This window comes from Streptomyces sp. NPDC028289, from assembly GCF_055565975.1.
In genome coordinates, this window is sequence record NZ_JBVHTI010000003.1 from 1,121,043 (window position 1) to 1,178,068 (window position 57,026).

The following is a 57,026-nucleotide window of genomic DNA, read 5'->3' on the forward strand; positions in this document are numbered from 1 at the left end:
GCGCCGGTGCGCGGTCGGCCCCGACGGGCCGAAGACCGGCGGCAACTGCCGCCAGGTGCAGCCCGTCGTGGCCACGAAGATGATCGCCGCGAGGACCTCGCGGTCCCCGTACCGGCGCCGGCCTCCGCCCTGCGGCCGGGTCGGAGCAGGTGGCACCACCCGCTGGAACAGTTCCCACAACTCGTCCGGCACCATGCGCTCAACCATCACCACACAGTGCAGACTACCCAGCACGCCAAATGAGACGGCGTCTAAGGAGTGGCTTAGTCGGGCGGGACGCGTTCCCTACGGTTCACCGATGCTCCCCGCTTGATCTGGTGCGCTTGTGGTGTGATCGAGCAGTAGCCCACCATGTGCGCCCGAAATTGGTGAGCGTTCGGGGCGCGGTTGTCGGAACGGTGGGGTCATGAGTTGTTGGCAGCTCTCGGCGGAAGCGTGGCAGCGCTGCTCGTTTGGGAGTTACCTGTGTTCGCGCTCCTCTTCTGCCGGTTTGCAACTGCTCAACCGGCCGCAACCAGACGGAATCCTCCGTCGCAATACCAGTCGTTGATTGCAAGTCCTTCGTATAGAGCGACCATCCAGGTGTTATTACGCAGCCGTCTTCGCGATCGAGCCATGGATTCGAGCCACAATCGAACATCCGCGTACCCGCCAGCCTCGAAGGCTTCTTCCAATGCGAGCTCTATACTTGTCACTTCGTCGGCGGCTTGATCTTCATATAGGTCGGCCAGATTGAACATAGTGAAGTGATGCCTGACCCGTTCCGTGAGCCCGGCATCCCATTCACGAGGAGCGCCCACATAAAAATCAAAATGCCAACTAGTCGGCATATCTCCTGGCAGTGCCGTGTATTCCTGGCCGGAACTGGAAATGGTTACCAACCTAGCACGGAGCCATCGCTGGTCATCAACGTTATCGAAGTATGGATGCAAGGTCTGTTCGCCGTAAGACCTCGGATATTTTTCACCTTTTGCGAAGTTGCAGTCCGCACAGATCGGTACGAGGTTAACGGGCACAACGGAAAGAAACGGAAACTTCGATTTTGGTAGATGGTGGTCGACCTGCTTCACGCGCCCGACACCGCAGAGCGGACACTTAGTGCGGCGGTTTCGAACCTCCTCGTATATTGGGCGGCCTGGATGCTCAGCATCCATCCGCCGCTCATACATATCGATCAAGGCATCCTTGTCCTTGATGTGCGCCTGATCGGGGCTAAAATCCGCTGGATTCAATTGATGCAGCGATGGCGCCTTACAGGCCATCTCGAAATTTTGGGCAGCCGTAACAACATCGTCCTCATAGCTTGTCAGCAAAGTCAGATTCCGTCTGCTGATAGCCGAACTGATACACAATCGGAAAGCTTCCCGTGTGCTCATTGTGGGGAGGTCGAGATTCCACATCAGCCCACTCGCCCCCACCTGCGGCGCGTCGCAGCACGAGCTAGCGCTCTCCCCTCTGCTCCTAGTTGGTCATCGAATTCTTCGAGAATCTCATCGAATGTCTTGCCTTGGTCGGCTAGGTCCTGGATCAACTGATTGAAACCGGTGCGCCTTACTTCTAGACCAAAAATTTCCCTGGTAATTACGCCAACGTTTTCGCCGAACGTCTCGACGTCCGGGTGATCGGCTCGCAGGTCGTCACCCACTCTCCGGAGCGCCCACACTGCCTCGCGCGGCGTCTCCTGAAGTACTACCGGTGAGTGCGTAGCGACGATCGCGATGCCATTTCGATCCATCAGCAACTCAGATAGAACACGGATGAAGGTAGACAGCAAGGGTGGATGAAGGTGCCCTTCAGGCTCATCAACCAAAACTAGGGTTCGCTCAGTGGTGTGGAGTACGAGATGAACCAAGGTAAGTAGCACGATCGCGTGACCAGAGCTGAAGGAACGGAACAGCAATTCTGCGTCCGAGCGATCATTCATGGACTTTAGTCGCGAAATTTCGAGGTCTCGGAAAAGCGCATCGGTATCTTCAAGTCGCTCCAAGACGGCGCCCCACCGCCGCGCAGTTGCCCGGTTTGTTTCACTGCACTTTTCGGCGATTTCTGCGAACTCGACTGCTAGAGTCTGGTGATCCTTTTGGCCTTCTTCTGTCTTCAAACCCACATACTGATATTCTACGTAACTGTTGTTCGGCACGTGGGGCTTATGAGAGTCGAAAGCACTAAAGGAGACGTAGACGACATTGTTGAACGGATGTGCGCGGTGTTCAGCCCGGTCCTCGAGGTAGCCGCCTTTCAGGCTACCCCTGCGGGAAAGGGTGACGGCGGCGATCCTGTGAAGCAGACGCGTCTTGCCGACTCCGTTACTCCCAATAAGTGAATGGATGTTGCTTGGTGGTTTCTTTTCAGGATCGACCTTCAAGTCAAGCTTTAGTTCTGGGCGATTCTCCGCAGCAGATTCTTGACGGTAGCGAATGTGGAATTTTGATCGAGTAGGGCCGCCGGTGGCGATTCGATGAAACTGTTGGCGGACGGTGTCAGGATCGGTCCCTCGCAGTAGGGAATCTTTCATCACGCGTTCATTCTTTACCCGCTCAAACAATGACAAATCATAGGCGGAGTCACGTAGGGAGTGAAAAATCCTCAGCCGCGTCCCTTCGTCAAATTCGTCGCGCAGGCTAGCGTAATAGCTCTCATCTACTCCCAAGGAGAAGTAGGAATCTCCCAAAGAGGGAAATTGCTCGAGGAGTTCGACATGTCCGCCACTGATGCCACGGTAGGCGATCTTAACCGGGCCGACGTGTACGTTATGAATCCCGTTATGGCAATATAGGTCGAAGGTCGTCTTGAAACCGTAGTCATCCCAGGTATCGGTCAAGAGCACCGCTTGATTCGGTTTCACCTTCGCTGCGAGCGCGCGGGACGATGTCACAGTAAACAGCACCTGGCCACAATAGTGCGGACATAGCGGCCAGGGGGCGCTGATTGGCAACTTCCCTCAACCTGCGACGGTCGCCAGTACCGGCATCACGCCTTCGTCGAAGCTGTCTTCAGGCGCTGGCTCAGTGCCTCCCCTTCGTGGCTAGGGGAGGGTGGGCAGCTTCGCCCGGCGATGAGCCGACAGTGGAGGGGCGGCGCGTGTACCGGAGTGCGCTTCTGCGATGAGGCGCAGGTCACAGGGTGCTCCCACAGACTAGCGAGCTGCGGCACGTGAGCGACCGCCCCAGCCACGACGTACCTCTTCTCTGACGTCAGGTGGCCGATTGCTGTGCGCGCGGCACGGGCGCCGGCCGGGCTGGAGCGGGACGGAGGCAGGAGCGCAGGCCCGGCCGGGGGCCGGGCCGCGCGCGGGGAGCGGAGCGAGCCGCCTTGAATCAGTAGAGAAAGTTGTAACTCACTCGGGCCGGTGGGGCTTGAAAGCGTATGCACAGACTGGGAGTTCGGCGCCTTGGCGGTGTGTCAGCGGTAGGAAGATGACTGGCCGGATCGTCCATGTGATGCGGGTGCTGACCTGGGTGACTGACACCGTGCAGGGCTCTAAGCGCAGCAGGGCTCGTCGTGTCTCGGCTCGACCGTCGTGGAGCCAGGCCCAGACTTCGTCCGAGGCGTCCGGGTCGAGGGCCGGTGAGATGGTGCGGAGTGCGATGGCGACCCATCTGTCTGCCTGGGGTGCGGAGTAGGCGTCGAAGGATGCCCGGAGTGCCGGCCACTGCACCCCGTCGGTGAGGTCCTCGGTCCAGCACTCGCACCAGAAGCCCCGCCGGGGCTTGTCCATCAGCACGGGTGGCCTCCTCGCTGGGCGTTCACGAAGAGTTCCGCGGTGACGGTGTAGCCGCCGTTGGCGCCCTGGACGACGACCCTGTGGGCGAGGGCGCTGACCATGCCTAGGCCTCGGCCGTGCTCCGCCTCCTGGTCCTGGTGCTCGACCTTCGGGGCGCCTCCTCCGCCGTCGTCCGTGACCGACAGCGCGATCACCAGGGGTGCCACTGCGAGGGCCAGATGGAAGCTTCCGCGTTCCCCGCCGCTGCTCGTGTGCAGGAGTGCGTTCGTGCTCAGCTCGCTCACGATCAGGGCTGCGTCGTCTGCCAGGGGCGATCCGCGCAGGATGTCTCTCGTCCAGCGGCGGGCCCGGCTGACCTCTTCGGGAAATCCTGGGCAAGTCAGTCCCCAGACTCGGACTCGACTCGTATACTCGTGCATACAAGTTCCTTCATGCTGGTAGGCCGCATGTGCAGCGGGTTCGGGCTAGACGAGTTTCACGCCGTCGTGGGCGCGGACGGCCGGCGGGGTCATCGCGTCAAGTGCGTCCAGGACGCGGATCGCGTACGCCTCGTCGGCAAGCTCGGTGACTTCTTCGCGGGTGGCCCAGCGCAGGGCGCGGGTCTCGTCGCCGGTCGTGGGCGTGCCGTCGGCGGCCCGGCAGCGGAAGACCAGGGAGACGATCAGGCCCGTCATGTTCTTGTAGACGCCGGTCAGGGTCGCCGGAAGGACGATCTTGATGCCGGTCTCTTCGAGTACTTCGCGTTGCAGGGCCTCGGGGATGGTCTCCTCGCGTTCGAGGACACCGCCCGGCGGCTCCCACTTGCCGTTGTCACGGCGCTGGATCAGAAGGGCACGGCCCTGGGTGTCGACGACGACCCCGGCGACGCTCACGGAGTGCGGGCGTTCTGTGCTCACGTTCCTCGGCCCTCCCGGATGGCTAGGCTCTCCACCGTAGCAACTTCACTCGCCCACTCGTCTAGATACCTAAAGGAGTACACACAGTGAGCCCTCTTTCTTCGGGCCTCCTCGGCGATCTCGACCCCACGAGCGATCGTGCGGTCTTCCGGCAGATCGCCGACCAGCTGCGCGAGGCGATCGACCGCGGGCGATTCCGCGAGGGTGAGAAACTGCCCTCCGAAGCGGAGCTGGTCGAACATTACGGGGTCTCCCGGATGACCGTCCGCAACTCCTTCTCCGTCCTCACGGGTGAGGGCCTGGTCCACGCCGAACACGGCAAGGGCGTCTTCGTCCGCCCCCGGCCGCCCGTGCGGCGTCTCGCCTCCGACCGGTTCGCCCGGCGCCACCGCGAGCAGGGCAAGTCCGCGTTCATCGTGGAAGCCGACGCCGCCGGCAGTCACCCGCAGGTCGACAGCCTTGAGGTCAAAGAAGAGAAGGCCAGCCAGGACGTCTCCACCCGGCTCGGCTCCGTGCGCCGCGTACTGGCCCGGCGCCGTCGGTATCTGCTGGACGGGCGGCCGGTGGAGTTCGCGACCTCCTACCTCCCCCTCGATATCGCCCGCGGCACCCAGATTGCCGAACCCAACCCCGGCCCCGGCGGCATCTACGCCCGTCTGGAAGAGCTGGGCCACCGCCTGGACCACTTTGAGGAAGAGATTCGCGCTCGGATGCCCTCGCCTTCCGAGGTCAAGACGCTCCACCTCGCGGCCGGCGTGCCCGTGATCCACTTGGTGAGGACCGCCTTCGACACCGAGGGACGGGCGGTCGAGGTGTGCGACACGGTCATGGCGGCGGACGCCTACGTGCTGTCGTACCAACTTCCTGCGACCTGATCGTCATGGTTTGCGGTGGTGCGCGAGGGACGCCCCTCAACTCGTACACCCCGACACGCCCACTCGTATAGACGAGTGGGCAAGTTGTGTGGCAGGGTGATCGTCGTGAGCCCGGGAGATCGGGTTCACGGATCGCTACATGTATAGACGAGTAGATAGGAAGTGTTTCGTGCGCACCATCCGTGTGGAGACCACCGCCGCCACGATCCTGCTGACCGAGGCCCCCGAGCCGAAGGTCCGCGACCGCCAGACCGGCGAGATCGCCAAGGACGCCGTGAGCGGGGAGGCGCTGATGACCATCGGCGTCGTCTACATCGAGGACGGAGAGTCCTCGCTCATCAAGGTCACCGTCCCCGAGGGCGGTGTCTCCGAGGGGCTCGTCCTGGGCTCGCCCGTCTCACTGCCGGGGCTCATCGCCCGGCCGTGGGAGTCCGTGTTCAACGGCCAGCAGCGCCACGGCATCGCCTACCGCGCCGCCGCCGTCACCCCGGCCGCCTTCCCGGCCAGCACCGGGGCTGCCGCCTGATGACCGACCTGACGACACTCCTGGAGGTGGGTGGCCCCCTCGCCGCACTCGGCGGCGGGGCCGCCTACACCCAGGCCAAGCATCCGGCGGTTTACTGGTCCGCGATTGGCGGCCCGATGTCCACAGTCCGCCTGCTCAGCTCGTACGCTTCCGTCATGGAAGCCTGCGGCCTGACCGTGGCGCCCTCTCGGCTGCGGGTCCTCGCCGTCAAGGCCACCACCCGGCGGGAGATCCGGTCGGTCCCGCCCCGCCGGGGCATCCTCCGTCCCACCTCGACCGGCTTAAGGCTCCGCCTCCGGCTCGCACCCGGGCAGGAACCCGCCGACGTCGCTGCCTCGGCCGAACGCCTGCGACACGCCTGGGGCGTCCACGCCGTCTACGTCACCACCGTCAAACCGGGCGTCGTCGAACTGCGGCTCGTCGGCTACGACGTCCTGCGCCGCGTCCGGATGCCCCGCAAGACCGGCGGCGGCTTTCTCAGGGTGCCGGTGGCGCTGCGCGAGGACGCCATGCCCTTCGTCCGCGACTACCGCACGGTGCCTCATCAACTCACCCTCGGTGCAACCCTGTCCGGCAAGTCCATGTACCTGCGGCACCTCATCTCCGGGCTCGCCCGGCAAGAGGACGTCGCGCTCGTCGGCATCGACTGCAAGCGGGGCGTCGAACTGGCGCCCTTCGCCGCCCGTCTCTCCGCCCTCGCCACCGACCCGGACGAAGCCGCTGAGCTGCTGCCCGTCCTGGTCAGGGAAATGGAGGATCGATACGACCTGATCAAGGCCCGCCAGGGCATCGCCCCGGACACCCCCGACGAGGAGATCACTTCCGACATCTGGGGCCTGCCTGACGGCCAACGTCCCACTCCCGTCGTCTTGTTCATCGATGAGGTGGCCGAACTCTTCCTCACCGCCACCCGCAAGGACGAAGACCGCCGCGACGAGATGGTCACCCAGCTCATCCGTCTCGCCCAGCTCGGCCGTGCCGCCGGCATCTACCTCGAAGTCTGCGGCCAGCGCTTCGGCGCCGAACTCGGCAAGGGCGCCACCATGCTCCGCGCCCAGCTCACCGGCCGCGTCTGCCACCGCGTCAACGACGAAGCCTCCGCCAAGATGGCCCTCGGTGACATCGCTCCCGAAGCCGTCTATGCCGCCTGCTCCATCGCTCCCGAGACGCCCGGCCTCGCCGTCGCGGGCGACACCTCCGGCGGCTGGTCCCGCATCCGCACGCCCTACCTCTCCCTCGCCGACGCTGCCGCCATCTGCCAGGACACAGCAGACCTGGTCCCCGACGTCTCCGCCCTCAAGCCCTTCCGGCCCGACGTCCCCGTACGACCGCACACCACGCCGGGCCCGGTCGTACAGCCGCATCCCGTCACCGACTGACCCCCTCCCGGCCTCTTCGCGCCGCGTCCCTACCCCTCCATGCCCGAAACCGGAAGGAGCCGCATCATGCGCGCCCAGCTTGCCCGCGTCGACGCGGTGCTCGTCCAGGCGCTCATCGCCGCCGCGCTGTCCTTCGCCCACCTCCACGACGTCGCCTCAGCGGCCGGCCAGGACGGATGGAAAGCCTGGGCCTACCCCATCTCCGTCGACCTGCTGCTCGTCGCCGCCTGGCGTCGACTCCGCACCGGCACCACCAAAGCCGCCGCCTGGTGCTGGTTCGTCATCGCCCTCGTCGCATCCCTCGGCGCGAACATCGCCACCGCCGGCCTCCTCGACCTCGGCAACGTCCCGGCCTGGCTCCGGATCCTCGTCGCCGGATGGCCCGCCGTCGCCTTCCTCGGCGGCACCCTCCTCGCCCACACGACACCAAAAGCACAGGTCTCCGAAGTCGTCACGGACGGCCAGGAGCAAGAGGCCGAACCGACTCCCGAGGTGTTGGTCGAAGAACAGCCACCCCCACCCCCACCCCCGAGCATCCCGGTCCCGGCCGCCCTCGTCGCGCACGCCCGCAAGGTCGCCACCGAGCACCACACCCGCACCGGCACCCCCATCGACACCCCGACCCTCCGCGCCCGCCTCGGCGTACCGGCCCCCATGGCCGAAGCCATCGCCGCCCAGCTCTGAAAGGAGAACCAGGACCCATGACCGCCAACCGCCGCTTCCGCAACGTCACCCGCATCGGCCCCGTCCAGGTCGGCACCGCCTACGACGACCGGGGCCGCGAGAAGCACACCGCCGCCTGCACCGCGCCGCGCTGCGGCTTCTCCGCCGACTACGACAGCCGCGCCGCCGCCGAACTCGCCGCCCGCACCCACCGCTGCCCCGTCCGCTGAAAGGACCCCGCACCTCGTGACCCTCAACCTCCCGCTCGTCGTCGTCCTCGGCTTCTTCGCCTGGGCAGCGATCAAGTACCTCGGCGTCCGCACCTGGATCGTCGTCTTGGTCGCCCTCTTCGGCTTCTGGCTCTCCCACACCTTCCTCGCCCCCGCCATCGAATCCGGCACGCGCAGCGGCGTGACCGTCATAAACGGCTCACATGCCTAGACGAGTAGATAAGGAGATCCGGCCGTGTTCCTGCCCAAGTACCCCGACAGCCCCACCCCGCCGCCCGCACACACCCACACCCCGATCGACCCGGCCCCCGTGCGGCGTTCCGCGCTTCCGGCCATCTCCGTCAGCACCGGCGCCGTCGTCGCCGTGCTCACGGGCGGCGTGGTCCTCACCGCGCTCCTGACCGCCGTCGCCGTGTCGGCCATCTCCGTGGCCATCGCCGCCGTGGTCCTGCGCTCCCTGCTGCGCGAACACAACCGGCGCTGATCCACACCGACCCCTGGGGCGGCCACGACACCGCCAAGCATCCGGCCGCCCCGGGGCCCGTCACCCCCTGACCGAGCCAGCCAGAAGGAGCCAGCCATCTTCACCCGCACCACCCCGCCCCCGCTGCGCGAACTCACCAACCTCGCCGCAGGCGGCACCCTGCCCGGTATCCTCCGCCAACTCTCCGGCCTCGGCGGCTGCACGAACCCCATCCGCCTCGACGGCCACCGCACCGAATACGACCTCGACGCCACGACGGGCGAGATCGGCCGCATCCTCCAGCACCTCGACTCCACCGGCCTGCCCGCCGGCCAACTCCTCGTCCGCTGCAACAACCGCCGCACCACCCGCTGCGCGGCCTGCGCCGAGGTCTACCGCCGCGACACCTTCCACCTGATCACCACCGGACTGCGGGGCGGCAAGGGCACCCCTGAACACGTCGCCACCCACCCCCGCGTCTTCGCCACCTTCACCGCCCCCGGCTTCGGCCCCGTCCACAACCGCCGCACCGACGGCCGCGTCTGCCGCTGCGGTACCCACCACGACCAGGACGACGATGCCCTGGGCACTCCGCTCGACCCGGACACCTACGACTACGAAGCGGCCGTGCTCTGGAACGCCCACGTGGGTCTTCTGTGGCGGCGCTTCTCGATCTACCTCCGCCGGGAGGTCGCCAAGCGCGCGGGCCTCTCGCAGCGACGTCTACGCGACCACGCCCGCGTCTCCTTCGCCAAGGTCGCCGAGTACCAGAAGCGCGGTGCCGTCCACTTCCACGCCGTCATCCGCCTCGACGGCCCTAATGGAGGTGACACCCCGCCCCCGCCCTGGGCCACCGCAGAACTCCTCACCGACGCCATCCAAACGGCCGCCGCAAAGGTCCGTGTCGACGGCCCGACCCTCGACGGCCGCACGCACGCCTTCGCCTTCGGCCGCCAACTCGACGTCCGCACCATCCGCTCCGCCGACTTCAACGACGGCCAGGAACTCACGGAACGTGCCGTCGCTGCCTACATCGCCAAGTACGCCACCAAGGGAGCCGAGACAGCCACGGGAGCTCTCGACCGGCCGTTGAAGTTCGCCGCCGAACTCGCCCAGCTCGACATCAGCGACCACGCCCGCCGCCTCATCCGGACCGCCTGGACCCTCGGCGCCCGCAAGAGCCTCGAACACCTCCGCCTGCGCGCCTGGGCCCACATGCTCGGCTTCCGCGGCCACTTCTCCACCAAATCCCGCCGCTACTCCACCACCCTCGGCGCTCTCCGCGACGCCCGCGCCGAATGGCGCCGAGCCCAAGCCGCTGCCTCACAGCCCGAGCGTGAATCCGAGACGACGTACGTACTCGCCCACTGGGTCTTCGCTGGCGTCGGCCTCTCGGCTGCCGAAGCCTGGCTGTCCGCATCCCTCGAACCCGCCCCCGGAACGGAAGGTGAACCGACATGGACGCCCGTCGCGACGAGCTGATGACCGTTCGCCAGGTCCTGGACGAGCTGGGCGGCGTCTCTCGCCGCACCTTCTACCGCTGGCGGGAGCTGGGATACGGGCCGACCGCTTTCAAGCTGCCCAACGGAGAGCTCCGGGTATGGCGGAGCGACTTCACCACGTGGCTGCGGCAGCTGGAGGCAGCGGCGTGAAGTCTCTTGATGTGAAGGTCTGGGGTGTCCGAAAGCGGGACACCAAAACGCCTTCGTACGGCGTCCGCTGGTCCGTGGCCGGCAACGTCTTCTCCGAGTCCTTCCGAACCAAGGCGCTCGCGGACCACTACCGCACGAAACTGATGCGGGCGATGCGCGACGGCGAAGAGTTCGACACGGAGTCGGGCCTTCCGGCCTCGATGGAAGAGAAGAAGTCGGCCGTGTCGTGGTACGACTTCGCCCTCAAATACCTCGCCATGAAGTGGCCACACGCCGCCCCCAATACACGGGACGGCATCAATGAATCGCTCACCAGCGTGACGATGGAACTCCTCGACGACCGCGCCGGACGTCCGTCCCATGAGGCGATCCGCAAGGCGCTCCGCAACTGGGCCTTCGTCTTGCCGGGGCCCGACGATCGGGAAGTCCCGGACGACGTGCGGAACGTTCTCCACTGGGTGTCCAAGGCGTCTCGGCCACTCGCCGATCTCGCTGAACCCGCTACGGCCCGTGCAGTGCTGGACTCGCTGAAACTCAAGCTCGACGGCACGGCCGCGGCGGCCGAGACCGTGCGGCGTAAGCGGCGGACTCTCGTCAACGCTGCCAACTACGCGGTCGACCTGGGGGAGCTGCGTGAGAACCCGATCACGGCTGTTCGCTGGCAGAAGCCGAAGGTCTCCAACCAGGTTGACCCTCGCGTTGTCGCGAACCCTGAGCAGGCTCGGAATCTCCTGGCGGCCGTCTCCTACGTGGGTGGCTACCGGCGGGCCCGTGGCCGACGTCTGGTGGGTCTCTTCGCCGCCATGTACTTCGGCGGTCTCCGACCTGCTGAAGCGGTCGGCCTCGTCGAGACGGACCTGAGCCTCCCCGAACAGGGTTGGGGCTCGGTGCTGCTCCACCGGACTCGTCCGTCTGTTGGCAAGCAGTGGACCGACTCGGGGGAGACCCACGACGACCGCGGACTGAAGAACCGACCGACTGAGGACGTCAGGCGGGTGCCCATTCCACCCCACCTCGTCGCCGTCATCCGCGAGCATCTCGCCACCTTCGGCACTGCCGACGACGGGCGGTTGTTCTTCAGCGAGAAGGGGGCGGTCGTCCCTTCCTCGACGTACTACCGCGTCTGGCAGGAAGCGCGGCTCCTTGCACTGCCGCCAGCCGTCGCGGCTTCGCCTCTCGCCAGCCGGCCATACGACCTCCGCCACTCAGCGCTCTCGACGTGGCTCAACGCCGGCGTCGACCCGACCGAGGTGGCCGAGCGTGCCGGAAACAGCGTTGAGGTCCTGCTGACCCGGTATGCAAAGTGTCTCGACGGACGGCAGGACGTTGCCAACCGGCGTATTGAGGACCTGCTTCGCGAGTACGAATGACGGCACCTGACCGTGCCCAAGGCCTCTGGGGTGACACCCAGGGGCCTTCGCGTTTGCCCTGCCTCTCAGCCATGCCGAGTGGCCTGGGCCTGTTCTGAGGCGAGCCGGGTGGCAAGGCTGTTCCGCTCCCTGTTGAGAGTGGTGAGCAGCCGTGCGCGAGTGTCTTCGAAGTCGGGCTCCACCTCGACGCCCAGGTCGTGGCGGAGGGTGACTTGCAACAGATATACCCCGTCGGACAGCGGCCTGCTGAACCAATCCTTGGCTCGCTCGTACGACCTGTCTGAGTCAGGACGGCTCGGCAACTGCTTCACGACGGAGTACCCGACCCCGAGCGCCCTGTTGAGGGCCGAGGCGATCTGATGGACGTCCTTCGGCAGTGCCATCTGTGCCAGGGAGTATTGCTCTGCCCACGCTTCCTTGGCGGCGTCGAGGACTGCCGGGTCGACGCTTTCGCCGCGCTCGGCTGCCAGGACTGCGTCTCGCGCAGCAACCCGGTAGGCACGAGCCGTGGTGTTCAACCGGGCGTAGAGGTCGCGTCTGGCTTCCTGCGCGCGGTCGTGGCGGTCCTCCGCCCGTTCACGATCGGCACGCTGGTTCTGCTCCCGGGTGACGCGCTGGCTGAGCACTGCTCCACCCAGGGTTCCGCCCAGTGTTCCTGCGACGCCGATGAGCGCGACGGCAAGCGTGGTCACATCCACGAGATCCCCCAACTCGTCCATTCGGCCGCTCGCGGACAGCGGCTGAAGTCGGCAGCCTGCCGTCAGGGCTCAGGCTCCCGCCCGCGGCACGATGCAAGACCGGGACGACCATAACGAGGAACGGGCCCGCTTGACTCCAATGAGTCTCATCACCTGCGGGAATGCTTCAAGATCCCGTCCACGCCTCGTCCACGGACGTCGACATACGGCCGCTTCGGGCCGCATACGCCTGCACATGCAAGAAGACCCCGGCCTCAGCGTTTCCGCTGGTGACGGGGTCTTTGGGCACCTCATAAGGGGTGCCCCCGGCAGGATTCGAACCTGCGCACACGGCTCCGGAGGCCGTTGCTCTATCCCCTGAGCTACGGGGGCGTCTGGCGTTGAGCTGTTGCTCGCGGCGACGGGTAGAACACTACCAGCTCGGTCGGGGTGATCAGGAACGGGTTTCGCGGGGGTGCTCGCTCGCAGGGGGCGGAAGTCGGGAAAACCCGGACGCGGTGGCCGGTCCGGACCTACTCTCGAGTTGTGCCAGGGGCGTCGGGCCGGGTGCTTGTTGTGGACGACAACAAGGTCATCCGGCAGCTGATCAGGGTCAATCTCGAACTGGAGGGTATCGAGGTCGTGACCGCGGCCGACGGTGCCGAGTGTCTGGATGTCGTTCATCAGGTGCGTCCCGATGTGATCACCCTCGACGTCGTGATGCCTCGGCTCGACGGGCTGCGGACCGCCGCTCAGCTGCGTGCCGATCCGCGGACCCACGATCTTCCGCTCGCCATCGTCAGTGCCTGCACGCAGTACGAGGTCGAGACCGGCCTCGGTGTCGGCGTCGACGCGTTTCTCGCCAAGCCCTTCGAACCCGCTGAACTCGTCCAGTTGGTGCGGGAGCTGATCGAGCGGCGGCGAGGTGAGGGTGAGGGGGAGGATGCCCGGTTCTCCGGGGAGCGGGCCGGGGGCAACCCCGCCTATCCGTAACCCCCCCGCCACGCGGCAACCCCCGCCACGCGGCAACCCCCGCCACGCGGCAACCCCACGCCAAGCGGCGTCCACATACCGGAACACCGCCCAAACCTGCTCGCATACCCACCCCCTTCCTCCCCTACGCTTGTCCCGTGACTCCCGTCGAGCTCTCCCGTACCGTGCAGCGCGCCGTGCGCCGTGCCGTGGACGCGGGGGAGCTCTGCGTCACCGTGCCGGAGCGGGTCGTCGTCACGCCGCCCGGACCCGGCGGCTGCGGGGACTACGCGACCAACGTCGCGATGCAGCTCGCCGGGGCCGCCGGGCAGCCGCCGGTGCGGGTGGCCGAGATCCTGGTGCCCCACCTCGCGGACGCGACCGGCGTCGAGGACGTCGTCGTCACCGGGCCCGGGTTCCTCAACATCTCCCTCAGCTCCGCCTCGTCACCGACCGCCACGCTGGTCGGGGAGATCTCCGGCCTCGGGGCCGGCTACGGCCACGGGGACGCCCTCGCCGGGCAGGTGGTCGCGCTGCGGGTGCCGTACGACGTCCGGGCCGAGGTCGTCGCCGACGCGGTGGTCAGGATCGTCGCGACCCAGGGCGGGCGGGGTGAGGTCGAGCACGGGGAGCCGGTGAGTCTGCGGCCGGTGCCGGCGCCGGAGGACCCGGCGCCGCTCGGGCCCGACGCCGCCCAGTGGGCGCTGCTGCATCCGGCTGCCCATGACCGGCCCCGGATCACCGCCGACCATCTGGTGCAGCGGGAGAGCAACCCGCTGTTCCGGGTGCGGTACGCGCACGCCCGGGTGCGGGCCGTCGGGCGGGGAGCGGGGCGGCTCGGGTTCGGTGCCGTGCCCGGCGACGTTCCCGACGCCCCGGGCGATCTCGTCACCGCCCTCGCCGACTACCCCCGCATCCTCACCGGCGCGGCCACCCACCGCGCCCCCGACCGGCTCGCCAGGCACCTCGTCACCGTCGCCGATGCCGCGCTGCCGTTCCTGCCGACCGTGCTGCCCCGTGGCGACGAGAAACCCTCGGCCGCCCACCGTGCCCGGCTCGCCCTCGCCGAAGCCGCCGGGACGGTGCTGGCCGGCGGCCTGTCCCTGCTCGGCATCGACGCACCCGATCACCTCTGAGAGAGCCCGAAGAGCAATGAGCCGTTCCGCGCACCCCGCCGGGCCCCGGCACGCCGACGTCCTGCCCGAGGGGCACTACGCCGCCCCGCCCACCGATCTCAACGCCCTCGACCCCAAGGTGTGGGCCCAGACCGTCGACCGGAACGCCGACGGCGTCGTCACCGTCGGCGGTGTCGACGTGAAGAACCTCGCCGAGGAGTTCGGCACTCCCGCCTATGTCCTCGACGAGGACGACTTCCGGGCCCGGGCGCGCGCCTGGCGCACCGCGTTCGGATCGGACGCCGACGTGTTCTACGCCGGGAAGGCGTTCCTGTCCCGGGCCGTCGTGCGCTGGCTGCACGAGGAAGGGCTCAACCTGGACGTGTGCTCCGGCGGTGAGCTGGCCACCGCGCTGTCCGCGGGCATGCCCGCCGAGCGGATCGCCTTCCACGGCAACAACAAGTCGGAGGGGGAGATCCGGCGGGCCGTCGAGGCCGGGGTCGGGCGGATCGTCCTCGACTCCTTCCAGGAGATCGTGCGGGTCGCCCACATCGCGCGGGAACTCGGCACGCGGCAGCGCGTGCAGATTCGTATCACCGTGGGTGTCGAGGCGCATACGCACGAGTTCATCGCCACCGCCCACGAGGACCAGAAGTTCGGGATCCCGCTGGCCGGCGGGCAGGCCGCGGAGGCCGTGCGGCGGGCGCTGCAGCTCGACGGGCTGGAGCTCATCGGGATCCACTCGCACATCGGGTCGCAGATCTTCGACATGTCGGGGTTCGAGGTCGCCGCGCACCGCGTGGTCGGGCTGCTCAAGGACATCCGGGACGAGCACGGGGTCGAGCTGCCCGAGATCGACCTCGGCGGCGGGCTCGGGATCGCGTACACGAGTGACGACGACCCGCGCGAGCCGCACGAGATCGCCAAGGCGCTCACCGAGATCGTGACCCGGGAGTGCGAGGCCGCCAGGCTGCGGACGCCCCGGATCTCCGTGGAGCCGGGGCGGGCCATCGTCGGCCCCACCGCCTTCACCCTCTACGAGGTCGGCACCATCAAGCCGCTCGACAACCTCCGCACCTACGTCTCCGTCGACGGCGGCATGTCCGACAACATCCGCACCGCGCTGTACGACGCCGAGTACAGCGTCGCCCTCGTGTCGCGGACGAGCGACGCCGAGCCGGTGCTCGCCCGCGTCGTCGGCAAGCACTGCGAGAGCGGGGACATCGTGGTGAAGGACGCGTTCCTGCCGGGCGACCTGGCACCCGGTGACCTCATCGCCGTACCGGCCACCGGCGCCTACTGCCGGTCCATGGCCAGCAACTACAACCACGTGCTCCGGCCGCCCGTCGTCGCGGTGCGGGACGGCGCGGCCCGGGTGATCGTGCGGCGGGAGACGGAGGAGGACCTGCTCCGGCTCGACGTCGGATGACAGGTGGATGAGCAGGGGGATGGTGCGGGAGGAAGATCTCCTGTCTGTCATCGCCGCACAGTGAAATAGATGTCTCACGATCCGGACGAAGGGTAGAAACTCCCGTCCGGTGAGTGAGACTGGTCCAACCGTAGACGGTATGAGGAAACGAGGTCGGATGATGCGTACGCGTCCGCTGAAGGTGGCGCTGCTGGGCTGTGGGGTTGTCGGCTCAGAGGTGGCACGCATCATGACGACGCACGCGGACGACCTCGCCCAGCGGATCGGCGCCCCGATCGAGCTGGCCGGTGTCGCCGTACGGCGGCCCTCCAAGGTCCGTGAGGGCATCGACCCGGACCTGGTCACCGCCGACGCGACCGCGCTCGTCAAACGCGGCGACATCGACGTCGTGGTGGAGGTCATCGGCGGGATCGAACCCGCCCGCACCCTCATCACCACCGCGTTCGAGCACGGCGCGTCGGTCGTCTCCGCCAACAAGGCCCTGCTCGCCCAGGACGGCGCCGCCCTGCACGCGGTCGCCGAGCAGCACGGCAAGGACCTCTACTACGAGGCCGCCGTCGCCGGTGCCATCCCGCTGATCCGGCCGCTGCGCGAGTCCCTGGCCGGCGACAAGGTCAACCGGGTGCTCGGCATCGTCAACGGCACCACCAACTTCATCCTCGACAAGATGGACTCCACCGGGGCGGGTTACCAGGAGGCCCTCGACGAGGCGACCGCGCTGGGATACGCCGAAGCCGATCCGACCGCCGACGTCGAGGGCTTCGACGCCGCCGCCAAGGCCGCCATCCTCGCCGGCATCGCCTTCCACTCCCGGGTGCGGCTCGACGACGTCTACCGCGAGGGCATGACGGAGGTCACCGCCGCCGACTTCGCCTCCGCCAAGAACATGGGCTGCACCATCAAGCTGCTCGCCATCTGCGAGCGCGCCGAGGACGGCGGCTCGGTGACGGCCCGCGTGCACCCCGCCATGATTCCGCTGACCCACCCGCTCGCCTCCGTGCGCGGCGCGTACAACGCCGTCTTCGTGGAGTCCGACGCGAGCGGGCAGCTGATGTTCTACGGTCCCGGCGCCGGCGGCGCCCCGACCGCCTCCGCGGTCCTCGGCGACCTCGTCGCCGTCTGCCGCAACCGGCTCAGCGGGGCAACGGGGCCCGGCGAGTCGGCGTACGCCGGTCTGCCCGTGTCGCCCATGGGCGATGTCGTCACGCGCTACCACATCAGCCTCGACGTCGCCGACAAGCCGGGTGTTCTCGCCCAGGTCGCCACCGTCTTCGCCGAGCACGGGGTTTCCATCGATACGGTTCGGCAGACCGGCAAGGACGGCGAGGCCTCCCTCGTCGTCGTCACCCACCGGGCCTCCGACGCCTCCCTCTCCGGGACCGTCGAGGCGCTGCGCAAGCTCGACACCGTGCGGGGTGTCGCCAGCATCATGCGGGTTGAAGGAGAGTAACCAGCAATGACCCACCAGTGGCGCGGAATCATCGAGGAGTACCGGGACCGGCTGCCCGTCTCCGACACCACGCCGGTCGTGACGCTCCGTGAGGGCGGCACGCCCCTCGTGCCCGCGCAGGTGCTCTCCGAGCGCACGGGTTGCGAGGTCCACCTGAAGGTGGAGGGCGCGAACCCGACCGGGTCCTTCAAGGACCGCGGGATGACCATGGCCATCAGCAAGGCCAAGGAGGAGGGCGCGCAGGCTGTGATCTGCGCCTCCACCGGGAACACCTCCGCCTCCGCCGCCGCGTACGCCGTGCGCGCGGGCATGGTCTCCGCCGTGCTCGTCCCGCAGGGCAAGATCGCGCTCGGCAAGATGGGCCAGGCCCTCGTGCACGGCGCGAAGATCCTCCAGGTCGACGGCAACTTCGACGACTGCCTCACCCTCGCCCGCAAGCTGAGCGAGAACTACCCGGTGGCGCTGGTCAATTCGGTCAACCCGGTGCGCATCGAGGGCCAGAAGACGGCCTCCTTCGAGATCGTGGACATGCTCGGCGACGCGCCGGACATCCACGTCCTGCCGGTCGGCAACGCCGGCAACATCACCGCGTACTGGAAGGGGTACAAGGAGTACGCCGCCGACGGCATCTCCACCCGGACGCCCCGCATGTGGGGTTTCCAGGCCTCCGGCAGCGCCCCGATCGTGCGCGGCGAGATCGTCAAGGACCCCTCGACCATCGCCACCGCGATCCGCATCGGCAACCCCGCCTCCTGGCAGTTCGCGCTCGCGGCCCGGGACGAGTCCGAGGGCCTCATCGACGAGGTGACGGACCGTGAGATCCTGCGCGCCTACCGGCTGTTGGCCGCTCAGGAGGGCGTCTTCGTGGAGCCCGCCTCCGCCGCCTCCGTCGCCGGTCTGCTCAAGGCCGCCGAGCAGGGCAAGGTCGACCCCGGCCAGCGCATCGTCTGCACGGTCACCGGCAACGGCCTGAAGGACCCCGACTGGGCCGTCGCCGGCGCCCCGCAGCCGGTCACCGTGCCGGTCGACGCGGCCGCCGCGGCCGAGCGGCTCGGGCTCGCCTAGAGCACGGCTCAAGGGGTACTCGAGGAACACTCGAGAAGCACTTGAGCAACCCCGGCCGGGCAGCCGGCCGACACCCTGCGGCGTCCCGGACAGGGAACTCCCTACGGCGGGGGCACAGGGGGCTTACGACACGCATCGTGCGCCTCCTGTGCGCCCTATGTCGCCACAGAACCTTCCTTCGATAGGCTGTACCGAACCCGCCCGCTGCATATGCCTCCGCATATGGCGCGGTGCCGCGCCGTCTCCACGGCCCGAGGGTCCCCCCACGTACCTATCGAATGTCATTCGACCATCACGCAGCTCAAGGAGAGTCATCGAGCGATGGCCGGTCCAGCGTTCCGCGCCGCCGCCGTCCGGGTGCGCGTCCCCGCCACCAGCGCCAACATCGGCCCGGGCTTCGACGCCCTGGGCCTCGCGCTGGGGCTCTACGACGACGTCGTCGTCCGGGTGGCCGACTCAGGGCTGCACATCGACATCGCGGGGGAGGGCAGCGAGACGCTGCCGCGTGACGAGAGCCACCTTCTCGTGCGTTCCCTGCGCACTGCCTTCGACCTGCTGGGCGGACAGCCCCGCGGCCTGGAGATCGTGTGCGCCAACCGCATCCCGCACGGTCGCGGCCTCGGCTCCTCCTCCGCGGCCATCTGCGCCGGCATCGTCGCCGCGCGCGCCGTGACCATAGGCGGCGAGGCCCGGCTCGACGACGCGGCCCTGCTGGAGCTCGCGACCGAGATCGAGGGCCACCCCGACAACGTCGCGGCCTGCCTGCTCGGCGGCTTCACGCTCTCCTGGATGGAGTCCGGCGCCGCCCGGGCGATCAGGATGGAGCCCAGCGATTCCATCGTTCCGGTGGTTTTCGTGCCCGGGAAGCCGGTCCTCACCGAGACCGCGCGCGGACTGCTCCCGCGCACCGTGCCGCACGTCGACGCCGCCGCCAACGCGGGCCGTGCCGCCCTGCTCGTCGAGGCCCTCACCCGGCGCCCCGAGCTGCTGCTGCCCGCCACCGAGGACCGCCTGCACCAGGAGTACCGCGCCCCCGCGATGCCGGAGAGCGCCGCCCTGGTGGAGCGGCTGCGCGCCGACGGCATCCCGGCCGTGATCTCCGGCGCCGGACCCACCGTGATGGCGCTCGCCGACGCCGGCAGCGCCGAGAAGGTACAGGCCCTGGCGGGTGCGGGCTGGGCCGCCAACCGGCTGAACCTCGATGCCCAGGGAGCGTGCGTGCTGCCGCTCGCGCCCGCCAATGACACATCCAGTGACATGTGACGCGCACGATTGCCGGATTTGGAGAGGGGGAATGTTTGTTGGATCCGGTAGTGTTAACCTCAAGTCTGCACCCGACCCCACCATGGCGAGGTGCTTCGTGTCCCCGTCCGGGACAGACATTCTTCCGGGAGTCTCCCAAGCCATTCAGCGTTCTGTATGACGTACCTGGGCAGTACGCCGTACCCGGGCACTGAGAGGGCCGCTGGGCACGCTCCGGAACAGGTGCTACCACGCCACGTGACACCGGGTGCCACGGCTCGTCGGAAGCGCCGTCACCAGAAATTTCTTCCGCCGTTCCGGCGGACCACCGCCCCGGCACGGTCCACACAAGCAAGGACCGAAAGCCGGACAGCACAACCGGTCGCCGAGCCAGACAGGCCGACGTCCGCTCCAGGGAAGGACCCTTCGTGAGCGACACCACCGATCTGATGGGCGCACGTGTCGAGGAGACCGCTGCCGCGCCCGCCACGGACGCCTCCGCGCCTGCCTCCGGTGCCGGCTCCCGGCGGCGCCGCGGTACCGGCCTCGAGGGCATGGTGCTGGCCGAGCTTCAGCAGGTCGCATCCGGCCTCGGCATCAGGGGCACCGCGCGGATGCGCAAGAGCCAGCTGATCGAGGTCATCAAGGAGGCGCAGGCCGGAGGCGGAGCCCCCGCCAAGGCCGAGGCCGCCACCGAGACCAAGCCGAAGCGCCGGGCCACCTCCAAGGCCCGTACGGGTGACGAGGCCGCCGAGAAGAAGGCGGAGCAGGCCGCCGAGGCCCCCGCCGAGAAGGCCGTGGCCCAGCAGCAGATCGAGATCCCCGGCCAGCCGGCCGGCCGCGCGGGCGAGGCCGAGCGCGACGGGGACGACGCCCCGGCCGAGCGCCGCCGTCGCCGGGCCACCGCCGAGGCAGGCAGCCCCACCGCCACCGGCGCCGAGACCGTCGCCGCTGAGGCCAGGACCGAGCCGAAGGCCGAGACGCCCGCCCAGTCCCAGCAGCAGGGCGACGCCGGTGACGACGGCCGCGGCCGTCGCGACCGCCGTGAGCGCGGGCGTGACCGTGACCGGCGCAACAAGGGCGACGAGCAGCAGGGCGGCGGCCAGGGTGGCCGTCAGGACCGTTCCGACCGGCAGGACCGTTCCGACCGCCAGGACCGTCAGCAGCCGCAGCAGCAGGGCGGCGGCCGTCAGGACCGCAACGCCGGTCCGCAGGACGACGACGACTTCGGCGACGGCCGCCGTGGCCGTCGTGGCCGCTACCGCGACCGCCGTGGCCGCCGTGGCCGTGACGAGATCGGCGGCGCCGAGCCGCAGCTGGCCGAGGACGACGTCCTGATCCCCGTCGCGGGCATCCTCGACATCCTCGACAACTACGCGTTCATCCGGACCTCCGGCTACCTGCCCGGTCCGAACGACGTGTACGTCTCCCTCGCCCAGGTCCGCAAGAACGGCCTGCGCAAGGGCGACCACATCACCGGCGCGGTCCGCCAGCCCAAGGAAGGCGAGCGGCGCGAGAAGTTCAACGCGCTGGTCCGCCTGGACTCCGTCAACGGCATGGCGCCCGAACACGGCCGCGGCCGCCCGGAGTTCAACAAGCTGACCCCGCTCTACCCGCAGGACCGGCTCCGCCTGGAGACCGACCCGGGCGTGCTGACCACCCGCATCATCGACCTCGTGTCGCCGATCGGTAAGGGCCAGCGCGGTCTGATCGTGGCCCCGCCGAAGACCGGCAAGACCATGATCATGCAGGCGGTCGCCAACGCGATCACGCACAACAACCCCGAGTGCCACCTGATGGTCGTCCTCGTCGACGAGCGTCCGGAAGAGGTCACCGACATGCAGCGGTCGGTCAAGGGCGAGGTCATCTCCTCGACCTTCGACCGCCCGGCCGAGGACCACACCACGGTCGCCGAGCTCGCCATCGAGCGCGCCAAGCGCCTGGTGGAGCTGGGCCACGACGTCGTCGTGCTGCTCGACTCGATCACGCGTCTGGGCCGTGCGTACAACCTCGCGGCGCCGGCCTCCGGCCGCATCCTGTCCGGTGGTGTCGACTCGACGGCCCTGTACCCGCCGAAGCGGTTCTTCGGTGCGGCCCGCAACATCGAGGACGGCGGCTCGCTGACCATCCTCGCCACCGCCCTGGTGGACACCGGGTCCCGCATGGACGAGGTGATCTTCGAGGAGTTCAAGGGCACCGGCAACATGGAGCTCAAGCTCGACCGGAAGCTCGCCGACAAGCGGATCTTCCCGGCGGTGGACGTGGACGCGTCCGGCACCCGTAAGGAAGAGATCCTGCTCGGCAACGAGGAGCTGGCCGTCGTCTGGAAGCTGCGGCGCGTGCTGCACGCGCTGGACCAGCAGCAGGCGATCGAGCTGCTGCTCGACAAGATGAAGCAGACGAAGTCGAACGTCGAGTTCCTGATGCAGATTCAGAAGACGACGCCCACCCCCGGTAACGGGGACTAGCCGACAGAGGGGGCTGCAGGCCAGTCGTCGGCTGCTGGTTCGCCGTGGCTGGTCGCGCAGTTCCTCCCCCAGCCTTCGGCCGGGGGTACCCCCAGCGCCCCTGAAGGGGCGCTCCAGGAACCGCTCCCTGCGAGTGCAGGGGGCGGTTCCTTGCGTTTTCCTCCCCGGGGTACGATCGCGCCCTTCGGTCAATTGACCGAATCACGAACTCCTTATCCCGAGGGGGGACTTAGGTGGGTACACCCACGTCCGGGAGCGGTCGTCACAGACGCCGGATACGTTTCGCTCTGCCCGTGGCCGCGGCCGGAATCGCCGCCGCCGTCACGGCCGCACTGATCTCGACCTCCGCCAGCGCGGCCACCCAGCCGGCGCCCACGGCCAAGCAGGTCGTCAGCACGCCGTCGCAGGCCGTCCTGAACAAGCGGATCGCCCGTGCGATCACCGCCGACAGCGGTACGACGGCCACGCAGAAGTCGACCGCCACCGCGAGCGGTTCGGCCGTCTCGCCGAAGATCATCGGTGGCGGTACGACCACCATCTCCGCGGCGCCGTGGATGGCCCAGCTCTGGTACTACGACGACAAGGGCACCACCAGCACCAGCGACGACGTCGGCTTCTTCTGCGGCGGCTCGGTCGTCTCGCCCACGAAGATCCTCACCGCCGCGCACTGCGTCAAGGGCTTCAAGTGGAGCACCACGGACTCCGCGGTCGTCACCGGCACCGCCTCGCTGCCCACCACCAACAGCGACGGCACCGCCAACCTGCACGGCGGCACCGCCACCGCCGTGACGCGCCAGTGGAACCACCCGTCGTACAGCCTGTCGGCCGACGGCGCCCCCAACAACGACATCGCCGTGCTCACCCTGGCGGTCCCCGTCAAGGCGACCCCGATCCGCATGACGACGAACACCGACACCGCGTCGTACACGGGCACGGCCGCCAAGACCGCCAAGGCCTACGGCTGGGGCCGGACCAGCTCCACCACGCAGGACATCTCCGACACGCTGAAGACGGCCACGCTGCCGATCGACTCGGACGCCACCTGCACCGCCGCCTACGGCAGCACCGACTTCGTCAAGGGCCACATGGTCTGCGCGGGCACCGCCGCCACCGGCAGCGACACCGGCACGACGACCACCTGCAACGGCGACTCCGGCGGCCCGCTGGTCGTCGGCGGCCGGATCGTCGGCGTGGTCTCCTGGGGTGTCGAGGACTGCGTCGCCAAGGGCGCCTACGCCGTCTTCACGAAGGTCAGCACCTACGTCGGTGCCGCCTACGCGCAGATCACCGACACCAACCTGAGCCTGTTCAACAGCCTCGAGGACGGCAAGGCCGACCTGTTCGCCCGCAAGTCGTCGACCAAGGTCGGCTACGAGCTGGACTCCAAGGGCACCTCGCTCGCCTCCCGCGCCTCCTGGGGCGACTGGAGCGGCGTCAACGTGATCCTGCAGGCCGACCTCGACCGCGACGGCTTCCAGGACCTCGTCTACCGGGTGGCCTCCACCGGCGACGTCTACTGGGACCACTTCGTGCTGAACAGTGCCCAGACCAGCGGCTCCTGGGCCTCGAAGAAGATCTTCTCCGGCTGGAAGACCCGCAAGGCGATCGTCATCCCCGGTGACCTCACCGGCGACTACCTGCCCGACGTGCTCTCCGAGGACTCCAGCGGCGTGCTGTGGCTGTACCCGGGCAAGGGCAACGGCACCTTCGCCGCCCGCGTCAAGATCGGCGGCGGCTGGAGCCAGTACAACCAGCTGCGCGGCTTCGGCGACTTCAACGGCGACGGCAAGGCCGACCTGCTGGCCCGCAGGAGCAGCGGCGGCGACCTGTACCTGTACAAGGGCACCGGCAAGTCCGGCACCGGCCTCTTCTCGGCCCGGGTGAAGGTCCGCTCCGGCTGGACCGGCTACAACACCCTCGCCGCGGTCGGCGACCTGACCGGCGACGGCAAGGCCGACTTCCTGGCCCGGACGACCGGCGGCACGCTGTACCTGTACCCGGGCACCGGCAAGGCGACCAGTGAGATCTTCGGCACAAGGAAGTCGCTCGGTACCGGTTTCCAGCAGTACGACATCTTCGGCTGACATGGCTGGTGAGCGGGGTTTCGCCCCACTTGCCCCGTGACCGACGATCACGCAGTGTGCCCATCGCTCCACGCGGTGGGCACACTGCGTTGTGCAACCCTTTCCCGAGTTTCGCCGTCTGGCCATGCGGAGCGACGATGGTCCGGATACGTGCCGATGATCCTGGTACGCCGGGCCTGACCCTGAAAGCAGGGGGTAACCGAGCAGTCGTACGAGAACAGAGGAGCCCATGTCCGCCGAGAGCACGCCTGGTCCTGGCATACCCGGGCCGGGTACGAATGCCACGAGCCACCGCAGGCCCCGAAGGGCGGGCCGCAGGGCGCTGCTCGTCACGGCCTGGACGGCGGCCGGCATCCTCGTCCTCGGCGGCGCCGGTGTCGGCTACCTGTACTTCAAGCTCAACGGCAACCTCAAGACCGTCGACATCAACCAGATGCTCGGCACCGACCGGCCCACCAAGGTCGACGACGGCTCCGAGAACATCCTGGTCCTCGGCTCGGACACGCGTTCCGGCGCCAACAAGAGGCTCGGCGGCGGCGCGGACGACGGCAGCGCCCGGTCCGACACGGCGATGATCATCCACATCTACAAGGGCCACAAGAAGGCCGCCGTGGTCTCCGTCCCCCGGGACACCCTGGTCGACCGCCCGTCCTGCACCGACGCGCGGGGCACCACCCACTCCGCCGCGACCGGCGTGATGTTCAACTCCGCGTACTCCACGGGCGGCGCGGCCTGCGCGGTCAAGACCGTCGAGTCGATGACCGGCATCCGGATGGACCACTACCTGGAGGTCGACTTCTCCGGCTTCCAGAAGCTCATCGACGAACTCGGCGGGGTCAGGGTCACCACCACGAAGGCCATCGACGACCGGGAGAGCCACCTCGACCTCAAGGCCGGCACCCACACGCTGAACGGCAAGCAGGCCCTCGGCCTCGTCCGCACCCGGCACGGCGTCGGCGACGGCTCCGACCTGGGCCGTATCCAGCTCCAGCAGGCGTTCGTCAAGGCCCTCGTCGACCAGATCAAGCAGGTGGGGGTCTTCACCAGCCCCAAGAAGCTGTACGACCTGGCGGACACCGCGACGAAGGCGGTCACCACCGACTCCGACCTCGGCTCGGTGAACTCCCTGATCGACTTCGCGAACGGCCTGAAGTCCATCGACTCCAAGAACATGCGCATGGTCACGATGCCGGTCGAGTACGACCCGTCGAACCCGAACAGGGTGATCGTGGCCGAGGCGAAGGCGAAGCTGGTGTGGAACGCCCTGAAGAACGACCGGCCGATCCCGGCCTCCGCCACGAAGGGGACGGCGACGGGGCAGGCCAAGGGGGTCGTGACGTCGTCGTGAGGCTGCGGCCCGGTGGGGGCCGGTCGCGCAGTTCCCCGCGCCCCTGAAGGGGCGCCACGGCTGGCGCCCCTGAAAGGGGCGCGGGGAACTGCGCGACAAGCCACGACGGACCCGCACCCGCACGCGACGAAACCGTGGCACCCCCTCAGGCGCACCCTCCCGCCCTCGCGGAATAAAGATCAAAGCCCCCCGGTTTTGGGAGATACGGCCAGCCCTGGCAGACTGGTACGTCGGCCCCGGTTCACGCCCCGCAAGCCCGCGGTAGCGACCCGGTGCCCTCCCGATATCTAGGAGACACCTTGAAGCGCGAGATCCACCCCGAGTACGTCGAGACGCAGGTCAGCTGCACCTGTGGCGCGTCGTTCACCACCCGTAGCACGATCACCAGCGGCACCATCCGCGCCGAGGTCTGCTCCGAGTGCCACCCGTTCTACACGGGCAAGCAGAAGATCCTCGACACCGGTGGCCGTGTGGCCCGCTTCGAGGCCCGCTTCGGCAAGGCTGCCGCCGGCTCCAAGAAGTAGCGAGCCCCATTTCGCCGGTCCACGGCCACGCCCTCGCGGGGGCGTGCCCGGGACCGGCGTTTTTGGTCGCCCGCCTTCCCTTCCCACGCCGCAGCAGTATCAGGAGCCGAAAATGTTCGAGGCCGTCGAGGAACTCGTCGTCGAGCACGCAGACCTGGAGAAGAAGCTCGCCGACCCGTCGGTCCACGCCGACCAGGCCAACGCGCGCAAGCTGAACAAGCGCTACGCCGAACTCACCCCGATCGTCGCCACGTACCGCTCCTGGAAGCGGACCGGCGACGACATCGAGACCGCGCGTGAACTGGCCGCCGACGACCCCGACTTCGCCGCCGAGGTCAAGGAGCTGGACAAGCAGCGCGACGAGCTCACCGAGAAGCTGCGCCTGCTGCTCGTCCCCCGGGACCCGTCCGACGACAAGGACGTCATCCTGGAGATCAAGGCCGGCGCCGGCGGCGACGAGTCCGCCCTCTTCGCCGGTGACCTGCTGCGCATGTACCTGCGGTACGCGGAGCGCGTCGGCTGGAAGACCGAGGTCATCGACTCCACCGAGTCCGAACTCGGCGGCTACAAGGACGTCCAGGTCGCCGTGAAGACCAAGGGCGGCCAGGGCGCCACCGAGCCCGGCCAGGGCGTCTGGGCGCGGCTGAAGTACGAGGGCGGTGTGCACCGGGTGCAGCGCGTGCCGGCCACCGAGTCGCAGGGCCGGATCCACACCTCCGCCGCGGGTGTCCTCGTGACGCCGGAGGCGGAGGAGGTCGACGTCGAGATCAACCCGAACGACCTCCGGATCGACGTCTACCGGTCCTCCGGGCCCGGCGGACAGTCTGTCAACACCACCGACTCCGCGGTGCGCATCACGCACATCCCCACCGGTGTCGTCGCCTCCTGCCAGAACGAGAAGAGCCAGCTGCAGAACAAGGAGCAGGCCTTGCGTATCCTGCGCTCCAGGCTGCTCGCCGCGGCGCAGGAGGAGGCGGAGAAGGAGGCCGCGGACGCCCGCCGCAGCCAGGTCCGCACCGTCGACCGCTCCGAGAAGATCCGCACGTACAACTTCCCGGAGAACCGCATCTCGGACCACCGCGTGGGCTTCAAGGCGTACAACCTGGACCAGGTCCTGGACGGCGACCTCGACGCGGTGATCCAGGCCTGCGTCGACGCGGACTCGGCCGCCAAGCTCGCGGCCGCGTAAGGCACGTACGCACGTACGGAACGTACGAGTTACGACACGGAGGACCAGCGTGAACCTGCTGCTCGCGGAGGTGGCCCAGGCCACCCAGCGGCTGGCCGACGCCGGCGTGCCCTCGCCGCGCACCGACGCGGAGGAGCTCGCCGCGTTCGTGCACGGCGTGAAGCGGGGCGCGCTGCACTCCGTCAAGGACTCCGACTTCGACGCCCGCTACTGGGAGGTCATCGCCCGCCGGGAGCAGCGCGAGCCGCTCCAGCACATCACCGGGCGGGCGTATTTCCGGTACCTCGAACTCCAGGTGGGCCCCGGCGTGTTCGTGCCGCGTCCCGAGACCGAGTCGGTCGTCGGCTGGGCCATAGACGCCGTGCGCGCCATGGACGTGGTCGAGCCCCGCATCGTCGACCTGTGCACCGGTTCCGGCGCCATCGCGCTCGCCCTCGCGCAGGAGGTCCCGCGCTCGCGCGTGCACGCCGTGGAGCTGTCCGAGGAGGCGCTCCAGTGGACCCGCAAGAACATGGCGGACTCCAGGGTCGACCTGCGCCAGGGAGACGCCCTGGACGCCTTCCACGACCTCGACGGCCATGTCGACCTGGTCATCTCGAACCCTCCGTACATCCCGCTCACCGAGTGGGAGTACGTCGCCCCCGAGGCCCGCGACTACGACCCCGAACTCGCCCTGTTCTCCGGCGAGGACGGCCTGGACCTGATCCGGGGCATCGAACGCACCGCGCACCGGCTGCTGCGCCCGGGCGGTGTCGTCGTCATCGAGCACGCCGACACCCAGGGCGGCCAGGTGCCGTGGATCTTCACCGAGGAGCGGGGCTGGGCCGACGCGGCCGACCACCCGGACCTCAACAACCGTCCCCGCTTCGCGACCGCCCGCAAGGCGCTGCCGTGAGCACCCCGCAGGCAGTGTTCTTCGAATTCCAGAATTCCGTGTACGAGGAGGCCCGCTAGACATGGCACGGCGATACGACACCAACGACGCGACCGACCGCGTGACGGGTCTGCGCGAGGCCGCGTCCGCCGTCCGCCGGGGCGAACTGGTGGTGCTGCCGACGGACACGGTGTACGGCATCGGCGCCGACGCGTTCACCTCGGAGGCGGTCGCCGACCTCCTCGACGCCAAGGGCCGGGGCCGCAACATGCCCACCCCCGTGCTGATCGGCTCCCCGAACACGCTCCACGGTCTCGTCACCGACTTCTCCGAGCTGGCCTGGGAGCTGGTCGACGCGTTCTGGCCGGGCGCCCTCACGCTCGTCGCCAGGCACCAGCCGTCCCTGCAGTGGGACCTGGGGGACACCCGCGGCACGGTCGCCGTGCGCATGCCACTCCACCCGGTCGCCATCGAGCTGCTCACCGAGGTCGGCCCGATGGCCGTCTCCTCCGCCAACCTCACCGGCCACCCGTCCCCGGAGACCTGTGACGCCGCGCAGGAGATGCTCGGCGACTCCGTCTCCGTGTACCTCGACGGCGGCCCGACCCCCGGCAACGTCCCCTCGTCGATCGTCGACGTCACCCGCGAAGTTCCGTTGCTGCTGCGCGCGGGCGCGATCTCGGCGGAGGAGCTGCGGAAGGTCGTACCCGACCTCGAGGTGGCGAATTGACAGCCCCTGACGCGGGGCGTGGCATAGGCAACGGGGAAAGCGCGGCGGAGATCACGACGACGTTCGTGGGGCTGCCGCGCGACAGCTTCCGCATCCTCCACGTCAGCACCGGCAACGTGTGCCGCTCGCCGATCACCGAGCGGCTGACCCGCCATCTCGTGACGGACCGGCTCGGCGCCTTTCTCGGCGGCGGGCTGGTCGTGGAGAGCGCGGGTACCTGGGGGCACGAGGGTGCGCCCATGGAAGCCAACGCGGAGGCGGTCCTCGCCGACTTCGGGGCGGACGCCTCCGGTTTCGTGGGCCGCGAACTGCTCGACGAGCACGTGATCCGGGCCGACCTGGTCCTGACCGCGACCCGTGACCACCGCGCCCAGGTCATCTCCATGGGCCACTCGGCGGGCCTGCGCACCTTCACGCTGAAGGAGTTCACCCGGCTGGTCCGCGCGATAGACCCGGCGACGCTGCCGCCGACGTCGGAAGGCGTGGTCGTACGGGCCCGCGCACTGGTGCGGGCGGCCGCCGCCCTCCGCGGCTGGCTCCTGGCACCGACGGCCGAGGCGGACGAGGTCTACGACCCCTACGGCGCCCCGCTGCCGTTCTTCCAGTCCATCGGCGACGAGATACACGAGGCCCTGGACCCGGTGGTCACGGCGCTCACCGGTGTTCCGGCGCGCATGTAAGTCCGCGTTTCCGAGGTCCGCACCCGGCGCTGCAGCGCCCCGTAAGGGGCGCGGGGAACTGCGCGAGCAACCCCCACGCACCCGCAGTCGCGCGACCGGCCGCAACCACCCCTCCGGTGGCGAAACTCCCAGAACCACGGTCGTACGCGTAAACCGCGCGACCATCCCATACCGGGCCTACATTGGTCATACGTCCCCGTCGACCGCCCGGAGCCCCTCATGTCGGTCACCTCTGCCCTCGTCGAGGGCGATCTGTTGCGCAGGCAGGATCCGGAGCTGGCCGAGATCCTGCTGGGGGAGCTGGCCCGGCAGTCGACGTCGTTGCAGCTGATCGCCGCCGAGAACTTCACCTCGCCGGCCGTGCTGGCCGCGCTGGGCTCGCCGCTCGCCAACAAGTACGCCGAGGGGTATCCGGGCACCCGGTACCACGGTGGTTGCGAGATCGTGGACGTGGCCGAACGGCTCGCGGTCGACCGGGCCAAGGCGCTGTTCGGCGCCGCGCACGCCAATGTGCAGTCCCACTCGGGTTCGTCGGCCGTACTCGCCGCGTACGCGGCCCTGCTGCGGCCCGGGGACACCGTGCTGGCCCTGGGGCTGCCCTACGGCGGTCATCTCACGCACGGCTCGCCGGCCAACTTCTCCGGCCGCTGGTTCGACTTCGTCGGGTACGGGGTGGACGCCGAGAGCGGGCTCATCGACCACGACCAGGTCCGGGCGCTGGCCCGCAGCCACCGGCCCAAGGCGATCGTGTGCGGGTCCATCGCCTACCCCCGGCACATCGACTACGCCTTCTTCCGCGAGGTCGCCGACGAGGTGGGCGCCTATCTGATCGCCGACGCCGCCCATCCCATCGGGCTCGTCGCCGGGGGAGCGGCACCGAACCCGGTGCCGTACGCCGACGTCGTGTGCGCGACCACGCACAAGGTGCTGCGCGGGCCGCGCGGCGGAATGCTGCTGTGCGGTGCGCCCGAGCTGGCCGAGCGGCTCGACCGGGCGGTGTTCCCGTTCACGCAGGGCGGTGCGCAGATGAACGCCGTCGCCGCGAAGGCGGTCGCGTTCGGGGAGGCGGCAACACCGGCGTTCACCGCGTACGCCCATCAGGTGGTCGCCAATGCGAGGGTTCTCGCGGACGGGCTGGCGCAGGCGGGACTGGTCGTCACGACCGGGGGCACCGACACGCATCTGATCACCGTCGACACCGCGCCGCTCGGCGTCGACGGGAAGGCCGCCCGGGGGCGGCTCGCCGCCGCCGGGATCGTGCTGGACTGCTGTGCCCTGCCGCACGGTGACGCGCGGGGGCTGCGGCTGGGCACCGCCGCCGTCACCACACAGGGCATGGGGGAGGCGGAGATGACCCGGATCGCGGCGTTGCTGACGGGCGTGGTGAGCGGTGTCACGGACGTGGGGAGGGCGCGTGACGAGGTGCGCGAGCTCACCGGTAGATTTCCGCCGTATCCCGGGTGAGACGGGGTAGGCGCAGCGTCGTACACCCGGTTGCACGCCCGGCCCACAGCCTTGCGTGCAACCATCTTCGCTACCCGGAAGTCCCCATACATATGCGTCCCTCGCTAGGGTGTGGGGCTGTGATGGCCAGCGAGACATGTGGGGAAGCCTGTGCGTGAATACCTGCTGACGCTCTGCATCACGGCCGCGGTGACGTACCTGCTGACAGGGCCGGTACGGAAGTTCGCGATCGTGGCGGGGGCCATGCCGGAGATCCGGGCACGTGACGTGCACCGGGAGCCCACTCCGCGGCTCGGCGGGATCGCGATGTTCTTCGGCCTGTGCGCGGGGCTGCTCGTCGCCGACCACATGTCCAACCTCAACGAGGTCTTCGCGAAGTCGAACGAGCCGCGGGCGCTGCTCTCCGGCGCCGCGCTGATCTGGCTGATCGGTGTGCTCGACGACAAGTTCGAGATCGACGCACTGATCAAGCTGGGCGGTCAGATGATCGCCGCGGGCGTCATGGTCATGCAGGGTCTGACGATCCTGTGGCTGCCCATCCCGGGCGTCGGCACGGTGGCGCTGACCCCGTGGCAGGGCACCCTGCTGACGGTGGCGCTGGTGGTCATCACGATCAACGCGGTGAACTTCGTCGACGGCCTGGACGGCCTGGCCTCCGGCATGGTGTGCATCGCCGCCGCGGCGTTCTTCATGTACGCCTACCGGATCTGGTACTCGTACGGCATCGAGGCCGCCGCCCCGGCCACCCTGTTCTCCGCGATCCTGATGGGCATGTGCCTGGGCTTCCTGCCGCACAACATGCACCCGGCGCGGATCTTCATGGGCGACTCCGGGTCGATGCTGATCGGCCTGGTGCTGGCCGCCGGCGCGATCTCGGTCACGGGCCAGGTCGACCCGGACGTCATGAACCTGTTCGCCGGGTCCGAGCGCAACGCCGTCCACCAGATGGTGCCCGTCTACATCCCGCTGCTGCTGCCGCTGACCATCATCGCGGTGCCGGCCGCCGACCTGGTCCTGGCGATCGTGCGGCGCACCTGGCGCGGTCAGTCGCCGTTCGCGGCGGACCGGGGGCACCTGCACCACCGGCTCCTGGAGATCGGCCACTCGCACAGCCGGGCCGTGCTGATCATGTACTTCTGGTCGGCACTGATCGGCTTCGGCGCGCTGGCCTACTCGGTGAACTCGGCGTCCATGTGGATCGTGCTCGGCGTGGTCTTCCTCAGCGCGGTCGGCCTGGGGCTGCTCCTGCTGCCGCGGTTCACGCCGCGGGCGCCGCTCTGGGCGCAGGCCTTCGTGCCCCCTCGCTACCGGCGCCGCGGGGCGGTCCAGCCGGCCGAGGAGCCGGCGGCGGCAATCGCCGAGGTCACGGCGTCCACCGAGCAGGAGGAGCCGGAGAAGCCGTGCGACGACGAGTACCGATCCCCGTTGCCCAGCGGAGCGGCCCCGCTGAACGGCGTGACCACGGCCCCGGCGAACGGCGTGAGCAAAGCCCCGGTGACCGGCGCGACCGCGGCCTCGGTCAACGGCGCGACCGCCATCGGAGCCCGTTCGCGCTTCTTGAACCGGAGCCCTTCCGAGACCTCTCGCTGACCCCGCCAAGGTAAGAATCTGACTAGAGCATTGCCAAGTCGTGGGGGACCAAACACCCCCAATACCAGACACAACGGCCGGGTTTTCGCTCAGACGCGCAGGTTCACTCTCATGTGTGACGGCGAGCACACCTACCAGGTAAAGACCTCATCAAATAGTTTGTGATACGGTTCACGAGAACCCCGGACAGAGTCGAAGGACCCGACTGCGACGGTCCGTCAGCGTGAGGTCTTCGACCCTCCGACCGGGACTACGCTCGTCCATGACGACACCTGCCCCCCTGTGAAAGCGGAGTTGCCGCCATGCCGTCCAATGACGCCCGGAACCTGGCCCAGGCCGCCGTACCCACGGCCGCCGTCGGCGTGCTCGCCGCCGTCGTCAGCGGAGTGGTCGCGGGTGGCAAGGGGGCGATCGGGGCGCTCGTCGCGACGGTGATCGTGATCCTCTTCATGGGAATCGGTCTCTACGTCCTGCAGCGCACCGCGAAGTCGTATCCCCAGCTCTTCCAGATGATGGGCCTGATGCTCTACGCGGCCCAGCTGCTGCTGCTGATCATCTTCATGGCCGTGTTCAAGAACACGACGCTGTTCAATCCCCGGGCCTTCGCCATCGTGCTGGTGGTCACCACGCTCACGTGGATCACCGCGCAGACCCGTGCCCACATGAAGGCCAAGATCCTCTACGTCGAACCCGAGAAGTCCGAAAAGTCCGAGAAGACCGGACAGTCCTCGTGAGAGGTAGGGCCGGGATAAAGGCGCACGAGAGATGCTGCTATCGTCCGGTGCCAACTGCGGCATCGCGGGCGCGGGCATCTGAGCTGACGCCTGCTCAATCGCGAGGCGAGATGCCCCCCAGCCGCCCCCACATCCGTAACACCAGTCCCGTGCCGAACCGCGGCCCCGCGCCGCGCCGACACAACGAGGTTGCCGTACCCATGCGCCACGATGAAGGAGCCCGCGGTGAGTGCTGACCCGACGCAGACGCTCGCTTTCGACACGAGCTGTCACCTGTTCGACGGGTGTGGCTTCCCGGCTCCGGGCCTGCACTCGTTCCTGTTCAAGCCGCTCTTCGGCGACGCGGACAGCAACCTGTACTTCAACAAGACGATGCTGCTGGCGCTGCTCGGGTCGATCGTCATCGTGGGCTTCTTCTGGGCCGCCTTCGCCAAGCCGAAGGTCGTCCCGGGCAAGCTCCAGATGATCGCCGAGACCGGCTACGACTTCGTCCGGCGCGGCGTCGTCTACGAGACCATCGGCAAGAAGGAAGGCGAGAAGTACGTCCCGTTCGTCGTCTCGCTGTTCTTCTTCATCTGGATGATGAACCTCTGGTCGATCATCCCGGTCGCCCAGTTCCCGGTCACCGCGATCATCTCGTACCCCGCGGCCCTGGCCGGCATCGTCTACATCACGTGGGTCGCGCTCACCTTCAAGCGCCAGGGTTTCGTCGGCTTCTTCAAGAACGTCACCGGCTACGACAAGACCCTCGGCGCGGTGCTGCCGCTCTCGATGACGATCGAGTTCTTCTCGAACCTCATCGTCCGGCCCTTCACCCACGCCGTACGACTCTTCGCGAACATGTTCGCCGGTCACACCCTGCTGCTGCTCTTCACGATCGCCAGCTGGTACATGCTGAACGGCATCGGCATCGCGTACTCCGGTGTCTCGTTCGTCATGGTCCTCGTGATGACCGCCTTCGAGCTCTTCATCCAGGCTGTCCAGGCCTATGTCTTCGTACTGCTGACCTGCAGCTACATCCAGGGCGCGCTCGCCGAGCACCACTGAGCGCCAACCCGTCCCACCACTCATGACATCCGGTGGCCAACCCCCACCGGTCCTTGAAAGAGAAGGAAGAACCGGCATGTCCGCTCTTGCGCAGGCCACCCTCGCCGCCACCCAGATCAAGGGCAACCTCGGCTCGATCGGTTACGGCCTCGCCGCGATCGGCCCGGGCGTCGGCATCGGCATCATCTTCGGCAACGGCACGCAGGCGCTCGCCCGCCAGCCCGAGGCGGCCGGTCTGATCCGCGCCAACCAGATCCTCGGCTTCGCCTTCTGTGAGGCGCTCGCCCTGATCGGTCTGGTCATGCCGTTCGTCTACCCGACCTCCTGACCCGACCGTCGCGCACCAATAGACGAAAGGCACTGATATGAGCCCCCTGGTTCAGCTCGCGGCTGAGGAGGCCGAAAACCCCCTCATCCCGCCGATCCCAGAGCTCGTCATCGGCCTGATCGCCTTCGTCATCGTCTTCGGCTTCCTCGCCAAGAAGCTCCTTCCGAACATCAACAAGGTTCTGGAGCAGCGCCGCGAGGCGATCGAGGGCGGTATCGAGAAGGCCGAGGCCGCGCAGACCGAGGCCCAGAGCGTCCTCGAGCAGTACAAGGCGCAGCTGGCCGAGGCCCGGCACGAGGCCGCGCGCCTGCGCCAGGAGGCTCAGGAGCAGGGCGCCGCGCTCATCGCCGAGATGCGCGCCGAGGGCCAGCGGCAGCGCGAGGAGATCGTCGCCGCCGGTCACGCGCAGATCGAGGCCGACCGCAAGTCCGCCGCGCAGGCGCTCCGTCAGGACGTCGGCCACCTGGCCACCGACCTGGCCGGCAAGCTCGTCGGCGAGTCCCTCGAGGACCACGCCCGGCAGAGCCGTGTGATCGACCGCTTCCTCGACGAGCTTGAGGAGAAGGCCGAGGCCGCCCGATGAACGGCGCGAGCCGCGAGGCCCTGGCAGCCGCACGTGAGCGACTCGACGCGCTGACGGACTCCACGTCCGTGGACGCGACGCGGCTCGCCGACGAGCTGGCCGCCGTCACCGCGCTGCTCGACCGCGAGGGCAGCCTGCGCCGGGTCCTCACCGACCCGGCGCAGGCCGGCGAGGCCAAGGCCGAGCTGGTCCGGCGCCTGATCGGCGGCCAGGTCTCCGAGACCACCGCCGACCTGGTGTCCGGCCTGGTCCGCTCCCGCTGGTCGCAGTCGCGCGACCTGGTGGACGCGCTGGAGGAGCTGGCGAACACCGCCGACCTCACGGCCGCGGAGAAGTCCGGCACGCTGGACGACGCCGAGGACGAGCTGTTCCGGTTCGGCCGGATCGTCTCCTCGAGCACCGAGCTGCGCGCCGCGCTCACCGACCGCAAGGCCGGCGGCGCCGCGAAGACCGAGCTGCTGCACCGGCTGCTCGGCGGCCGCGCCAAGCCGGTCACCGAGCGTCTGGTCACGCGCCTTGTGACCGTGCCGCGGGGACGTAGCCTGGAAGCGGGCCTGGAGGCCCTCTCCAAGCTCGCCGCGGAGCGCCGCAGCCGCGTCGTCGCCGTCGTCACCTCCGCGGTGCCGCTGAGCGAGCCGCAGAAGCAGCGCCTGGGCGCCGCCCTCGCGAAGCTCTACGGCCGCACGATGCACCTCAACCTCGACGTCGACCCCGCGGTCGTCGGCGGGATCCGGGTGCAGGTCGGTGACGAGGTCATCAACGGTTCCGTCGCGGACCGCCTTGAGGACGTCGCCCGCCGCATGGCGAGCTAGCACCAACTCAAGAAGCAGTACGTACTTACGGCCCTGGTTGGGCCGTGCAGAAGAATCCTGGGGGTCGCCCCCAGACCCCCCAAGTGAAACTTCGGGCCCAACAAGGAGAGCAGGGAACCCAGATGGCGGAGCTCACGATCCGGCCGGAGGAGATCCGGGACGCGCTGGAGAACTTCGTCCAGTCGTACAAGCCGGACGCGGCCTCGCGCGAGGAGGTCGGTACGGTCACCCTTGCCGGCGACGGCATCGCGAAGGTCGAGGGTCTTCCCTCGGCCATGGCCAACGAACTGCTGAAGTTCGAGGACGGCACCCTCGGCCTCGCGCTGAACCTGGAAGAGCGCGAGATCGGCGCCATCGTCCTCGGTGAGTTCAGCGGCATCGAGGAGGGTCAGCCGGTGCAGCGCACCGGTGAGGTCCTCTCCGTCGCGGTGGGCGAGGGCTACCTCGGCCGCGTCGTCGACCCGCTCGGCAACCCGATCGACGGCCTCGGCGAGATCGAGACGTCCGGCCGCCGTGCCCTGGAGCTGCAGGCTCCCGGCGTCATGGCCCGTAAGTCGGTGCACGAGCCGATGGAGACCGGCTACAAGGCCGTCGACGCGATGACCCCGGTCGGCCGCGGCCAGCGTCAGCTGATCATCGGCGACCGCCAGACCGGCAAGACCGCCCTGGCCGTCGACACGATCATCAACCAGCGCGACAACTGGCGCTCGGGCGACCCGAAGAAGCAGGTCCGCTGCGTCTACGTCGCCATCGGCCAGAAGGGCTCGACCATCGCCTCCGTGCGTGGCGCCCTGGAAGAGGCCGGCGCGCTGGAGTACACGACCATCGTCGCCGCCCCGGCGTCCGACCCGGCCGGCTTCAAGTACCTGGCGCCGTACACCGGCTCGGCCATCGGTCAGCACTGGATGTACGACGGCAAGCACGTCCTCATCATCTTCGACGACCTCTCGAAGCAGGCCGACGCCTACCGCGCCGTGTCGCTGCTGCTGCGCCGCCCGCCGGGCCGCGAGGCCTACCCGGGTGACGTCTTCTACCTGCACTCCCGTCTGCTGGAGCGCTGCGCCAAGCTCTCCGACGAGATGGGTGCCGGCTCGATGACCGGTCTGCCGATCGTCGAGACCAAGGCCAACGACGTCTCGGCGTTCATCCCGACCAACGTCATCTCCATCACCGACGGCCAGTGCTTCCTGGAGTCGGACCTGTTCAACGCCGGTCAGCGCCCCGCGCTGAACGTCGGTATCTCCGTCTCCCGAGTCGGTGGTTCCGCGCAGCACAAGGCGATGAAGCAGGTCTCCGGCCGTCTGCGTCTGGACCTGGCCCAGTACCGCGAGCTGGAGGCGTTCGCCGCCTTCGGTTCCGACCTGGACGCCGCGTCGAAGTCGCAGCTGGAGCGCGGTCAGCGTCTGGTCGAGCTGCTCAAGCAGGCGCAGTACCAGCCGATGCCGACCGAGGACCAGGTCGTCTCCGTGTGGGCCGGCACCACCGGCCGGATGGACGACGTCCCGGTCTCCGACATCCGCCGCTTCGAGAAGGAGCTGCTTGAGTACCTGCACCGCAAGGAGCAGGGCCTCATGACCTCCATCAAGGAGGGCGGCAAGATGTCGGACGACACCCTCACCGCTGTTGCCGACGCGATCGCCGACTTCAAGAAGCAGTTCGAGACCTCGGACGGCAAGCTTCTCGGCGAGGACGCCCCGGCCGCGGCCAAGTGACGTAAGGAAGGGACCTGACTCATGGGAGCCCAGCTCCGGGTCTACAAGCGTCGCATCCGATCCGTCACCGCGACCAAGAAGATCACCAAGGCGATGGAGATGATCGCCGCCTCGCGTGTGGTCAAGGCGCAGCGCAAGGTGCGGGCCTCCGCGCCGTACGCGACCGAGCTCACCCGCGCGGTCACGGCGGTCGGTACCGGGTCGAACACCAAGCACCCGCTGACCACCGAGGCGGAGACGCCGACCCGTTCCGCGGTCCTGCTCCTCACGAGCGACCGCGGTCTGGCCGGCGCGTTCAACTCCAACGCCATCAAGGCCGCCGAGCAGCTGACGGCGCGCCTTGAGGCGGAGGGCAAGGAGGTCGACACCTACATCGTCGGCCGCCGCGGTCTGGCCCACTACAACTTCCGCGAGCGCAAGGTCGTGGAGTCGTGGTCGGGCTTCACCGACGAGCCCTCGTACGCGGACGCCAAGAAGGTCGCGGCGCCGCTGATCGAGGCCATCGAGACCGAGACGGCGGACGGCGGGGTGGACGAACTCCACATCGTCTACACCGAGTTCGTGTCGATGATGACGCAGACGGCGCTCGGCGACCGGCTGCTGCCGCTCAGCCTCGACGAGGTCGCGGAGGAGGGCGCCGCCAAGGGCGACGAGATCCTCCCGCTGTACGACTTCGAGCCCTCGGCGGAGGACGTCCTCGACGCCCTGCTGCCGCGCTACGTGGAGAGCCGCATCTACAACGCGCTCCTCCAGTCGGCGGCTTCGAAGCACGCCGCCACGCGGCGCGCGATGAAGTCGGCCACCGACAACGCGGGCGAGCTGATCAACACGCTCTCCCGTCTTGCCAACGCGGCCCGCCAGGCCGAAATCACCCAGGAAATCAGCGAGATCGTCGGTGGCGCCAGCGCCCTGGCCGACGCGACCGCGGGGAGTGACCGATAAATGACCACTGTTGAGACCGCGACGGCCACGGGCCGCGTCGCCCGGGTCATCGGCCCGGTCGTCGACGTGGAGTTCCCCGTCGACGCGATGCCGGACATCTACAACGCCCTTCACGTCGAGGTGGCCGACCCGGCCAACGCCGGCGAGAAGAAGACGCTGACCCTGGAGGTCGCCCAGCACCTGGGTGACGGCCTGGTCCGCACCATCTCCATGCAGCCCACCGACGGTCTGGTCCGCCAGGCCCCGGTCACCGACACCGGCGACGGCATCACCGTCCCGGTCGGCGACTTCACCAAGGGCAAGGTGTTCAACACCCTCGGTGACGTGCTGAACGTCGACGAGCAGTACGAGGGCGAGCGCTGGTCCATCCACCGCAAGGCCCCGAACTTCGACGAGCTCGAGTCGAAGACCGAGATGTTCGAGACCGGAGTCAAGGTCATCGACCTTCTCACCCCGTACGTCAAGGGTGGAAAGATCGGTCTGTTCGGCGGTGCCGGCGTCGGCAAGACGGTGCTCATCCAGGAGATGATCTACCGCGTCGCCAACAACCACGACGGTGTCTCCGTGTTCGCCGGTGTCGGCGAGCGCACCCGTGAGGGCAACGACCTCATCGAGGAGATGGCCGACTCGGGCGTCATCGACAAGACCGCCCTGGTCTTCGGCCAGATGGACGAGCCCCCGGGCACCCGTCTGCGCGTCGCGCTGGCCGGCCTCACCATGGCCGAGTACTTCCGTGACGTCCAGAAGCAGGACGTGCTGTTCTTCATCGACAACATCTTCCGCTTCACGCAGGCCGGTTCCGAGGTCTCGACCCTGCTCGGCCGCATGCCCTCCGCGGTGGGCTACCAGCCGAACCTGGCCGACGAGATGGGTCTCCTCCAGGAGCGCATCACCTCGACCCGTGGTCACTCGATCACCTCGATGCAGGCGATCTACGTCCCCGCGGACGACCTGACCGACCCGGCCCCGGCCACCACCTTCGCCCACCTCGACGCGACGACGGTGCTCTCCCGTCCGATCTCGGAGAAGGGCATCTACCCGGCCGTGGACCCGCTGGACTCCACGTCCCGGATCCTGGACCCGCGCTACATCGCGGCGGACCACTACAACACCGCGATGCGCGTGAAGACGGTCCTCCAGAAGTACAAGGACCTCCAGGACATCATCGCGATCCTCGGTATCGACGAGCTCGGCGAGGAGGACAAGCTCGTCGTCCACCGTGCCCGTCGCGTGGAGCGCTTCCTGTCCCAGAACACCCACGTCGCCAAGCAGTTCACCGGCGTCGACGGGTCGGACGTCCCGCTGGACGAGTCGATCGCCGCGTTCAACGCGATCATCGACGGCGAGTACGACCACTTCCCGGAGCAGGCGTTCTTCCTGTGCGGTGGCATCGAGGACCTCAAGGCCAACGCCAAGGAGCTGGGCGTCTCCTGAACACCCTGAGTTCTCCGGAACTCCTTGTGTTCTTCGTGTGAGGGGGCGGGCGCGTCCCGCCCCCTCACGCACGCCTACTAGAATTGACCCCAACACCCGGCGCCCCTGCCGGGTGGTGACCCGAGGAGCCACCCTTGGCTGCTGAGCTGCACGTCGAGCTCGTCGCCGCGGACCGCCAGGTCTGGTCCGGCGAGGCCACCCTGGTCGTCGCGCGCACCACGTCCGGCGACATCGGCGTCATGCCCGGTCACCAGCCGCTGCTCGGTGTGCTGGAGTCGGGCCCGGTGACCATCCGTACGAGTGATGGTGGAACGGTCGTCGCCGCGGTGCACGGCGGTTTCATCTCGTTCGCGGACAACAAGCTCTCGCTGCTGGCCGAGACCGCCGAGCTGTCGGACGAGATCGACGTCCAGCGCGAGGAGCGCGAGCTGGAGCGCGCGAAGGCGGAGGGCGACGCCACCGCCGAGCGGCGCGCCGACGTCCGTCTGCGGGCGGCGACCGCGCGCTGACACACTGCACGTATGCGTTGACGTAACTCAGCCGCGGCTGGGACCGGAGCCACTTCGGTCCCAGCCGCGGCTGAGGTAGATCTGGGTCTTTTTACGTTCCATTACCTAGGAGACGAGGAGGTCGGTGCCGATGGTCCTCGCTCTGACTGTGGCCGGAATCGTGGTCGTGCTGGTGGTGGTGGGACTCTTCCTGTTCGGCCTGCGCCGCAGACTGATCCAGCGCTCCGGCGGCACCTTCGACTGTTCCCTGCGCTGGGACGTCCCCGAGAAGACGGACACCAGCGGCAAGGGCTGGAGCTACGGCGTCGCCCGCTACAACGGCGACAGCGTCGAGTGGTACCGCGTCTTCTCCTACGCCTACCGCCCCCGCCGGGTCCTGGAGCGCGACCGGATCGAGGTGGCCGGCCGACGCCTCCCCGAGGGCGAGGAGGAGCTGGCCCTGCTCTCCGACGCCGTCATCCTCGCCTGCACCCATCGCGGCACCCGCCTCGAACTCGCGATGAGCGAAGACGCGCTGACCGGATTCCTCGCGTGGCTGGAAGCAGCCCCGCCCGGACAGCGAGTGAATGTGGCGTAGCCGCATTCACTCTCCCCCAGACGAAGTGAAGTCCGGAGGAGAGTGAACGGCGTTTGACGGCCTTACAGGTTCGAGCTGATGGCGCTCACCAGCTCGCCGTTGCTGGTGTCGCCGCTGAACTCCCAGAAGAACGCGCCGCCGAGGCCCTGGGACTTCGCCCAGCTCATCTTCCCGGCGATCGTCGACGGGGTGTCGTACGACCACCAGTTGGTGCCGCAGTGCGCGTACGCCGTGCCCGCGACGGTGCCGGTGACCGGGCAGGACGTCTTGAGGACCTTGTAGTCCTCGATGCCCTGTTCGTAGGTGCCGGCCGCCGCGCCGGTGGCCGTGCCGCCCGGCGCGTCCTGGGTGACGCCGGTCCAGCCTCTGCCGTAGAACCCGATGCCGATCAGCAGCTTGCTCGCCGGCACGCCCTGCGCCTTGAACTTGGCCATGGCGTCGGCCGTGTCGAAGCCGGCGGTCGGGATGCCGGCGTACGAGGTGAGCGGGGAGTGCGGGGCGGTCGGGCCGGTGGTCGCCCAGGCGCCGAAGAAGTCGTACGACATCACGTTGTACCAGTCGACGTACTGGGAGGCGCCCGCGTAGTCGGTCGCGTCGATCTTGCCGCCGGCGGAGCCGTCGGCCGTGGTGGCCGCGGTGACCAGGTTGTTCGAGCCGAACTTGGCGCGCAGCGCGGACATCAGGTTCTTGAAGGCCGCCGAGCCGCTGGTGTCGCAGCTCAGCCCGCAGGCGTTCGGGTACTCCCAGTCGATGTCGATGCCGTCGAAGACGTCGGCCCAGCGAGGGTCCTCGACCAGGTTGTAGCAGGAGTTCGCGAACGCGGTCGGGTTGGCCGCCGCCTGCGCGAAGCCGCCGGACCAGGTCCAGCCGCCGAAGGACCACAGGATCTTGATGTTCGGGTACTTGGCCTTCAGCTCGCGCAACTGGTTGAAGTTGCCGGCCAGCGGCTGGTCCCAGGTGTCGGCGACGCCGCTGACCGACTGGTCGGCGGTGAACGTCTTCTGGTAGTCCGCGTAGGCGTCGCCGATCGCGCACTGGCCGTTGGTGACGTTGCCGAAGGCGTAGTTGATGTGCGTGATCTTCGCCGCGGACCCGGAGGTCACCAGGTTCTTGACCTGGTAGTTGCGGCCGTAGATGCCCCACTCGGTGAAGTAGCCGAGCTTGACCTTGGAGCCGGTGGTCGGGGGAGTGGTCGTACCGCCGGTGGTGTGGACGGCGACCGCGCCGCTGACCGGTCCCGTCTGGTTCGCGGTGTCGCGGGCCTGGACCGTGTACGAGTAGTCGGTGCCGGCCGTGAGACCCGAGTCGGTGTACGAGGTGGTGGTCACCGTGGAGACCACCGTGCCGTCGCGCAGGACGTCGTAGTTCTTGACGCCGTTGTCGTCGGTGGCGGCGGACCAGCTCAGCTTCACCGAGGTGTCGGTGATGCCGGACGCGGTCGGGGTGCCGGGCGCGGAGGGCGCCGAGTCGCCCGGGGTGGTGGTACCGCCGTCGCAACTCGCCCCGTTGACGAGGCAGTTGCTGGGCGATCCGGAACCGGCGCCGTTGAAGCCGAAGGAGACGGAGGCGCCGGGGGCGAGGGAGCCGTTGTAGGACTTGTTCTTGGCGGTCCAGTGGGTCCCGGAGGAGGAGACGTCCGCGTCCCACGCGGAGGTCACCGAGGTTCCGGAGGGGAAGTCCCACTCGACGGTCCAGGAGCTGATGCTGGCGGTACCGGTGTTCTTGACGGTCCACTGGCCGCCGAAGCCGGTACCCCAGTCCTGGGTCTTGGTGTAGGTCGCGGTGGCGGACGTCGCGGCCTGGGCTGGGCTTGCGAGGCCCACCAGACCGGCCAGGGGGAGCACCAGCGTCGCGAGCCCTGCCGCGACTCTGTGTCTGAAGCGCATGCTGCGCCTCCCTCTCGATCGGGGATGACGTGGGCATGACTGAGCCTTCATGCCCATGGTGCCGCGAGAATAGAAAGGTCTGGACCACCGGTCAATAGGTCTGGACCACTCTTGTATACGGCCGACGGATCCCCAACTCCCGTACCAGGGGCGCAGTTACCGCTCCCCGCCCGGGACCCACAGCACGTCCCCGACGTCCTTGTTGGCGGTACGGGCGAGGATGAACAGCAGGTCCGACAGTCGGTTGAGGTAGGTCGCGGTCAGCGGGTTCATCACCTCGCCGTGTGCCTCCAGCGCGGCCCACGTCGACCGCTCGGCCCGCCGTACGACCGTGCAGGCCTGGTGGAGCAGGGCCGCCCCCGGGGTGCCGCCCGGGAGGATGAAGGAACGGAGCTTCTCCAGCCGCTCGTTGAAACGGTCGCAGTCCGCCTCCAGCTTGTCGACGTAGAACTGCTCGACCCGCAGGGGCGGGAACCCGGGGTTCTCCACCACGGGGGTCGACAGGTCCGCGCCGACGTCGAAGAGGTCGTTCTGCACCCGGGTGAGCACCGCGACGACCTCCTCCGCCAGGCCGCCCAGCGCGATCGCCGTCCCGATCACCGCGTTCGCCTCGTTGGCGTCGGCGTATGCCGAGATCCGCAGATCGGTCTTGGCGACCCGGCTCATGTCCCCGAGGGCGGTGGTGCCCTGGTCGCCGGTCCTGGTGTAGATACGCGTGAGATTGACCATGTGGCCAGCGTAAAGCCGTCCCCGGTGGCGGGACGTGACGGTTGTCTCACGTCCTGAGACCGTGACACGCGTTACTTACCGGGTTTCCCGGCCCCCGACGAGCGCTAGGGTCCCGCCCAAGAGGCATACCTCAACAGCGTGTAAGGGGAGCGGAGTGGCACGGAAGCTTGCCGTCATCGGTGCCGGCCTGATGGGTTCCGGCATCGCCCAGGTCGCCGCGCAGGCCGGCTGGGACGTGGTCCTGCGAGACGTCACCGACGAGGCACTGGACCGTGCCGTCGGCGGCATCCAGGCCTCGTACGACAAGTTCGTGAGCAAGGGGAAGCTGGAGGCGCACGACGCCGACGCCGCCCTGGCCCGCATCACCACCACCACCGACCTGGACGCGGTCGCCGACGCGGACATCGTGGTCGAGGCCGTCTTCGAGAAGCTGGAGGTCAAGCACGAGATCTTCCGTGCGCTCGACAAGATCGTGCGTCCGGAGGCCGTACTCGCCTCCAACACCTCGGCCATCCCGATCACCAAGATCGCGGCGGCCACCGAGCACCCCGAGCGCGTCGTCGGCGTCCACTTCTTCTCGCCGGTGCCGATGATGCAGCTCGTGGAGCTGGTCCGCGGCTACAAGACCAGCGACGAAACCCTCGCCACCGCGCGGGAGTTCGCCGAGTCCACCGGCAAGACCTGCATCGTCGTCAACCGGGACGTCGCCGGTTTCGTGACGACCCGGCTGATCTCGGCGCTCGTCGTCGAGGCCGCCAAGCTGTACGAGTCGGGCGTCGCCACCGCCGAGGACATCGACCTCGCCTGCAAGCTGGGCTTCGGTCACGCCATGGGCCCGCTGGCCACGGCCGACCTCACCGGTGTCGACATCCTGCTGCACGCCACCAGCAACATCTACACCGAGTCGCAGGACGAGAAGTTCGCCCCGCCGGAGCTGATGCGCCGGATGGTTGACGCCGGTGACATCGGGCGCAAGAGCGGGCAGGGCTTCTACACGTACTGAAACATCAGTACGTAGACACTCTGACCGCCTGTCAAAACGCACAAACCCCAGAGGTTTCACCCTCTGGGGTGAATTCGGTATCGGTTCGCTTACAGATGGCAACCTCTGACCGGCGAACGCAGTCAGACGTTGCAATACCGGACAACACTTTCACGGAGTAGGACACGCACTCTCGGGGAGCGCATATGTACATCAGGGGCGACCACGCCGAGCTGGTCGTCGGGGGCCGCCTCGACGTCCGCAGCGCGGCGGACGCCCGTACGGTCCTGCACTCGGCCGTCGACGACGGAGTCGGCGATCTGGTGCTGGACCTGTCCGAGCTGGACTCCTGGGACGCCACCGGACTCGGGGTGATCATGGGTGCCCACCGGCGGGCCGGCCGCTGCGGCCGCCGCCTGGTGCTGCGCGACGTACCGCCGCAGATGCAGCGCCTGCTGGTGGCCACCCGGCTGCACCGGATCCTGGCGATCGAGGGGGGTATCGGGGTGGAGTCGCTGCCCCGGGTGTGACACCGGGACCCGGCGGCCGGCTGTGCCGCGGTGACCGGGGGCCGGCGGCGCCGCGGTGACCGGCTGTGCGGCGGCGAACTGTCGGGACACGGCGATCCGGTGTGAACCGGGCGACGGGGGTGACCCGGTCGGACGGCGCGCATGCGCACGTCAGACGCAATCCTCACGAGACCGTGATGTCTCGGACGGCGCGGTACCCCGGACTGTCGTAGATACTGTGCGAAGGTTTAAGGTTCGGTCGCCCGCCGCCCTTGCCACCCTTCGAGCGCGGGCCCGGACCAGAAGCGACAGCGCGGTGTGCAACAGGCCGGGAGGGGCCGGTATTCACGGCACACGACGCTTTTGGGGGGCTAGGAACCTATGGACCCGATCAACCCGGGACCCGAGGGGTACGGCCAGGACGGCGACGGCAGCACGCCGCGCCAGCGCCCGCCCAGGGAATCCCTCACCACCGACTTCGGTCAGAGCACGCCGGTGACGGCCCGCACCACGCGGCTGGTCACCGGCGAATTCCTGCTGACCGTCAATCCCGTCGACGGCAGTGAGATAGAACCCTGCCCGCCGACCGAACGCCCCGCCGGGCCGGAGAAACGCACCGCCGCCGAGCGCGCCGAGTACGAGCGCGCCGTCCGGCCGCCGGTTCCGCCCGGTCCCGCCCGGCCCGAGCTGCCGCTCCTGGAACGCCAGGACGACCGCGAGCGGCTCGTCCGGCTCCTGGCCCGCGGCCGCTCGGTGCGGCTCACCGGGCCCTCGGGCTCCGGCCGCACCGCACTCCTCGACCTGGTCGCCGACGACTGCTCCGACCTCGCCCCCGACGGCGTGGTCCGCCTCAACGGCTTCCACCGCACGCCCGAGGACCTGCTCCACGACCTCTTCCACGCCGTCTACAAGGCGCCCGCGCACCGCCCGGACCACGACGAGCTCCTCGCACTGATCCGGGACATCGGCGCGGTCGTCGTCCTCGACGACGTCGAGTTCGGCGGCGCCGGGCTCGACGAACTGGTCGACGCCACCCCCGAGTGCGCCTTCCTGATCGGCGCCACCCCGGACGTGCCGGCGCCCTCCGCCGACTCCGCCGTCGAGGAGGTCTTCCTCGACGGTCTGGACCGGGCCGGCGGTGTCGACATCCTGGAGCGCACGGTCGGCCGCGTCCTCACCGAGGAGGAGGCCAACTGGGCCGGCGACCTCTGGTTCGAGTCCGAGGGCCTGCCCCTGCGGTTCGTCCAGGCGGGCGCGCTGCTGCGCCAGCGCGACCAGGTACGGGCCAGCACGGGCGCCGTGGACGAGTTCGGCGTCTTCGCGTCCGGCATGTCCGATCCGTCTGACCTGTCCGGGCTGTCCGACCTGCCGGTCGAGGCGGCCCTCGACGACGAGGCGAGCGACGAGATCCCGCTCCCGTCCCTCGGTGAGGCCGCCGCGCCCGCCCCGCTGCTCGCCTCCCGGCTCAGCGCCTCCGCCCGGGCCACCCTGCGCTTCGCGGTCGCCCTCGGCGGCGAGGTGCCGCACCAGGCGCATCTGCCGGCCCTTGTGGGCGACACCCACGCGGACGCGGCCCTCGGCGAACTCGCGGGCTGCGGACTGGTCTCCCCGGTGGGCTCCCGCTACCGGCTCGCCGCGGGCGTCCTGCAGCAGCTGGAGGCCGCCGGATACGCCGACGACGCGGCGGCCCAGGCCCTCACCGCCGCCCAGCACTACGGCTGGTGGGCCGGGCACCCCTCGGTCACCCCGGAGCGGGTCTGTGCCGAGTCCGACGCGATCCTCGCCGCACTGACGGTGGTCGTCCCCGAGACGGTGCCGCCGGCGGAGGACGAGGAGAGCACGCCGGTACGACTGGCCCGCACGGCCGCGCCCGCGTTCGCGGCGGGGCTGCACTGGAGCGCCTGGGAACGCGCCCTGCGGGCCGGCGCCGAGGCCTCCCGCCTCGCCGGTGAGGTCGGCGAGCAGGCCTACTTCCACCACGAACTCGGCATATTCGCGCTCTGTGGCGGCTGGCTCGACCGGGCGCGGGCCGAGCTGGAGGCCTCGATCGGGCTGCGCGGGGCGCTCGCCGACAAGCGGGGTACGACGGCCGGCCGACGGGCCCTCGCCCTGGTGGCCGACCGCTCGGGCGAGGTCATCCCGGTCGCCGCGATGGCGGGCGACGAGATTCCCGACGCCCGTCACGAGGAGTCCATATCCCCGGCCGGCGGCGTCACCACGCCCTTCCCCGCGGTCCACTCGCCGGCCTCGGACACGCTGGTGACCCACAGGGTCCCGGGGCAGCCGACGCCGTCCCAGGGCGGCGGGGGCGGCCTGGTCCGCATGGCCCGCCGCAACCTGGTGGCGGTGGGCGCGGGCGTGCTCCTGACGGCCGTCCTGGGCACCGTGGTCACCCTCGGCATGACCTCCAACAACAACGCCGACAACCCGTCGAACAACGTGAGCGTCAACCCGTCGGCGAGCGAGGGCACGGGCGACGGCAGCCTGGGCGCCGACCCCGGCCAGACCTCGGGCACGGGCGACACCGGCACGGTCACCACCAAGCCGACGGACCCGGGCCCCGACGGTACCCTCGGCACCTCGGACGACCCGACCCCGCCCTCGGACACACAGACGCCTTCGGCTTCGGCCACGGGAACGAAGGGTTCGTCGGGCGGCGGCACGACACACTCGCCGTCGGCATCGCCCTCGAAGTCGCCTTCACCTTCGAAGTCGCCGTCACCGAGCCCGTCGAAGTCCGAGTCCCAGTCGGCGAGCCCGTCGCCGTCGCCCTCGTCATCGGCCCCGAGCGAGACCCCGTCCACCAGCAACTCGGCGAGCGGTCCGGCCTCCGACTCCCCGAGCGTCGCGACGTCGAGCGCATCGGAGAGCAGCAGCACGGGAACCTCGACCGGCACCCTGATCTGAGACCGGGCGTCCCACGCTCGACGCGCGGGACGCCCACACCCATGGCAAGGAACCGCCGCCGAACCCGGCTCAGGCCGGTCCGGCACCGCCGGTCACCGCCGTGAGGGCTGAGTGCCGTTGCGGCGGTGTTGGGGGGGCAACTTGTCCGGCCCGTGTCCCTCCGTCGCCCGCACCAGACCCGCCGCGACGGCGCTCGGCCACGATGGAGCGGACCGGCGGTGCCGAGCCCGGCTCAGGCCGGTCCGGCACCGCCGGGCGCCGCCGTAGGGGCTCTGCGCCGTTGCGGCGGTGTTGGGGTGGGCGGGGGAGGAGCGGGTTGGGAAGCACCGACGCGGTAGCTGACGGAGGTGGTCGTCGGCGGTCCCGGAACTGGTGTGGTTTGTCGGGCTTGTTCAGGGCCGTCGGCCCCGCCGGTCAGAAGAGGCGCAGCTTGTCGTCCTCCATGCCGCGTAGGGCGTCGTAGTCGAGGATCGTGCAGCCGATGCCGCGGTCCGTGGCGAGGACCTTCGCCTGGGGCTTGATCTCCTGGGCCGCGAAGATGCCGCGGACGGGGGCGAGGTGGGGGTCGCGGTTCAGGAGTTCCAGGTAGCGGGTGAGCTGTTCGACGCCGTCGATCTCGCCGCGGCGTTTGATCTCGATGGCCACGGTCTGGCCCTCGGCGTCGCGGCAGAGGATGTCCACCGGGCCGATCGCCGTCATGTACTCACGGCGGATGAGCGTGTAGCCGTCGCCGAGCGTCTCGATCCGGTCAGCCAGCAGCTCCTGCAGGTGCGCTTCCACGCCGTCCTTGATCAGCCCCGGGTCGACACCCAGCTCGTGCGAGGAGTCGTGCAGGACCTCCTCCATCGTGATGATGAGCTTCTCGCCCGCCTTGTTGATGACGGTCCAGACGCCGGCCTCGTCACCCGTCCCCTCCTTGAGGGTGCACGGCGGCGACATCCAGTTGAGGGGCTTGTAGGCCCGGTCGTCCGCGTGGATCGAGACGCTGCCGTCGTTCTTCAGGATGAGCAAACGCTTTGCTGAGGGCAGGTGGGCGGAGAGACGGCCGACGTAGTCCACGGTGCAACGGGCGATGACGAGACGCATGGGGCCAGCCTACGGCGCTCGCGGACCGCGCAGGACCGCTCCGCCGGTCACGCCCCTGGGACGCTTCGCGGGCAACACCAGGCCTCTGTCCGGCAGAAGGCCGGGCAAGGGAAACCGGAGTGAGGTCCGTGGCGGACGACAGCACACCAGATGTTCTCATCGCTGGGATCGGTTGCCCTTGAAGTGCATTGCGGAATCGTGTTCACGGAGTGCTGTGGAGGCCTTCCTCAACCCCTCCCTCCCATGCTCGGACCCTGCGATGGCTTCCGACAGTTCGAGCCCCTGGCGCTCCAGCGCTGACGACGACTCCGCATCCGGGCTGATCCGCTTGACGGCCAACACGCGCATGCCCGTCTCGCTCTGTGTCCGTGAAGGTGCACCGCCAAGCTGGCGATCTTTGGTGAGTCGGGAGACCTGTCGTCTGTTTTGACCAGGATGCGCCGCCGATGATCGACTCGGGTGAGTCGCCTGCACACGCGTGTTCAACCCTGGCCGATTGTGTGCCTAAAGGGACCGTCGCATATACGCAATCTCCTGGTGGGGTCACCGCAGGTTGCCTACCGTAGTAAACGGGAGGTCGCGGATTGTGTACTCAGCGTGTTCGGTATCGCGAACTCCCTTACCTGTCCGCCAACCCCTGCTGTTCGGGGGTGCGAGAGGAGTACCCATGTCGCTCGACGTCTCACCGGCCCTACTCGAACAGGCCGAGCGAGGCGAGGTCGACGAAGCGGATTTCGTCGACTGCGTCCGGACCTCCCTGCCTTACGCATGGGAGATGATCAGCTCCCTGGTGGCTCAGCTGAAGGTGGACGGCGGAGACTTCGCCGACAACCAGACGCCCCCGCCGGACGAGCAGGCACGCGGTCAGCTGCTGCGTGCGCTCGCGAGTGACGCCATACGCGGCGCCCTGCAGCGGCACTTCGGTGTGCGGCTGGCCTTCCAGAACTGCCACCGTGTGGCGGTGTTCCCGCTGGACGCCTCGGTCGACGAGACGCTGGCCCGCTTCACCTCTGTGCGCAATCAGCTGTTGAACCAGTCCCCGGAACTCCGGGACTGCTGACGCCGTGCTCCGCCACTGCTGACGCAGTGAGCCGCTTGCTTGCCGCTCCACACGCGGGAGGTGCATCAGTCACTGGGGCGGCAAGCTCCCCGCGGCGGCGAGGTCACCGGAGGTTCGGCAGTACCTCGGCACCCAGCCGTCGTACGTTCTCCTCCGTGGCCGCCAGATCCCCCGAGCCCTCGGTCAGCAGGGCGAAACGGGAGATGCCGGTCCGCTCGGAGGTCGCGGCGAGCCGGTCGGCGCACAGCCGCGGAGTACCCACCGGGTGGAGTCCGCAGAGCAGTTCGGTGTACGCGAGCGGGTCCCGCATCGAGCGGAACCGGCCGTCCACCGTCACATGCGCCTCCAGGCCCTGTTTCAGCCAGCCCGGCATCGCCTTCGTCAGGGTCTCCGCGGCGTCGGTGCGGCTGTCCGCGATCTGGCAGACGCCGGCCGAGACGTGGGCCGCTGCGGCGATCTCGTCGCCCGGCCGCCCGGCCGCCCGGGCGTGCTGCCGCCACAACGCGACCATCTCGGCCTTCTCCTCGTCGCCGACGTGCATCCCGAGCAGCATCGGCAGCCCCCGCTCGGCGGCCAGCCGGATGCTCGCCGCGGAGGTGCAGGCGACCACCACCTCCGGTCCCGGTGCCTCCGTCAGCGCCTCCGACGGCCGTGGCACGACGGGGACTTCACGGAACGAGTAGCGCGGGCCGGAGGCCGACACGGCGGGTTCGCGCAGCCAGCGCATCAGCAGATCGAGTGATTCGGGGAAGCCCTGTTCGTACGCCTCCAGGCCGGATCCGAAGACCTCCAGATCCACCCAGGGCCCGCCCCGCCCCACGCCGAGCGTGAAGCGGCCGCCGCTCGTCACGTGCAGCAGTGCCGCCTGCTCGCCGAGGGCGACCGGGTGGACGGTGGGCAGCACGCTCACCGCCGTACCGACCCGCAGCCGCCGGGTGCGGCCCAGCAGTAAGGCCGCCAGCGTGACCGCCGACGGGCAGGTGCCGTACGGCACGAAGTGGTGCTCGGCCAGCCAGACCGCGTCCAGACCGGACTCCTCGGCCACCTCCGCCGTGCGCACCGCCCGGTGCAGGGCCTCCCCTTGGCCCTGGCCCGGGAACTGGGCGGCCAGCACAAAACTACCTACGCGCATCGTTTCTTCCTGCTTTCCTGGCTCCGACCCGGAGCTCCCCCACCGGGCATAACCGTCTGACACGTGCCGAGGACACGGCCTGACGGAGAGATTTGCGGATTGTCTGGAGAATGGGTCGCCCTGGTGGGGGACTTGTACGGGTTCGTGCCCTACGCGTACCCCCGTGCGCGCGTCGTAGGCTGGACACAGCCCGTGCTTCCTGTATAGCCCCGAGAGGTGTCCCGTGTCCCCGCGTCGCAACCGACCCAAGGGCCCGAACGAATCGGCCTCGTCCGGCCGGAGCGCCGAGGGCGACCGTGCGGACCGCTACGGCGGCTGGCAGTCCACCGAGAGCTGGCAGGGCGAGGAGTGGAGCGTGCGGCACGTGGCCGGCGCCAGCGCGGTCGGCAAGACGTACCGCTGCCCGGGCTGCGACCAGCTGATCGCCTCCGGCGTCCCGCACGTGGTGGCGTGGCCCGAGCACTCGGGCGTGGACGAGCGCCGGCACTGGCACAAGGCCTGCTGGAACGCGAAGGACCGCCGCACCACGCGGGTGCAGCGGTCCCGGAACGCGCCGAAGTTCTAGAGCGGAATCACACGTCCCGCTTCTCCAGCAGGACGTAGGCGCCGGCGAACGCGACGGCCGTCACGCCCAGGATGATCCACAGCGGGTCCCAGCCCGAAGGGCCGGAATCGCTCAGGGAGTTGGAGTAGAAGACGCTCAGCTGGTTCGGGATCGAGTACTCGAACAGGGCCGTGCGCACCTTCTCCAGCGACTGGGAGAACATGAACAGCGCGATCACCAGCGGGGCGAGCACCGCGCCGATCATGATCGTGATGGCACCCGCCGAGTGCCGGATGACCGAGCCGATGATCAGCGAGAGCAGCCCGAGCAACGCGATGTAGAGGCTGACGCCGACGGTGCCCTTCAGCCATTCCCCGCCGGTCGGCGTCCGGGCGACGTCGCTCAGCATCGACACCTGCGTCATGGCCACGAACGCGCTGGCCGCGAGGGTGATCACGAACGCCACCGCGAAGAAGACGATCGCCTTCGCCGCGAGCACGCGCGCACGGGAGGGGCAGGCCACCATCGTCGTACGGATCATGCCCGTGCCGTACTCCGAGGCGGTCGTCAGCACGCCGAGCGTGATGATGCACATGCTGCCGAGCAGCAGGCCGAAGAAGCCGAGGGACAGCGCGCTCTCGCCCGACAGGTCGCCGGTCGAGGAGGAGTCGCTGACCACCGCGCCGGCCAGCAGGCCGATGCCGATCACGAGGAGAACGAAGACGCCGAGCGTCCAGATCGTCGAACGCACCGACCTGATCTTCGTCCACTCGGAGGCGATCGCGTGGCCGAGGTGGGTGCGCACCACCGGGATCGGCGAGACGTAACCGGGATACGAACCGCCGGGCGCCGCCTGCCAGTCGGGCGCGGACGGGGCGGCCTGCGGCAGCGGAGGCTGGTGGGTGCTCATCGGGCGTCCTCGGGCTTGGTCAGGTCGGCGGGAGCGGGAGCGGGAGCGGGGGCAGGTGCAGGGGCGGGGGCAGGGGCCGCATAGGGGTTGGGAGCGGCCTGCGGAGGCCCGTAGGGGCCCTGCGGGGCGGGAGGTGCGACGGGCGCCCCCGGCGGTCCGTACGGCCCCCCGAAGGGCTGGCCGCCCTGCTGGGGCGGCGGCGGGGCGTACCAGCCCGGCTGGCCCTGTCCCGGCACCGGCATCGGCGGCTGGGCGCCCGGCGGCAGGGGCTGCTGGAGGCCCGCCTTCTGGTCGGTCGAGGACCGGTAGTCGACGGCGCCCTGCGTCATCCGCATGTACGCCTCCTCGAGGGAGGCCTGGTGCGGGGAGAGCTCCCACAGCCGTACGTCCGCCTCGTGCGCGAGGTCGCTGATCCGGGGCAGCGGCAGCCCGGTCACTCTGAGCGCCCCGTCCTGCTCCGGCAGGACATGGCCGCCGGCCTCGGTCAGCGCCGAGCTGAGCTTCTCGCGCAGCTGCGGCTCGGTGTCCGGGGTGCGCACACGGGCGAAGTCGGCGGAGTTGGCCGAAATGAAGTCCGTCACGCTCATGTCGGCGAGCAGCTGGCCCCGGCCGATGACGATGAGGTGGTCGGCGGTCAGCGCCATCTCGCTCATCAGGTGGGAGGAGACGAAGACCGTACGGCCCTCGGCGGCGAGGGACTTCATCAGGTTGCGCACCCAGAGGATGCCCTCGGGGTCGAGGCCGTTGACCGGCTCGTCGAAGAGCAGCACCTGGGGGTCGCCGAGCAGCGCGGCGGCGATGCCGAGGCGCTGGCCCATGCCGAGCGAGAAGCCCTTGGAACGCTTGCCGGCCACGCCCTGGAGGCCCACCACGCCGAGCACCTCGTCGACCCGGCGGGCCGGGATGGCGGACAGCTGGGCCAGGGAGAGCAGGTGGTTGCGGGCGGACCGGCCGCCGTGCACCGCCTTGGCGTCGAGCAGCGCGCCTACCTGGCGGGCGGCGTTCGGGAGCTTTCGGTAGGGGAAGCCGCCGATCGTCACCGAGCCGGCGGTCGGGTTGTCCAGGCCCAGGATCATCCGCATGGTCGTCGACTTGCCCGAGCCGTTCGGCCCGAGGAAGCCGGTGACGGCTCCGGGTCGTACCTGGAAGGAAAGGTTGTACACGGCGGTCTTGTCGCCGTAGCGCTTGGTCAGGCCGACAGCCTCGATCATGCTCCGCACCCATCGAAAGGATCAGGACAGCGGGGCAGACGCCCCCCGTAAGGGTTAGGAGGATATCGGGGCGCTGACGGTTCCGCCCAAGAGCATGTAAAGACTTCCGGCGACAGACCCGGTCACGGCCCCGTCACTGGGCGTCGCGCCGCTTCAGCAGGACGTACCCGCCGGCCAGTGCCGCGACCACCCACAGCCCCATGATCCCGAGCCCGCCCCAGGGGCCGTAGGGCACGTCGTCGCCGACCCTCGGCACCACCTGCATGATGTGGCTGCCCGCCTGGTCCGGCAGGAACCGGCCGATCTTCTTCGTCGCGTCGACGTTGCCGAGGATGTTGGAGATCAGGAAGAAGAACGGCATCAGGATGCCCAGCGACAGCATCGGCGAGCGCAGCATCGCGGCCACGCCCATGGAGAACATCGCGATCAGCGTCATGTAGAGCCCGCCGCCGACGACCGCGCGCAGCACGCCGGGATCGCCGAGGTGGGCCCGGTGCGAGCCGAGCATGGCCTGCCCGAGGAAGAAGGCGGCGAAGCTGGTCACCATGCCGACCACCAGCACCAGGCCGGCCGCCACCGCGATCTTGCTGAACAGGAAGGTGGCCCGCTGCGGCACGGCGGCCAGCGAGACCCTGATCATCCCGGTGCTGTACTCGTTGGAGACGACGAGCACCCCGAACACGATCATCGCCAGCTGCCCGAGGGTCATCCCGGCGAAGCTGATGTTCGTCGGGTCGAAGGAGAGCCGTTCACGATCCGGCATGTTGGAGAACTGGCTGTTCGCGAGCGCGGAGAGCAGCGTCCCGACGGCCACGGTGACCACCACGGCCAGTGACAGCGTCCACACCGTCGAGGCGACGGACCGGATCTTGGTCCACTCGGACCGTACGACCTGGGTGACGACGGCCATGTCACGCTCCCTTGTCCCAGCCGGTGCCCCAGGCCTGCGGCACCGGGGGCGAGTCGGCGTGCGCGTGGTACTCCACGGACTCCGCCGTCAGTTGCATGAACGCCTCCTCCAGCGAGGCCTGCTGGATGCTCAGCTCGTGCAGCACGATCCCGTTCTGCGCGGCCAGCTCCCCGATCGGTTCGGCCTTCCCGCCCTCCACCTCGAGGGCGCCGGTGCCGGTCTCGACGACCGTGATCCCGGCCGCGTGCAGCACGTCGAGCAGCCGCTCGCGCTGCGGGGAGCGGACCCGGACGTACGACCGTGAGTTCGTCCGGATGAAGTCCGCCATCGAGGTGTCGGCGAGCAGCCGCCCCTGTCCGATGACGACGAGGTGGTCGGCGGTCAGCGCCATCTCGCTCATCAGGTGCGAGGAGACGAACACGGTCCGCCCCTGGGCGGCCAGCGATTTCATCAGGGTCCGGATCCAGTGGATCCCCTCCGGGTCGAGCCCGTTCACCGGCTCGTCGAACATCAGGATCCGCGGATCACCCAGCAGCGCCCCCGCGATCCCGAGCCGCTGCCCCATGCCGAGCGAGAACCCCTTGGCCTTCTTCCGCGCCACCGCCGTCAGCCCGACGGTGTCCAGGACCTCGGCCACCCGCGCCCGCGGGATCCCGTTGCTCTGCGCGAGACAGAGCAGGTGGTTGAAGGCGCTGCGCCCACCGTGCACGGCCTTCGCGTCGAGCAGCGCCCCGATGTACGTCAGCGGGTCCTTGAGCTGCTCGTACCGCTTGCCGTCGATCCGCACCCGGCCGGCCGTGGGGTGGTCGAGCCCGAGGATCATCCGCATGGTGGTGGACTTCCCGGCACCGTTGGGCCCGAGGAACCCGGTCACGATGCCGGGTCTGACGGTGAACGTGAGGTCGTCGACCGCCGTCTTGTCGCCGTAGCGCTTGGTCAGGCCCGCCAGCTCGATCATGCGGCCACGCTAAGACCGGGGTTCGGGGGCTGCCACTCGGCGGCTTCGCCGGGGGCACCGTGGTCGGGTGCGGCGCCGTGGGGGCCGGTCGCGCAGTTCCTCCCCCAGCCTTCGGCCGGGGGTACCCCCAGCGCCCCTTTCAGGGGCGTGCACCTGGCGCCCCTTCAGGGGCGCGGGGAACTGCGCGAGCAACCACACACGACCCGCACCCGTACGACGAAGGCCCGCACCCCCGGAATAAGGGAGTGCGGGCCTTGTGACGTCGCTAACGCCTACCGGGACTGCTGCGCCGGAACCCCACGGGAGATCGGCTCGTCCTCGGTCGGCGAGCTGGCGGCGGCCACCGCCGCACCCGTCAGCGTCGCCAGCATCTCGCGGACGTTGGTCAGCTGGGCGTTGATGCTGTCGCGGCGGTTGGTCAGCGCGGCGAGCTCGCGCTCGGATTCCGAGCGGATCCGGTCGGCCTTGGCGTTCGCGTCCGCAACGATGTCCTCGGCCTGGCGCTGCGCCGTCTCGACCGTCTGGCGGGCGCGGCGCTCGGCGTCGGTGCGCAGCTTCTCGGCCTCCAGGCGCAGCTGCTCCGCGCGGTGCTCGATCTCCGCGAGGCGCTTCTCCGCCTTCTGCTGACGCGAAGCGAGGTCACGCTCGGACTGCTCGCGGCGCTTGGCGAGGTTCGTCTCGAAGTCGGCGGCGGCCTGCGCGGCCTTCGCACGGGTCTCCTCGAAGAGGGCGTCCGCCTCCTCGCGCTTGGACTGCGCGTCCTTCTGGGCCTCGGCGCGCAGCTGCGAGGCGTCACTCTTGGCCTTCTCGACGATCCGGACGCCCTCGTCCTCGGCCTTGGCCTT

Annotated in this window: 57 protein-coding genes and 1 tRNA gene (2 of these 58 cut by a window edge); 41 read left to right on the forward strand and 17 right to left on the reverse strand. The window is 69.1% G+C overall.

What is annotated here, in order from left to right; all coding sequences use genetic code 11:
* From ACZ4UV_RS19170 to ACZ4UV_RS19195, 6 genes are all read right to left on the reverse strand, one after another.
* Positions 1-207, reverse strand: a protein-coding gene (locus tag ACZ4UV_RS19170; protein WP_467839167.1) for an IS5 family transposase (it extends 590 nt beyond the left edge of the window). Within the gene, positions 1-207 belong to an annotated coding region that runs on past the window's edge; the region does not span the whole gene.
* Positions 208-500: 293 nt separating this feature from the next.
* On the reverse strand, positions 501-1,313 hold the full coding sequence (locus tag ACZ4UV_RS19175) for an HNH endonuclease (RefSeq protein WP_467839170.1): 813 nt from the start codon (positions 1,311-1,313) through the stop codon (positions 501-503).
* Positions 1,314-1,399: 86 nt separating this feature from the next.
* Entirely contained in the window at positions 1,400-2,887 is a 1,488-nt protein-coding gene (locus ACZ4UV_RS19180) for an AAA family ATPase (RefSeq protein WP_467839173.1), read from the reverse strand.
* Between the two features lie 450 nt (positions 2,888-3,337).
* The gene (locus ACZ4UV_RS19185; protein ID WP_467839418.1) at positions 3,338-3,718 is read right to left on the reverse strand and encodes a hypothetical protein; all 381 of its coding nucleotides are present in this window, start codon (positions 3,716-3,718) and stop codon (positions 3,338-3,340) included.
* On the reverse strand, positions 3,718-4,143 hold the full coding sequence (locus tag ACZ4UV_RS19190; RefSeq protein ID WP_467839176.1) for an ATP-binding protein: 426 nt from the start codon (positions 4,141-4,143) through the stop codon (positions 3,718-3,720). Before ACZ4UV_RS19190 ends, ACZ4UV_RS19185 begins: the two co-directional genes overlap by 1 nt.
* A 45-nt stretch (positions 4,144-4,188) precedes the next feature.
* On the reverse strand, positions 4,189-4,596 hold the full coding sequence (locus ACZ4UV_RS19195; RefSeq protein ID WP_467839419.1) for an NUDIX hydrolase: 408 nt from the start codon (positions 4,594-4,596) through the stop codon (positions 4,189-4,191).
* Positions 4,597-4,706: 110 nt separating this feature from the next.
* Here ACZ4UV_RS19195 and ACZ4UV_RS19200 point away from each other — a divergent pair, with 110 nt between their 5' ends.
* From ACZ4UV_RS19200 to ACZ4UV_RS19245, 10 genes are all read left to right on the forward strand, one after another.
* Complete coding sequence (locus ACZ4UV_RS19200; RefSeq protein ID WP_351317021.1) at positions 4,707-5,495, forward strand: GntR family transcriptional regulator; 789 nt, start codon at positions 4,707-4,709, stop codon at positions 5,493-5,495.
* A gap of 169 nt (positions 5,496-5,664) precedes the next feature.
* Entirely contained in the window at positions 5,665-6,021 is a 357-nt protein-coding gene (locus ACZ4UV_RS19205) for an SCO3933 family regulatory protein (protein ID WP_132888884.1), read from the forward strand.
* The gene (locus ACZ4UV_RS19210) at positions 6,021-7,400 is read left to right on the forward strand and encodes an FtsK/SpoIIIE domain-containing protein (protein WP_467839179.1); all 1,380 of its coding nucleotides are present in this window, start codon (positions 6,021-6,023) and stop codon (positions 7,398-7,400) included. Before ACZ4UV_RS19205 ends, ACZ4UV_RS19210 begins: the two co-directional genes overlap by 1 nt.
* A gap of 66 nt (positions 7,401-7,466) precedes the next feature.
* Positions 7,467-8,084 carry a DUF2637 domain-containing protein gene (locus tag ACZ4UV_RS19215; protein ID WP_467839182.1) on the forward strand — a complete coding sequence of 206 codons (618 nt, stop codon included), beginning with the start codon at positions 7,467-7,469 and terminating at the stop codon, positions 8,082-8,084.
* A 17-nt stretch (positions 8,085-8,101) separates the two neighbouring features.
* Entirely contained in the window at positions 8,102-8,293 is a 192-nt protein-coding gene (locus ACZ4UV_RS19220; RefSeq protein ID WP_123975881.1) for a mobile element transfer protein, read from the forward strand.
* Between the two features lie 16 nt (positions 8,294-8,309).
* Positions 8,310-8,504 (forward strand): hypothetical protein, encoded by a 195-nt coding sequence (locus ACZ4UV_RS19225; RefSeq protein WP_352090779.1) that lies wholly within the window; start codon positions 8,310-8,312, stop codon positions 8,502-8,504.
* A 24-nt stretch (positions 8,505-8,528) separates the two neighbouring features.
* Positions 8,529-8,777 carry a SpdD protein gene (locus tag ACZ4UV_RS19230; RefSeq protein ID WP_467839185.1) on the forward strand — a complete coding sequence of 83 codons (249 nt, stop codon included), beginning with the start codon at positions 8,529-8,531 and terminating at the stop codon, positions 8,775-8,777.
* A 123-nt stretch (positions 8,778-8,900) separates the two neighbouring features.
* Positions 8,901-10,238, forward strand: a complete 1,338-nt coding sequence (locus ACZ4UV_RS19235) for a replication initiator (RefSeq protein WP_467839420.1) — start codon at positions 8,901-8,903, stop codon at positions 10,236-10,238.
* A complete protein-coding gene (locus ACZ4UV_RS19240; protein ID WP_467625391.1) occupies positions 10,214-10,408 on the forward strand; it encodes a helix-turn-helix transcriptional regulator in 195 nt (64 codons plus the stop codon). The genes ACZ4UV_RS19235 and ACZ4UV_RS19240 overlap by 25 nt, the downstream gene beginning before the upstream one ends.
* Positions 10,405-11,778, forward strand: a complete 1,374-nt coding sequence (locus tag ACZ4UV_RS19245) for a tyrosine-type recombinase/integrase (protein WP_467839188.1) — start codon at positions 10,405-10,407, stop codon at positions 11,776-11,778. Before ACZ4UV_RS19240 ends, ACZ4UV_RS19245 begins: the two co-directional genes overlap by 4 nt.
* Positions 11,779-11,843: 65 nt before the next feature.
* Here ACZ4UV_RS19245 and ACZ4UV_RS19250 read toward each other — a convergent pair whose 3' ends face one another.
* Together ACZ4UV_RS19250 and ACZ4UV_RS19255 are read right to left on the reverse strand one after the other, a co-directional pair.
* On the reverse strand, positions 11,844-12,470 hold the full coding sequence (locus ACZ4UV_RS19250) for a hypothetical protein (protein ID WP_467839191.1): 627 nt from the start codon (positions 12,468-12,470) through the stop codon (positions 11,844-11,846).
* Positions 12,471-12,776: 306 nt separating this feature from the next.
* Positions 12,777-12,848: transfer RNA gene (locus tag ACZ4UV_RS19255), tRNA-Arg, on the reverse strand.
* Positions 12,849-12,908: 60 nt separating this feature from the next.
* Between ACZ4UV_RS19255 and ACZ4UV_RS19260 the strand changes: the two genes are divergently transcribed.
* The 26 genes from ACZ4UV_RS19260 to ACZ4UV_RS19385 all read left to right on the forward strand — a co-directional run bounded on the left by ACZ4UV_RS19260 (position 12,909) and on the right by ACZ4UV_RS19385 (position 41,357).
* On the forward strand, positions 12,909-13,448 hold the full coding sequence (locus tag ACZ4UV_RS19260) for a response regulator (protein ID WP_451021516.1): 540 nt from the start codon (positions 12,909-12,911) through the stop codon (positions 13,446-13,448).
* Positions 13,449-13,585: 137 nt separating this feature from the next.
* Positions 13,586-14,563, forward strand: a complete 978-nt coding sequence (gene nrtL, locus ACZ4UV_RS19265) for an ArgS-related anticodon-binding protein NrtL (RefSeq protein WP_451021510.1) — start codon at positions 13,586-13,588, stop codon at positions 14,561-14,563.
* Positions 14,564-14,579: 16 nt separating this feature from the next.
* On the forward strand, positions 14,580-15,971 hold the full coding sequence (gene lysA, locus ACZ4UV_RS19270; protein ID WP_451021511.1) for a diaminopimelate decarboxylase: 1,392 nt from the start codon (positions 14,580-14,582) through the stop codon (positions 15,969-15,971).
* A 157-nt stretch (positions 15,972-16,128) separates the two neighbouring features.
* Positions 16,129-17,421 carry a homoserine dehydrogenase gene (locus ACZ4UV_RS19275; protein WP_467839194.1) on the forward strand — a complete coding sequence of 431 codons (1,293 nt, stop codon included), beginning with the start codon at positions 16,129-16,131 and terminating at the stop codon, positions 17,419-17,421.
* A gap of 6 nt (positions 17,422-17,427) precedes the next feature.
* Positions 17,428-18,486, forward strand: a complete 1,059-nt coding sequence (gene thrC / locus ACZ4UV_RS19280; RefSeq protein ID WP_451021513.1) for a threonine synthase — start codon at positions 17,428-17,430, stop codon at positions 18,484-18,486.
* A gap of 321 nt (positions 18,487-18,807) precedes the next feature.
* Complete coding sequence (thrB, locus tag ACZ4UV_RS19285) at positions 18,808-19,749, forward strand: homoserine kinase (RefSeq protein ID WP_351497104.1); 942 nt, start codon at positions 18,808-18,810, stop codon at positions 19,747-19,749.
* Between the two features lie 407 nt (positions 19,750-20,156).
* The gene (gene rho, locus ACZ4UV_RS19290; protein ID WP_390048221.1) at positions 20,157-22,196 is read left to right on the forward strand and encodes a transcription termination factor Rho; all 2,040 of its coding nucleotides are present in this window, start codon (positions 20,157-20,159) and stop codon (positions 22,194-22,196) included.
* A 293-nt stretch (positions 22,197-22,489) separates the two neighbouring features.
* Entirely contained in the window at positions 22,490-24,280 is a 1,791-nt protein-coding gene (locus ACZ4UV_RS19295) for a trypsin-like serine protease (RefSeq protein WP_390048223.1), read from the forward strand.
* Positions 24,281-24,509: 229 nt separating this feature from the next.
* Entirely contained in the window at positions 24,510-25,628 is a 1,119-nt protein-coding gene (locus ACZ4UV_RS19300; protein ID WP_467839200.1) for an LCP family protein, read from the forward strand.
* 299 nt (positions 25,629-25,927) lie between these two features.
* Positions 25,928-26,152 (forward strand): 50S ribosomal protein L31, encoded by a 225-nt coding sequence (gene rpmE, locus ACZ4UV_RS19305; protein WP_030049623.1) that lies wholly within the window; start codon positions 25,928-25,930, stop codon positions 26,150-26,152.
* 112 nt (positions 26,153-26,264) lie between these two features.
* On the forward strand, positions 26,265-27,341 hold the full coding sequence (prfA, locus tag ACZ4UV_RS19310; protein WP_451020803.1) for a peptide chain release factor 1: 1,077 nt from the start codon (positions 26,265-26,267) through the stop codon (positions 27,339-27,341).
* Between the two features lie 49 nt (positions 27,342-27,390).
* Entirely contained in the window at positions 27,391-28,236 is an 846-nt protein-coding gene (gene prmC / locus ACZ4UV_RS19315) for a peptide chain release factor N(5)-glutamine methyltransferase (RefSeq protein ID WP_351497093.1), read from the forward strand.
* A gap of 61 nt (positions 28,237-28,297) precedes the next feature.
* Positions 28,298-28,945, forward strand: a complete 648-nt coding sequence (locus ACZ4UV_RS19320) for an L-threonylcarbamoyladenylate synthase (protein WP_189268510.1) — start codon at positions 28,298-28,300, stop codon at positions 28,943-28,945.
* A complete protein-coding gene (locus tag ACZ4UV_RS19325; protein ID WP_093499065.1) occupies positions 28,942-29,625 on the forward strand; it encodes an arsenate reductase/protein-tyrosine-phosphatase family protein in 684 nt (227 codons plus the stop codon). Before ACZ4UV_RS19320 ends, ACZ4UV_RS19325 begins: the two co-directional genes overlap by 4 nt.
* A 219-nt stretch (positions 29,626-29,844) precedes the next feature.
* Positions 29,845-31,089: a serine hydroxymethyltransferase gene (locus tag ACZ4UV_RS19330; RefSeq protein ID WP_451020802.1), complete on the forward strand. Its 1,245-nt coding sequence runs from the start codon at positions 29,845-29,847 to the stop codon at positions 31,087-31,089.
* A gap of 150 nt (positions 31,090-31,239) precedes the next feature.
* Positions 31,240-32,679 carry an MraY family glycosyltransferase gene (locus ACZ4UV_RS19335; RefSeq protein ID WP_451020801.1) on the forward strand — a complete coding sequence of 480 codons (1,440 nt, stop codon included), beginning with the start codon at positions 31,240-31,242 and terminating at the stop codon, positions 32,677-32,679.
* Positions 32,680-32,981: 302 nt separating this feature from the next.
* On the forward strand, positions 32,982-33,413 hold the full coding sequence (locus tag ACZ4UV_RS19340; RefSeq protein WP_294011071.1) for a hypothetical protein: 432 nt from the start codon (positions 32,982-32,984) through the stop codon (positions 33,411-33,413).
* 210 nt (positions 33,414-33,623) lie between these two features.
* Positions 33,624-34,460 carry a F0F1 ATP synthase subunit A gene (atpB, locus tag ACZ4UV_RS19345; protein WP_093499061.1) on the forward strand — a complete coding sequence of 279 codons (837 nt, stop codon included), beginning with the start codon at positions 33,624-33,626 and terminating at the stop codon, positions 34,458-34,460.
* 76 nt (positions 34,461-34,536) lie between these two features.
* The gene (gene atpE / locus ACZ4UV_RS19350; RefSeq protein WP_093499060.1) at positions 34,537-34,788 is read left to right on the forward strand and encodes an ATP synthase F0 subunit C; all 252 of its coding nucleotides are present in this window, start codon (positions 34,537-34,539) and stop codon (positions 34,786-34,788) included.
* A 37-nt stretch (positions 34,789-34,825) separates the two neighbouring features.
* Positions 34,826-35,371, forward strand: coding sequence for a F0F1 ATP synthase subunit B (locus ACZ4UV_RS19355; protein ID WP_133025280.1), 546 nt, complete (start codon positions 34,826-34,828; stop codon positions 35,369-35,371).
* Positions 35,368-36,183, forward strand: a complete 816-nt coding sequence (locus ACZ4UV_RS19360) for a F0F1 ATP synthase subunit delta (protein WP_451020800.1) — start codon at positions 35,368-35,370, stop codon at positions 36,181-36,183. The genes ACZ4UV_RS19355 and ACZ4UV_RS19360 overlap by 4 nt, the downstream gene beginning before the upstream one ends.
* Before the next feature lie 122 nt (positions 36,184-36,305).
* Positions 36,306-37,895 (forward strand): F0F1 ATP synthase subunit alpha, encoded by a 1,590-nt coding sequence (gene atpA / locus ACZ4UV_RS19365; RefSeq protein ID WP_351497084.1) that lies wholly within the window; start codon positions 36,306-36,308, stop codon positions 37,893-37,895.
* Positions 37,896-37,916: 21 nt separating this feature from the next.
* Positions 37,917-38,837 (forward strand): F0F1 ATP synthase subunit gamma, encoded by a 921-nt coding sequence (locus tag ACZ4UV_RS19370; RefSeq protein WP_365693159.1) that lies wholly within the window; start codon positions 37,917-37,919, stop codon positions 38,835-38,837.
* Positions 38,838-40,271: a F0F1 ATP synthase subunit beta gene (gene atpD / locus ACZ4UV_RS19375; RefSeq protein ID WP_351497080.1), complete on the forward strand. Its 1,434-nt coding sequence runs from the start codon at positions 38,838-38,840 to the stop codon at positions 40,269-40,271.
* Positions 40,272-40,405: 134 nt separating this feature from the next.
* Complete coding sequence (locus tag ACZ4UV_RS19380; protein ID WP_181805896.1) at positions 40,406-40,780, forward strand: F0F1 ATP synthase subunit epsilon; 375 nt, start codon at positions 40,406-40,408, stop codon at positions 40,778-40,780.
* A gap of 130 nt (positions 40,781-40,910) precedes the next feature.
* Complete coding sequence (locus tag ACZ4UV_RS19385) at positions 40,911-41,357, forward strand: DUF2550 domain-containing protein (RefSeq protein WP_093499053.1); 447 nt, start codon at positions 40,911-40,913, stop codon at positions 41,355-41,357.
* Between the two features lie 62 nt (positions 41,358-41,419).
* Here the strand turns inward: ACZ4UV_RS19385 and ACZ4UV_RS19390 are convergent, their stop codons facing one another.
* Both ACZ4UV_RS19390 and ACZ4UV_RS19395 read right to left on the reverse strand, forming a co-directional pair.
* Entirely contained in the window at positions 41,420-43,243 is a 1,824-nt protein-coding gene (locus tag ACZ4UV_RS19390) for a glycosyl hydrolase family 18 protein (RefSeq protein ID WP_467839213.1), read from the reverse strand.
* Between the two features lie 156 nt (positions 43,244-43,399).
* Positions 43,400-43,972 carry a cob(I)yrinic acid a,c-diamide adenosyltransferase gene (locus ACZ4UV_RS19395; RefSeq protein WP_390048239.1) on the reverse strand — a complete coding sequence of 191 codons (573 nt, stop codon included), beginning with the start codon at positions 43,970-43,972 and terminating at the stop codon, positions 43,400-43,402.
* Between the two features lie 154 nt (positions 43,973-44,126).
* Here ACZ4UV_RS19395 and ACZ4UV_RS19400 point away from each other — a divergent pair, with 154 nt between their 5' ends.
* From ACZ4UV_RS19400 to ACZ4UV_RS19410, 3 genes are all read left to right on the forward strand, one after another.
* Positions 44,127-44,975, forward strand: coding sequence for a 3-hydroxyacyl-CoA dehydrogenase family protein (locus ACZ4UV_RS19400; protein ID WP_451020811.1), 849 nt, complete (start codon positions 44,127-44,129; stop codon positions 44,973-44,975).
* A 185-nt stretch (positions 44,976-45,160) separates the two neighbouring features.
* Positions 45,161-45,484, forward strand: coding sequence for an STAS domain-containing protein (locus ACZ4UV_RS19405; protein ID WP_031040714.1), 324 nt, complete (start codon positions 45,161-45,163; stop codon positions 45,482-45,484).
* A 360-nt stretch (positions 45,485-45,844) separates the two neighbouring features.
* Positions 45,845-48,370 (forward strand): ATP-binding protein, encoded by a 2,526-nt coding sequence (locus ACZ4UV_RS19410; protein WP_451020810.1) that lies wholly within the window; start codon positions 45,845-45,847, stop codon positions 48,368-48,370.
* A 414-nt stretch (positions 48,371-48,784) separates the two neighbouring features.
* Here ACZ4UV_RS19410 and nucS read toward each other — a convergent pair whose 3' ends face one another.
* Positions 48,785-49,456, reverse strand: a complete 672-nt coding sequence (nucS, locus tag ACZ4UV_RS19415) for an endonuclease NucS (RefSeq protein WP_451020809.1) — start codon at positions 49,454-49,456, stop codon at positions 48,785-48,787.
* Positions 49,457-50,123: 667 nt separating this feature from the next.
* On the opposite strand from nucS, the gene ACZ4UV_RS19420 reads away from it, so the two are divergent.
* Complete coding sequence (locus tag ACZ4UV_RS19420; RefSeq protein WP_089098747.1) at positions 50,124-50,516, forward strand: SCO5389 family protein; 393 nt, start codon at positions 50,124-50,126, stop codon at positions 50,514-50,516.
* Between the two features lie 103 nt (positions 50,517-50,619).
* Here ACZ4UV_RS19420 and ACZ4UV_RS19425 read toward each other — a convergent pair whose 3' ends face one another.
* Positions 50,620-51,648: an LLM class flavin-dependent oxidoreductase gene (locus tag ACZ4UV_RS19425; protein ID WP_451020808.1), complete on the reverse strand. Its 1,029-nt coding sequence runs from the start codon at positions 51,646-51,648 to the stop codon at positions 50,620-50,622.
* 223 nt (positions 51,649-51,871) lie between these two features.
* Between ACZ4UV_RS19425 and ACZ4UV_RS19430 the strand changes: the two genes are divergently transcribed.
* Positions 51,872-52,213 carry an ATP/GTP-binding protein gene (locus ACZ4UV_RS19430; RefSeq protein ID WP_451020807.1) on the forward strand — a complete coding sequence of 114 codons (342 nt, stop codon included), beginning with the start codon at positions 51,872-51,874 and terminating at the stop codon, positions 52,211-52,213.
* Between the two features lie 7 nt (positions 52,214-52,220).
* On the opposite strand, the gene ACZ4UV_RS19435 is transcribed toward ACZ4UV_RS19430, so the two are convergent.
* From ACZ4UV_RS19435 to ACZ4UV_RS19455, 5 genes are all read right to left on the reverse strand, one after another.
* Entirely contained in the window at positions 52,221-53,102 is an 882-nt protein-coding gene (locus ACZ4UV_RS19435; RefSeq protein WP_390048248.1) for an ABC transporter permease, read from the reverse strand.
* A complete protein-coding gene (locus ACZ4UV_RS19440) occupies positions 53,099-54,313 on the reverse strand; it encodes an ABC transporter ATP-binding protein (protein ID WP_467839221.1) in 1,215 nt (404 codons plus the stop codon). The genes ACZ4UV_RS19435 and ACZ4UV_RS19440 overlap by 4 nt, the downstream gene beginning before the upstream one ends.
* 133 nt (positions 54,314-54,446) lie before the next feature.
* Entirely contained in the window at positions 54,447-55,223 is a 777-nt protein-coding gene (locus ACZ4UV_RS19445; protein ID WP_451020805.1) for an ABC transporter permease, read from the reverse strand.
* A gap of 1 nt (position 55,224) precedes the next feature.
* Entirely contained in the window at positions 55,225-56,181 is a 957-nt protein-coding gene (locus ACZ4UV_RS19450; protein ID WP_467839224.1) for an ABC transporter ATP-binding protein, read from the reverse strand.
* Between the two features lie 272 nt (positions 56,182-56,453).
* Positions 56,454-57,026 carry the 3' portion of a coiled-coil domain-containing protein gene (locus ACZ4UV_RS19455; protein WP_390048256.1) on the reverse strand. 363 nt of this gene lie beyond the right edge of the window, so the window shows 573 of its 936 coding nt (coding positions 364-936); its start codon lies off the right edge, out of view; the stop codon is at positions 56,454-56,456.

Bases quoted from the DNA above. Each gene is read 5' to 3' on its own strand.
- ACZ4UV_RS19185 (WP_467839418.1), bottom strand. From the start codon at position 3,718: ATGGACAAGCCCCGGCGGGGCTTCTGGTGCGAGTGCTGGACCGAGGAC.
- ACZ4UV_RS19190 (WP_467839176.1), bottom strand. From the start codon at position 4,143: ATGCACGAGTATACGAGTCGAGTCCGAGTCTGGGGACTGACTTGCCCA.
- ACZ4UV_RS19210 (WP_467839179.1), top strand. From the start codon at position 6,021: ATGACCGACCTGACGACACTCCTGGAGGTGGGTGGCCCCCTCGCCGCA.
- ACZ4UV_RS19215 (WP_467839182.1), top strand. From the start codon at position 7,467: ATGCGCGCCCAGCTTGCCCGCGTCGACGCGGTGCTCGTCCAGGCGCTC.
- ACZ4UV_RS19220 (WP_123975881.1), top strand. From the start codon at position 8,102: ATGACCGCCAACCGCCGCTTCCGCAACGTCACCCGCATCGGCCCCGTC.
- ACZ4UV_RS19240 (WP_467625391.1), top strand. From the start codon at position 10,214: ATGGACGCCCGTCGCGACGAGCTGATGACCGTTCGCCAGGTCCTGGAC.
- lysA (WP_451021511.1), top strand. From the start codon at position 14,580: ATGAGCCGTTCCGCGCACCCCGCCGGGCCCCGGCACGCCGACGTCCTG.
- ACZ4UV_RS19275 (WP_467839194.1), top strand. From the start codon at position 16,129: ATGATGCGTACGCGTCCGCTGAAGGTGGCGCTGCTGGGCTGTGGGGTT.
- thrC (WP_451021513.1), top strand. From the start codon at position 17,428: ATGACCCACCAGTGGCGCGGAATCATCGAGGAGTACCGGGACCGGCTG.
- thrB (WP_351497104.1), top strand. From the start codon at position 18,808: ATGGCCGGTCCAGCGTTCCGCGCCGCCGCCGTCCGGGTGCGCGTCCCC.
- ACZ4UV_RS19300 (WP_467839200.1), top strand. From the start codon at position 24,510: ATGTCCGCCGAGAGCACGCCTGGTCCTGGCATACCCGGGCCGGGTACG.
- prfA (WP_451020803.1), top strand. From the start codon at position 26,265: ATGTTCGAGGCCGTCGAGGAACTCGTCGTCGAGCACGCAGACCTGGAG.
- ACZ4UV_RS19320 (WP_189268510.1), top strand. From the start codon at position 28,298: ATGGCACGGCGATACGACACCAACGACGCGACCGACCGCGTGACGGGT.
- ACZ4UV_RS19330 (WP_451020802.1), top strand. From the start codon at position 29,845: ATGTCGGTCACCTCTGCCCTCGTCGAGGGCGATCTGTTGCGCAGGCAG.
- ACZ4UV_RS19340 (WP_294011071.1), top strand. From the start codon at position 32,982: ATGCCGTCCAATGACGCCCGGAACCTGGCCCAGGCCGCCGTACCCACG.
- atpB (WP_093499061.1), top strand. From the start codon at position 33,624: ATGAAGGAGCCCGCGGTGAGTGCTGACCCGACGCAGACGCTCGCTTTC.
- atpE (WP_093499060.1), top strand. From the start codon at position 34,537: ATGTCCGCTCTTGCGCAGGCCACCCTCGCCGCCACCCAGATCAAGGGC.
- ACZ4UV_RS19355 (WP_133025280.1), top strand. From the start codon at position 34,826: ATGAGCCCCCTGGTTCAGCTCGCGGCTGAGGAGGCCGAAAACCCCCTC.
- ACZ4UV_RS19360 (WP_451020800.1), top strand. From the start codon at position 35,368: ATGAACGGCGCGAGCCGCGAGGCCCTGGCAGCCGCACGTGAGCGACTC.
- atpA (WP_351497084.1), top strand. From the start codon at position 36,306: ATGGCGGAGCTCACGATCCGGCCGGAGGAGATCCGGGACGCGCTGGAG.
- ACZ4UV_RS19370 (WP_365693159.1), top strand. From the start codon at position 37,917: ATGGGAGCCCAGCTCCGGGTCTACAAGCGTCGCATCCGATCCGTCACC.
- atpD (WP_351497080.1), top strand. From the start codon at position 38,838: ATGACCACTGTTGAGACCGCGACGGCCACGGGCCGCGTCGCCCGGGTC.
- ACZ4UV_RS19385 (WP_093499053.1), top strand. From the start codon at position 40,911: ATGGTCCTCGCTCTGACTGTGGCCGGAATCGTGGTCGTGCTGGTGGTG.
- ACZ4UV_RS19390 (WP_467839213.1), bottom strand. From the start codon at position 43,243: ATGCGCTTCAGACACAGAGTCGCGGCAGGGCTCGCGACGCTGGTGCTC.
- ACZ4UV_RS19395 (WP_390048239.1), bottom strand. From the start codon at position 43,972: ATGGTCAATCTCACGCGTATCTACACCAGGACCGGCGACCAGGGCACC.
- ACZ4UV_RS19405 (WP_031040714.1), top strand. From the start codon at position 45,161: ATGTACATCAGGGGCGACCACGCCGAGCTGGTCGTCGGGGGCCGCCTC.
- ACZ4UV_RS19410 (WP_451020810.1), top strand. From the start codon at position 45,845: ATGGACCCGATCAACCCGGGACCCGAGGGGTACGGCCAGGACGGCGAC.
- nucS (WP_451020809.1), bottom strand. From the start codon at position 49,456: ATGCGTCTCGTCATCGCCCGTTGCACCGTGGACTACGTCGGCCGTCTC.
- ACZ4UV_RS19420 (WP_089098747.1), top strand. From the start codon at position 50,124: ATGTCGCTCGACGTCTCACCGGCCCTACTCGAACAGGCCGAGCGAGGC.
- ACZ4UV_RS19425 (WP_451020808.1), bottom strand. From the start codon at position 51,648: ATGCGCGTAGGTAGTTTTGTGCTGGCCGCCCAGTTCCCGGGCCAGGGC.
- ACZ4UV_RS19435 (WP_390048248.1), bottom strand. From the start codon at position 53,102: ATGAGCACCCACCAGCCTCCGCTGCCGCAGGCCGCCCCGTCCGCGCCC.
- ACZ4UV_RS19440 (WP_467839221.1), bottom strand. From the start codon at position 54,313: ATGATCGAGGCTGTCGGCCTGACCAAGCGCTACGGCGACAAGACCGCC.
- ACZ4UV_RS19445 (WP_451020805.1), bottom strand. From the start codon at position 55,223: ATGGCCGTCGTCACCCAGGTCGTACGGTCCGAGTGGACCAAGATCCGG.
- ACZ4UV_RS19450 (WP_467839224.1), bottom strand. From the start codon at position 56,181: ATGATCGAGCTGGCGGGCCTGACCAAGCGCTACGGCGACAAGACGGCG.